Source organism: Vibrio chagasii, from assembly GCF_024347355.1.
Classification (GTDB): Bacteria; Pseudomonadota; Gammaproteobacteria; order Enterobacterales; family Vibrionaceae; genus Vibrio; species Vibrio chagasii.
Genome location: NZ_AP025467.1, coordinates 57672 through 115342 on the forward strand (window position 1 = coordinate 57672; position 57671 = coordinate 115342).

Sequence of the window (57671 nt, forward strand, 5' to 3'; positions counted from 1 at the left end):
AACGAATACTTAATTAAGCAACCCCTTGACTATGACGTATCTACCCCCATATAAGGGATGATATACAGACAATTGCACAACCAATTTACTAAGGAGGTCTCATGTTTAAAGGTTATGATATTACAACTAACAATACCGTGGCAGTAGATTTAGTTGAACGTTTTTGTCATAGCGGTATACATTTAGGACAAAGTTTAAATTCATTTGTCAAAGACTCAGAGTTACAAATCCACGCAGAGCTTGATGACTTCTATTTTAAGGAAGGTATTTTGGATGGCGACTTGCTTCAAAAATCTTGGTTTCCATTTATCGAAAAGTCTCATATCTTCCTGTCTCACTCCCACAAAGACAAAGTAATCGCCGAACAATTTGCATATATATGCAATACTATGTTGGATGTAAATGTGTTTATAGATTCACAAGTTTGGGGCTATGCAGACGATCTGTTGAGAAAGATAGATAACAAGTTTTGTTATCAAAGCGATACTGGAACATACTCTTATGAAGCTAGGAATAAAACTACTAGTAATATTTATTTAATGCTTCAAAACTCTTTAAACTGCATGATTGATAGATCTGAATGTCTGTTGTTTTTGAACACCCAAAATACGCTTGAAGACTTTAATACAAACGGCGAGATCGACCAACGAACGTCGTCACCCTGGGTTATGAGCGAGTTACAATTTAGCTCTCTAGTTCGTAGACGTGAACACCCTCTTGCCAACAGAGCAAAAGATCTAACAGAGAGTCAATTTAACAAATCGATAAATGCTTCTGATTCTAATACCTTTGAAGTCTCATATAAGGTGTCTACTGATCATCTTAAAAAACACAATTATAACGTTATATATAATTGGTTATATCATTGCGTCGAACAAGATTTAAAAGGTTTTGACGCTTTAACAGCCCTATATCAAGAAAGCTTCACTGATAACTTACAGAGATTGCAAGTAACACAATAAATAGAAGGAACCAGTATGGAAAGTAAAATTGCACACCTCCAGTTTATCCAAGGTGTAATCACGAGGATGAATAGCAACTCTTTCTTAATAAAAGGTTGGACGATAACTTTAATAGCTGCCCTGTTAGCTCTTTCAGCAGATAACAACCCTCAATTGTTTGTTCCTAGCTACATAGTTGGACCTATCTTTTGGTTCCTTGATGGTTTTTTTCTTTCTCAAGAAAGAAAGTTCAGAGGACTATACGACCACGTACGTCGCTTGGATGAAGCAGATATTGATTTCAGTATGAATCCAGCAGCCTATAACACTCGTACTAGCAGTTGGTTGTCAGGTATATTTTCGGACACACTTGTCTTTTTCTACTTGCCATTGATCGCAATCGTATATCAAGTATCTTGTGTAATTGGGGCATAGAATGGCTAGAAAAATTTTTATATCTTACAAATACGCCGATGCAGATGTCGCTCCGTTAAACCTAGGGTTATTAGACTTTGAGCCTACTACAGCTAGACGTTATGTCGATGTTTTACAGAGTAATTTGAGTATTTTCGACCACATAAATAAAGGTGAAAAAGACGACGAGGACCTTAGTGACTTTAAAGACTCAACTATTCGATCAAAGCTAAGAGACAAGATTTTCGATAGTAGCATCACAATTGTTCTCATAACAAAAGGGATGAAATCGTCATTCCAGAAAGAGTCTGAACAATGGATACCTTGGGAAATCTCATACTCGCTAAGAGAGTCAACCCGAGGCTTTAAAACTAGTAGACCGAACGCTATATTAGCTGTGGTTATTCCCGATAGAATGGGATCATACGATTACTTTATCCAAAATGGCAGTTGTATTCAGTGTAACTGTAGAATTTTGCGTACCGATACACTTTTTGAAGTCTTGAGAAAAAACATGTTTAATCAAAAATTACCTGAATTGAGTAATTGCGATAGTAATGTGCATACTGGCCAATCAGTCTATCTCGGCGAGCCATCCTATATTAAAGTGGTTAAGTGGAATGACTTTATCGCCGATATCGATGGTAACCTCGACTTAGCGCTTAAGCTCAGAGACAACATTGACAGCTACAACATTACAAAGACAGTAACTACCTCAGATAGTATGGCGTCAATGAATTTATTCGGTCGATGATAATATTTAATTGAAGTTCTTTTCTCAATGCAAGCGCGGTCTTCAAAAGGCAGAGGTCTCGACACATCATCCGGTGCGTACTGCACATCACTTTTGCTATTTGCCATACCTCTAGTTATTCATGACTTGCTAATGTAAGGTTTTTTGAAACTCATTTATGTCCAAAGACGTGTTTAGTGCTCATGGAACCATTATCAGATTTATTTGTGAAACAAGATGATTCCCAATTGTGTAACAGGTTGTTGGACAAACTCTGATCTGACAGTTACCCATTTTTGACTCGGTGCCAGTCAGATTTAATATGGGCTAGATTTTTTAAGCCCAGATTGTGTTCCCATCTTCCAGCTAGCTATTTCAGTTAGTACAGTTCTGCCCCATTCGCTTTTTATGCTATGATGTTCGATAATTTTAAAGTAGATCAGGAACTAAAGTGAGAAAGAGTACGATTAGATTTGTTGGAGTCATTGGGGTGGTATCTTCATTAGTTGGCTGTTTTGGTAATGAAGTGGTTGATCTTTCTAAAGAGCAATTAGTCGAAGTTATGCAACTTCAGGGTAAAAATATAGGTTGTTACTATTACGGTGAATACTCTAGTGATTTAGGAACCCCTATTATGGGACTTGAGCATAGAAACTATGCGGATAGGTTTACTTCCATATTAACCCAATGGGCTAACCAACATGGTAAAGATACTTCTAAGATCACTAGTATTGATGCTGCATTGAAATCAGCTATGCTCCAAGATATTGAAACTGCAAAAAGGAAAGGAATATCTTTAACTCAAAGCAAAGAGTTCAAAGAGGGTATCGGTGATTGTAGAGAGGTAAGGTTTGCTTCTAAACGTCTATTCGCTAGGTTAGGTATGGAATAATATTTTATAGTTTATATTAATTTTTAAGGCGTAAGTTATTGCAATGAAAGAGATTTTTTTTGGGTTATCGTTACTTACTCTAGCTGGGTGCTCAACAACGACAACAGGTCCTACTCCATCAGGAAAAGGCCAGTATGTAATGTCTAGACAAGAGGGGGCTCTCCCGTCAGGTAGTGAGCCGCTACTACAGGAGGTATTAGAACAAGCTAATAATTTTTGTAAAAGTCTAGATAAAGAATTAGAAGTAATAGACACCCACGAAAATCAGGGGCCATTTATTTTGGGAAATTATCCCAAGGCAACAATACGCTTTAAGTGTTTGTAGTGTTAGTCAAGACAACGCGATTTTACGTAATGCCGCTTAACACGAACTCAGCCAATACTTATCCGGTGCGATGTTAACCATCGCACTAGCTTTTCACAACAACTTTGCCATACCTATGTATATTTGTGGTTTGCTAATTTAGCAAAAGCACTGACAAAGTTTTGTCCAAAAATGAGCTTTACTTTATTGTCTCCTGAAAGATCCTAGTTTTTGAGAAAAACCTAGATATTAGAAAAGTCATAACGTGCTCATACGAGAGGCCAAATGATCAAATATACTGGCCGACATAAGAGCGCGAGAGCTAACAATGAAGCACTAAGCTGGTTGAAGTTAGCGTCATTAGATGCAACTTTCTTTAATAAACTTGTGAGAGATTTTAGGCTAGATGTTGTCACTCTTCGTTCAATGGCAAGTTCACGCTGAGCTACGGTACATATTCCTGAGCCAACAGAACACAACATAGAGTGAGACAGATAGCCATAGTTAGTTACACTGTCACAGGTGTCTTCAGCTAAGATTCTTTGACAATAGTATTGTACCGAAAAGCCACCCCTAGATTAAGTCTGAATGTCCATGAGATTGAGGATTTAAGCGGTTCAATTCTTAACATTTATAGTGAACAAAATAATGCTGGTGGAGATGGGTCTATCATGATGAAAAGGTAATTAAGATTTCAAGATTAATGAGCTAATAACTAGGTTAATATAAAATAAAATATTACTTAATTTTAAGTTATTATTGGAAGAAGATAATAGATTACCATATTAATTGAAAATGAAAAGACACAGCTAAAATAATTAAAGCATTATTATGACTTGTTTTATAAAAGAAAGTGGCACAACTTCAGCTCCCGTGTATACCTTTAAAAGTCAACCAGGAATTAGCGGTATTGTCCTAGGTTTTGAAATGCACAACAGAATAAAAAACAATATGAATCAGTAGCTTGATGTGTTTCCTCTACATATAAAAAGACGTGATAATGAACAAGCAAGGTTGAACTACTGTAGTATAGATCTTGTGTCTCACGAGTATACAATTATATTTAAAATGCTAAGAACTGAAAAGCACCAATTTAAATTACAACTGAATAAACATGTCCATAATATATATTAGAAATCACTATATTAATTAATATAGAAAGATTTGATATAAAGAAGAGGTAAATGTTATTTCGTAGCTATAGACCTAAATTATTATATACAATAAGTATGACTCTATTTGGCCAGCCTTTTTAATTGAACTTTGTTGTACATCATTTCTATCAAGAGCAATTCAATCCATACCTAAATAACTTTCATTAATCCCGCTAAAAATACCAGCCAATAGTACAATCTGATTGGCAATGAACATATCCGCCCAAACCATACATTTGACCAGTGCATTATTCGCTAATTGAGTGGTATAGCACGGGGAAGCGCTGGTGCATGAAGAAAGACATAATATGCTTCAACACGAATAGCAAAAGTACTGTATTTATATCCAAGTTTAGATTTCATGTTATAATTACAGTTATAACATGAAATAATCACGAGTGAGTGACACTGTCACAAGTAAAAAGGTTTCAATGTATGGCGACAAAGTTAGCATTAAATCAAAGTGGGATGAGTGCGGAAACGATATCCAAGTTAAGTAAACTGCATGAAAAACTTGAAAGTAGTAATGACAACATCAAGCGTTTAAAAGTACCACTACCTGATCTGTCTGCGGCCATTGACCCGAATCATCCTGAAATAGAAAAAGTACTTAAAAACATGAAGATATTTGAGGTAACTAGGGGAGGGCTATCAGAAGCTACTCAAAGGAACCTGTTTTCTACGTTACGAAGTTGGTGTAGTTATACTACTGACATCGGGTTACGCTACGCATTTCCAATCAATACTCAAATATTTTTTTACTGGTTTGTTCATCTGCAGCTTGAAGAGCATAAATCCTATGCCACAATCGTAACTCGTAAGAACTTGTTCTCGATTTTTTTTAAGTTGATGGATATGCCTGACGCAACAAAAGAAAGGATGATAGTGGAACGCTTCAAGGGCTTGAAACGTGACATGGCCAAAGCTGATTTGAACAAAGTAACTCAGCGTGTCGCAGTTCCGTTCCGCGCCCAACACTTAAATGCACTTCTGCCGCTGATGCGGGACTTAGAACAAACAGGCTTAAAAAACCTACGGGATCTATGCGTATTGATCATTGCATACTGTACCGGAATCCGAGAGGGGGAAATAGGTACCATTCTTAGAAAAAACATTAGTTTTTCTAATGGTTCAATAACAATAAAAAGGGTGGTTTCGAAGACCAGTAGTGCTCCAGTTGAGAAATCAATTACCAATGAGTATGCTGAGATTTTAAATAATTACCTGGCCATTGTTGATAATGCCATTGTGTTGTTTAACAAGGCCATCGATAAAGAGGAATCAAACATAGAAAAGATGGAAGAAGGGGTGCTAAAGGAAATGGCAAAGAAAAAAGTACCGGTTCGTCTAACTGAAACCAATACGTATATCTTCAGCTGGATCTATCAAAATTCTATGTTTAAAAACGGAACTACGCCAATGCCAGGAGAAACGATTGATCGCGTATTTGAACGAGCATATAAGCTATTGTATACACATGATAAAAACGCCATTAAACACCCAGACTACGGAAGAATATGGACTGGACACTCAGGGCGAGTTGGTGCTTGCATAGATGGAAAAGTCATCCACAACATGAGCGAAGCGGATTTAATGTCGATTGGTGATTGGACAAATATGAGCACAGTGATGCGATACCTAAGAGCAACAGGCCACCTTGAAGCTTCAAACATAAAGCTTCAAGGAAGTCTAAAATCTTCATAAACGTTCAATTATGTTTTTCTCAACTAATGGGAATGCTGTGGCAAAATAGTGGTTAATTGCAGATTCCACCATGGCTAAAAACTTAATTTTATGACCGATTAACCCTTTCAAATATAGTCGTTTTTGAGAACTGGTCGTATCGATTATGATTGAATCACAGTTACAACATAGATTAAGGAAGTTTTTGTGCTGGGAATGGAACTTCAAAGTTTGCTTATAGTTGTTGTTATCAGCTTTCAATAAATGAAATGCTTCCAGCAGCTCATCAACACCAAATGCGACACTAGGTTGCCCCTGCCAATCATCAGGATTTCCTGTATGGTTAAAACAAAGATCTATAACGACAGTAATTAAGTCGTTCCTGGTTTTACCTAAGCGTATCACAGCGGCAGTCCCATGTTGTTTATGGTATAGCTTTACTTGGCTATTAGGGTGAAAATATGGTGTTGGCCGTGCGGTACTTTCACCGTTAGTAGGGTTTTCATTTACTGTTTTTTGTATGGATTGAGACCTTTCTCCACTATTTTGAACATTGAGTTTTTCTTTTGGCACAAACTCACTAAGATGAACGTCATTTAAAAATGGTTGTGTCTCTTTTGTTTCCTCCGGATTTTCAATAACAGTCGTAGAAGCTTCTGAAACATCTATAAAATCAATATCTTGATTTTCAGGCTCAAATTCCCATGGTTCTGGCATGTATTGTTCCTTTATTGCTATAGTTTACATTTGATTGCATATAGACTAGCTTTATGTCTAATTTCCATACATACAGTTTATTGATGTATTGGATGTCAGCTATGCTTGTATTACCTCAATTAATTATAAATCTCATGTAGTCTTTTAAAGCTCTATAATTGGATTAACACTTAATAAAAAGAACCTTGTAAATAACTCTATGAGTGAACTTCAAAATATTGCATCATTGTTGTCATTTCCTTCAGTATCAGAGTATTCGCGAAGCGTAGCGTTATACCTGATCTCACTTGCCCTAGAAACAGACCATTCTTTAATGGCTAAAGTCGAATCCTCCAGTGAAGTACCAGTAGAAAGCATCATCAGTTCAATTGAAAAGCTGTACAACAAACACCAACTTGTATTGTTCGACTTCGATGTAATTTGTAGGATTGCAAACTATGAACCCCAAGATTATTACGCCTCACTCATGTTAAAAAATGGGCTTGATTACACCAGCGTAAACCTCTGGTTTAAGAGGGCGGTTCTACAGACTGCATATCAACCCATTGCTTTTGCACAATTGAGTATTCCCGAATCACATCATGAACCTTAAAGATCTAAAAAGCGCATTTTCGCAGTTTACTAAATTAGAATTATCAACTTCAAAGAAGCGTGAGCAAGGTTACAATGAACTGATTCAAAATATAGTGGCAATACGATCAAGTTGTATTCCACCCCAAGTCTTATCAGCTTTTGATACTACTCCTTTCAATCAACTTCCTACACTGCTGGATAGAATCAACGCAGATCCTCTCGCGAGCTCGGATTTACGTTTGAAAATTAGCGTTACTGAAAAAGAGCAAAATAGGGACCTGAGCAAACTCAACTTAGTCATGGTTCAAGACACAATTCAAAGTTCGAAGAGGTGGCAAAACATAAGAGAGGTAGCACCAGCAAACAAACCTGATACTACCATCACAAAGAAAGGGAAATTATCTGATGGGCCATCATTCGAACGTTAAAGCATATCGTCATCTAGTACGCAAATATCTAAGTCTAGAAAATTTTCAAGCGAACGAAAGTAAAAGGATTGTTCCTCAAAATTCACCTCGTACATTAGGTAATATAATGCCATAGAAGGTGTTGAAGATATGATTTTGCTTAAAAACTGCTTCGTCTGAACCTTGAACTTGTCGTCAATAACTAATTGAGCAATGTTGTGTTGTCTGATATTGACAACCAACTTTCTCGACTTAATTTCATGTTTCGTATCCAACCATCCTTCAGAAACTGATAGCTCAGCTTCTATCTTTTTTGCCGTAGTGTCGTTTATATGGTGGGTAGCAGTTTGACCATAGTCAAACAATGAGAGTAATGCTTCAACATTAACTCCTCGTCTGATAACCAGTTCAAGGTTTTCATTACGATTTTCTAGGTACCCAATATCGTTGTTACTGAATTCTGACTTGAATAGAGAGTCAGCAATCTGATGGTAGTTAGATAATTCCATTTTAAGCCTATATATGTGTTCGTAGCCAAATATAATAGATTGTAGTTATTGACTAGTTGTGAAAAATTCATTTTGGATATTAATAGAATCTGAATCATATTTCACCGCCGTTCTCGAATATGCAGCTTTTTTAATAAAATGCTCGGCCAAAATGTGACAAAAATCGCACTCTTTTTGAAATTAAGTAAATCATATGGCCTATTACACTGGTCAATTTTAAATTGATCGCCTCAGAATTTATACCAAGCTAACGCTCGAATTTATTACTATTGTTTTTGTATTCAAAATGACATAGATTAAGTGTAATTGATACTCTTTGGGTCTGCTATGATTAACAAATTCACCCCCTACTTAATGCCTATGATCGCCATCATTACAGCTGGCACCTTAGCTACGTACTACATATTCAACTCGGTGGTCTTGTCGTTTATCGCCGGAATTCTGTTCTTTGTTGGATATTTGGTCATCTACAAATCGACAAACAAACGAAGCAACAAGTTTAATGAGGCTAGAGCGAAAATTCGTAAGGCTGGTTATGACTCGACCAAAGAACCACGACAAAACCAACCAAAATCAGGGGGCACCAGTAAGGACGAATCTATCCTTCCACCTGAAGTACTTAAGGCACTGAAAGTGTTGAGTTTAGATCCGCATTCTACCTTCACAACACGCGATATTAAAAAAGCGTTTCATACTCAAGTTAGATTGCATCATCCAGATTTAACCAAAGGGAACGCTTCAGCAGACGCAACAGATAAGATCGTTAACCTCAATTCTAGTAAAACCACTTGCCTCAACTATCTACAAGAGTTTAATCATGACTAATAAATTTTGGGCCATCCTTTTCTTTTGTTTTATATCTTTGACAGGTTGCACAAGCAGCCAAGTCGTTGACCACAGCGAAATGGACATTCCTAGTGTAGAAGAGCGAGCGTTTGGTGGATTGGAGCCTTACGCAATAGAACTGCTGGATGAATTACGTTTACTTGCAAAAACAAGAAGTGCAAAGGCTCAAGCCATTAAGCCATTCGGGCAGCGAAGGCAAGAAAAAATGTTGTCGACAATGGTTCTACCTGGTTTTGACAAAAGGGTTGATTGGAACTGTCAATGCGAAGTCGAGACTATTGCAAAAGGAATTGCCGAAAAAGTTGGTTATGGGTCTGAGAGGGTTTTCACCTATGGCCGTAAACCGCCAGGAGGTGTTTGGGTCAACCTAGTACTCAATGATCAACCAATAAAGGATGCAATATCGATGATTGATGCAGAGAAGGGAGCTCAAGTTGATTTTATGATTGACCATAAAGTTAAAACAATAGTCGTCAAATACTTGGAGACTACGAATTGAAATGTTTGATAAAAATCATGTCAATCCTGTTTGTCACAACTCCTGTCGCTATGGCTAAACAGAGCGATTACATGACACTAGAAGAGCTATCGAATCTTAAAGGTTATCAGCAGCATATTGATGACCAAGAGCTTGCTCTTCGAATGGCTTCGATTAAAGAAAGCGGAGAAGAACTTGGCAGCTCAAATGGATATATAGCAACTATGGCGCGGCTGGTAGAACTAACGGATAAGAAAAAAGAGCTTTGGAGTAGGCTTTTACCATTCGAAAGCTTGGTGAACGTTTCTGCAGACCTTAATTCCGGTGAAGCTAAGTTTATAGTGCCTGGTATTGTTGATGAAATACAGGCTCATTCTGTTATCAACACTGATGCTGATACGCCTTATGTGAGAACCGATGATGTTATTTACCAATTAAGAACTCAACCTAAGCCAGTGTTACGAAAGCCTAGTTGGTCTGACTACTTTTATGACGAAAATAAAATGGTATCGCACAAGCCTATTCTTGAGCTGCTTCCGTCAAATCAAGAAGAAGAAGAAGTATTTCTTCAAGCTGTTGAAGATGGTTGGTCAATGGGGGAAGAACAAGCTATTACAGAGATGCGTTCAAGAGCAATTCAGGCGTTCGTTGATGCAACGGGTATGGTTAGATACATAAACGCAGTGGAATTAAATCACTTAAACAAACCAGGAATGATAGTTGAAAATGTGGGTGTGACAATCCAAGGGAATCAGATGGGGCTTGGGACACAATATGTCTCTCTTGATGGGCTCGCGTCTTGGCAAAGTGATAGCGATCAGTATGATTCGCCAATTACAGAACCAAGAGGGTCAATTAGAAAAGAAATCACCAGCAGAGTTGTAAATGGAGAGCTCAGCATTCAAGAAATTGAAGATTCATACATCAAGTTAGGTATGGATTAATGCAAAAAAAAATACCCCTACTAAATGTCTCAAGTGAAATGACGGATGTTGAAATCAGTCAAATATTATGGACTGCCATTGACTTAAATGCATCAGACATTCTCATCGACTATGGCTATCGCGTACGAGTGGATGTAAATGGAACGATCCATGAAATCACAGATAGGACAATGCAACCTAATGCGTGTAAAAAAATCTTGCTTTATATGCTCGGTTCAAAGGCTTCACTTCTTAATTCAGTTAATAGTGCAGAGCCTGTCTTCTTTGCTCACATCACTAAAAACCCAGATGATAAAACCAAGGTTCGAAGCTTTCGAGTTGCCGCATTAACTTCAAGATCCTTGATTTACGGAAAAACGTTCAAACTAGTCGGTCGACTAAACCCTGACACACCCAAGAATGCTCAGCAGTTGAATATAGAACCTGAACTTGTGGATGTTGTTCAAAAAAATCGTAAAGGTATTGCTCTGTTTGTAGGTGGCACAGGAACGGGAAAAACAACCACAATGGCAGGTATTATCAGGACAGTTCTCGAAACACCTTCGAACGGTAAGCACATACTAGTGTTTGAAGACCCACCTGAAATTAGCTATGAAAAAGTCAAGAAAGCTACAGGGAACTCTATATCTGTTCATGAGGTTGGTCCAATTGAGACTGATTCGGACGTACTTTCGTTTGGTAGCGGATTAAGAACCGCATTGAGATTGCGACCTAACATTCTCGTTCAGGGAGAATTAAGGTCGAAAGAATCAATTGAATATGCATTAAATTTTTCAAATACAGGACACTTCTTATTGGCAACATTGCATGCAAATTCTTGCAAAAGTGCTATTTCGCGTATTTTCAACATGATTGATGGGGATGATAAGAAGGCTGTATTGGGCAGTTTTATTAATGAACTATCAACAGTCGTTGCTCAAATTTTAGTACATACAATTGACGGTGGTAGAATCGCAATTCGTGAAACTGTGTATTTAGATTCTGAATTGAGGGGCCATTTACTGGCTGCAAAAACTGATATTGAAATTGGCATCATTATCCAACAACACCTAATTGAACGAGGAAATACCTTTGCTCAGCAACTTAAAAACTTGTATGACAATGGAATCATAGCCCCTGAATCATTGATGATGGAGGAGCTTGTATGAGTAACTACAAACCGCATTTGGACCGGAAAGTAGTTCAGACCGCTATGAAAAGGGCTTTGTTTTTTTTAATGGACGGAACCGCAATCTTCCCGCTGTTGTTAACGCCTTTAATGTTTAGTATGTCGTACCTAAAATTCTTAGCCGGTTTTTTCGTTGTCATGATGATTGTTGCGGCTACTGGTCGAGGGCCTGTGGAACTAATTGTCTATCTCATCGCGAAAAACATAAAAGGTAACAATGCACCGATCAAATCCAAACATCAGTGGAAACCAAGCAATAGAGTTTAGTTGATTTATTGTTTATTAATCACAAATGTCGTATATTTAATTCATCAAGCAAAGAGAATTCTTATGAAATATTTCTATTTAATACCAGCGATACTTTATGCCTCTGTTGCCCACTCTGGTGTGGTCTTCAGTGACTTTGAAACTGATACGCAACATGGACTAAATGATACTTACATTGAATCCGGAAGTAATATTAAACACAAGCTTCCGGCCCATGAAATTCTTAATGGTCTTGCCCCTCGCGGATGGAAAGTAAACCTCGGGCCAAATATGTTTAACCATCTACTTGGTTGGGAACCTGCCGTAAATTGGCGAACAGCAATAATGAAAATTCAACGCATTAATAAAGGCGTTTATATCGTAATTAATGAAGAAGAAAATGTTATCGCAGCCTCCACTAACCGCGAACACCTCACCCATTTACAAACAAGAAACCCTAATATTTGGGTTATGAATTCTAAGCTATCTCTTCGTAAAAACTTTCAAGTATGGGACTCGCAATCAAACATTGACATCATCTGGGGTAGTGAATTCGATTTCCCCGTTAAATCAAATTCAGTTTTGGTTGGTAACCTAACAGGCAAAGGTGGCGTTTTAGATTTAGTACTCCAAGAAACGTTAAAAACTGATGAGCCTCTCTGGGTTAGCTTCAGCCCTGAAATTGGTGCTGCTCATATATTGCCAGGCGGCTCTACGCAGACCGCTAAATAGAAAGGAATAAAAATGAACTTCTTCAAAGGAATCACTCCGGTACTCTTTTTTGCCATTATCGTATCTGGTTGTACTGTACCTGGTGACACTCAAAATAAAATTGCGGCTTCACAGTCAGAAGCAGCTCTAAAAACAATCTTAGATAACCAGCTGAAGGCAGGTGTAAACCAAAGCGTATATTCTGAAGAGCAAAATTTTGTAATATTGGGCGCCCCTTACAAGTACAAAGAAGAGGTCGATTTACCTGAAATCTTTTCGAGCCCAACACGTTTTAAAAACTTCCGAGCCAAACCACTTGGTGAGGTAATTGATTATCTCAATAATACATTCAGCTCCTACGGTGTCTATATTTCGTTTTCAGCGGATGCTATTGAATACCTATCTAAAGCTACTGAAGGCGACATAAGTAATAGCACCGAGGCTACAGGAACAAGTGATTCCACAGGTGAAGACATTAATGTGGAAGCTCAATATACCAATACCAATACTTCAGGTCTGATTGACGGTGCCGGTGTTACGATTTCATTGCGTAATGAATCTCGTATTGCTTTCAAACAACTCCTTGACAGCATTGCTGCAAAAACAAACCTATGGTGGAAGTATGGGGATGATGGTCGAGTTACCTTCTATCATCAGGATACTAAGTACTTCCGTATCGATCAGTATGCTTCGTCCACTAAGCTCACATCTAATATCAACTCTTCTACTGGTGGTGGCGAGCAAGGGTCGGGGACCACATCTACTACAGCAAGCTCACATAGCTATAGCTTAAATAGAGATTTAGGAAAACCATTGGAACAGCTACTTGCTGGTGTTAAATCCGTGGCATCTGAAGAGGCTCGAGTAGAGGTCTTACCTGCATTAAGTCTCGTTGCTGTCACTGACACACCCGCGAAACTGGAATTGATTGAAAGCTTCATTGACCAGTCAAATTCTATTGCTGGGAAGATGATCAGGTTAAACATTGAGCTTTGGGAGGTGATAACAACCGACTCAACTAACATGGGTATTGAACAAGCTATTAAGTATCAAAGTGGCAGTACGGAACTCAATTTTGATGGTGTTCCAATTGGGGATTCAACCAACTTAGGTGGCTTCGGTATAAAAATCTCCAAGGGGGCATTCAAAGGTACTGAAATGGCTATCAGAGCGTTACAAGGCACCAAAGCGCTGTCTTTGAAAAAGACCATTGATACTACGGTTCCCAACAACGACATAGTACCAATCCAATACGTCAACGAACGTAAGTATGCAGATAAAATTGAAACTAGCGTTTCCGGTGACGTAATTAGAACGACAGCAACCACCGACACAACGACAAATGGTATTGTTTTCTTCGCTACTCCAAAGGTGAATTCAAACGGAACAATCGCTATTCGTTTGGTGACAGACATCAGCTCTTTGAATGCACTTGACCCGCTAGAAGTAGGTGACACTCAGCTCCAACTGACTGACAGAACGGTATCAGCTCTAGTAAGCGCAAGAAATGTCCGTCCAGGTGAAACGATCATTATGACAGGATTTGAGCAAGTGATTGATAATAGCCAAAATCAGTCAATGCTAGGCAGCATGTTTTGGTGGTTAGGTGGCAACGATTCATCTAAGAAACAACGCTCCGTAATGCTTATCTTGGTTACACCGCATATTGAAAAAGTGTAGGTGGCTATGAATAGTGATAAACAAATGCTATCTCTCGAGGGAAAAGGCTTCCCTAGGCATTACATGGGCTTGTCTTGGCATAGTATTGCTCCTACTGAGAAACAGCGACACCTTAAACGTATCATAGACAAATACGATGCCAAATATGGGTTAACGGTTGATGGCGAAGACATCGAATCACTACCATGCCATAGTGTTGGATTAGCCCATCAAATCTCAACCCGTTTCTATTCTGCTGCGGCGATTGTTTGTAAGGCAATTTCGGAGCAATACCCCAACGCTTATTTTGTTGAGCAGTTGGACGATGGGCGATTTTGGTACCTCTTAATTATAGACAAATGCCCAGCTACGGGTAAAAACGACATCATTCTAAATGATGTGTCTGAAGTTGCCGACCAAATGCAAGAACATTACCAAATCTATGACTTGCATGATCGAAAATTAAGGCATGTTGTGCCGGAAGTTGTTAGAGACTGTGTCTCTGGTACATTCGTTGAAGACATTGATATGTATCAGGAGTTGTCTTACAAAACGATTAATGACGCGATCGAATCTGAAAAATTTGCTCTCGTAAAGCCAGTTGATAAGCTTTTTAACCGTAACCCTTTGGCTTCCCTGCCATTAAAGAAAGTTGGCGTCTTATTAACGCTAGCTTCAGCAGTTTTTGGGTACAAGTATTTAAAGGAAAATGATGCTGGCTTAGATGAACTCCCTAACTTAGATAATTATTACTCTACACCCTCAAAAGTAGGGTTCACAAGAGGGCAAAATCAGGGCAACTATTCCGCAGCACTGGCTAGGGATAAGATTGCAGCATCGAATGAAGAAGCGAAGTGGCTTAGCCAGCGATTGACTGGAGCAAACCCTACAAAAGTTATTGGAGACTTCTATAGATACGTCAACACTCTACCTGTGAATGTAGAAAAATGGTACCCATATTCAGTCTCATTAGAATTAAAGGCGACTATATCCGGTACTGAATCTGATTTACAAAAATCACCGGACATTGAACTTTTCCATGTCGTTTCTATCCAGTGGCGTAACGGTGGCTCAACAGTAGCCAAATTTAGAGATGCTGCTCAGTTTGATGGGCAGGTGATCTACAAACTATCTGGCCAAGTAATTGAAACGAAGACTGTAACCTCACTGGAAATGCCTACCCAAAAATTTGATATTGTCGATGCAGAGGTTTTTATAAACGACACAGATGGGAAATACGTTGATATTTTGAGTTTTATTCAAGAAAGGCAGGATAAATATCATGGAAAATTCACCGGTTCAATTACAGCAAGCTCGAATACAAAACGAGAGGTGCCATTTAAGAACCTTATCTATAACACCGAAATAAACGACCCAGAAATTGAGTACATAACCATTGATGTAAAAATTGAAACTAGCGGCTATGGCTGGTCATTTTCAAACCTAAAGAAATTGGCTCAGGAATTATCGGCGTTTCCGAACATGATCGTTAGGAAAATCAATCTTAATTTAGAAACTGAAGAAATTACTTTGATGCTTCAGTACCTTCACAGTAATAGCATTTTGAACGAACAGGAAATTGAGAAATAGTATGAATAGATGGAATTGCAAGGCACTACTATGCTCCTTAATTTTAGTAGCCCCATTAACGGTTTTTGCCCAGACGGAAACATACGAAGACATTCAAGAAAAAAGAATGCTTTCAGCTAAGCAAAATGATCAACTGAACTCACAGGAATTACAGGCTGCAGAACGACAACATAGGAATAAAATGAAGATGCTCGACAATGAGTACAAAAATTTATTGCTCATTGAGAAAGGTTTAATTCAGGGTGGTTCTGCTAAGAAAGAAGTATCTGATGCCGAGCGGGAATTCCAAATCCAAAAGTACCAATCGGAACTTGAAGCTAAAGAGCTTAAAGATAAAGAAGTCGCCCTTGATAGTTTAATCAAAGAAATGGAATCGCAAATCTATCTAACCGACCTATACGAAGTCGCCGGTTTGATTCGCGGAGAATTTTGGTACCAAGGCGCGAATGAAATCTTAACTGAAGGGGCAATTTTCGGTGAGTGGTATATCAAAGACCTATCTTTTGACGGTGCCCTTATTGAAAAAGCAAATATGGACCTTAATTCTACTGAAAAATCTAATACTCGCCAGCTGAAACTAATGGGAGAAGACGAAGCTCTTTCTCGTTTCAAAAAGTCTCAAAAGTTTAGAGATCAGATAATTGAGCAAAAGCTTGGAGAAATGCGTTCGGGCGTTTTTAATGCTACCGGAGGTCAGATGATGCCTAACAACTCTCCTTCACCTGGTTTAATGTTTAAGTAAGGGGGGGGGGATGAATACTCAAGTTTCAGTTTTAGACAATTCAAATACTAAATTAGTACCTTTAAACGGTTCAGATTTAATTGAAACAAATCAAAATGGTTCACTTTCAGCGTACATTAACAGCCCTGATGAACGCCCTTTTGGCATCTACATTAATGCTACTGCGTTTACAAAAAAATCTGACCTTACATGGGACATAGGCGAAATAATAGGTTCAGAAAAGATCCTGAACCCTGCTTATGGCAAAACCTATTTGGTTGCTAGAAACAAACTCTCCATAGATGGCACTATAAGTGAAGTTATCACTCTTCTAATTAGTAGTGAGGGAGCTAAACAATATCAGCAAATTAAAACATCCTTATTTTCTGATTTAAGCATTGATAGTGTAAAAGGTGTCAATTTAGTTAATGTACTTTGTGTTAATGAATTAATCTGCTCTTTATCAGAGTATACAGGCTCAAAAGCATACGCCGGAAACGATGATGAAGGCCGAGTATTTAAAGAAATATCATCAGAAATAATGAAGTTATACCCTTCATGCAGTGACATTCACTTTGAAGTTTCCGATATACCTGGAGAAACTAAAGTTCGTATTAGGGAAGATGGAGATCTTAAAATCTTCAAAGAATACCCTTTCGACTTTCTATATGAGACCGTTGATATTGCCTATAACGTAATTGGTGGGGATAAAGCCAATGGCAGTACAATTCAGGGCAATAACTTGAATTGGAATAAGCCACAAACAGGCAAGTTTATCTACAGCTTTGGCCAATCAACGATCGAAATGCGCGTTGAATTCGCCCCTCGTACAACAGAAAGAGGCGGGGACCTTGTCTGTCGTATAACGAGTGGCTTGAAAGAAACAACTGTAAGACCTCTTGCTGACACTGGATACCACCCTCGTCAATTGCGAATGATAAAATCACTATCATCAATGAAGCAAGGTAACGTATTGCTTTCAGGCGTTACAGGTTCAGGTAAGACCCAATCTTTGTATTCGATCTTTGACTATTTATTGGATAAATATGCTGGCACAAGAAAGTTCGTAACAGCTGAAAACCCAATCGAGATGAATCTTAAAGGGGTTTCACAAGTTAACCTCGAAGACAACTCGGACTCATCAGACAAAAGAAGCAATACTCTAGATGGTCAATTTGACCGGATCGCCCAATGTTTCATGAGGCTTGACCCAGACATTATGGGTACAGGCGAAGTACGCTGCCATGACTCTGCAAAATTCTCAATAGAAGCGGCTCGAACTGGCCACCTATGTTTATCAACGATTCATACGGCGTCAGCACACGATGTACCAGGAAGACTAGACGGCTTTTCAATTCCACGAGCAGTCTATCAATCTCCAAGCGCACTTTCTATCGTCATTGCGCAATCACTTCTTAGAACGATATGCATTCACTGTAGTAAAACTGCAGATGAACTTCCGGACGATTCTCAGCTCGTGTACAAAACTCTGAAAAAATTATCTGCGTTAGAGCTTGTTGAGTTTTTACCTAAAATCCGATTCCCAACCACTGGTGGTTGTGAAAAATGCGATTACTCCCCAGATGGCCGAAAAGGGAGAACCCCAGTTGCTGAAGTACTTGTTCCAGACAAAACAATTCGTGCATATTGGTGCGATGGTGAAGATATGAAGGCCAAGGCACATTGGTATGAAACAGGGGGGTTCACTAAGTTGGAACACGCTTTATACAAAATGTTTCTTGGTCAGTTAGACCCTGAAATTATTGAGAGTGAAGTTGACCTTCTGGAAAACAGTGCTCACTTACGAAAGGAGCTAGGTGTTGCGTTATTCAACCCAATGCTGTGAATACTATGAATAATTTAAATGACAATATAGAAAATTTAAAAAATGAGTACCTGTCAGATAGTGCTCTTGATAACTTAAAACTTAGATATATTAACTTTCGTGTGGGAAGCAAGAGAAAGTCTGCACTACTAGAAAAAATGGCAGCTCGCTTAGAAGATGGTGATTCTATGTCAAACGTACTCAGCTCGCTTTCAGCTGCATATCAAGCGCAGCAGCCTAACTCATGGGAGGCAAAGTTTGTACAAATATTGTATGAGCGCTTCACCTTCAAACCTAAACTTGAGTACATGGTTAGTCCATTTTTTGATGAACAAACCGTTGGCGTTGTTAAAGCTATTTCGAAGGAAACAGCAGCATCTACAGTATTAAAAATGTGCGTGTCTAACCTTAGACGAAAGAACGAGATGAAAGCGGCAGGATTTATTGGGATCGTAGGGCCAATAGTCGGAATTCTATTGATAATCGCGATTTGCTCCGGTGCTCATTTATTTGTCTATGAGTCACTGTTTAAAGGTTTGAAAATTGAGCCTACTCCAATGCTGACTTTTGCTAGAGGCTTTACAGAAAGTGTTTATATTGCCAGCCCCTTTATCATTTTTGGTCTTTTAATCTATCTATTTTATATACGCTGGAGCTTGCCTAATCAAATCAAAAGGAGACCTGTCGGGATACCACCATGGAATGTAATCGATAGCATCAATTCAGCAATAACCCTACAAACATTTGGTGCGTTGCTTAAAGTGGGTATACCCGCTACCGATGCACTTAGAATGCTTGGTACAAATTCGACCCCATTTGTTTCTCACTGGTGCCAGAAAATGCGTATAAGCATGATACATGGTAAGTCTACAGGTAAAGCTCTCGCCTGTGATTTTTTTTCTAAAGAACCGCGGATTGAGGTTGAATCCTATGCGTCAACAGAAGGGTTTACAAATAAAATTGATTTAATTGCAGAAGAGGTATTCAAGAGTACTGAGAAATTAGTAACAAGGATGACGGCAAGTATCATGATGTTTTGTTTAATTTGCGTTTTAACAGTAAATGGTATTGTAGGTTTATCGCTATCAAGTATTGGACAAGTGGCTCAATAAAGTTTATTTTACCCAATTGTTATATGCTCTAATCATTTAAAAACCAACACTAAAGGTATCTATATGTTATTTGATAAATTCAAAAAAAACGTTTCAAAAAATCCTGACAACCACCACAGAAAGCGTGGCGGGTTTGCAATTTCAGGTGAATTACAAGCTGTCCTAATCTTTTTGGGGGTTATGGTTGTCGGTTATGCGACTACCTTGGGTGATAGCAGCGAAGATAATCAAGTGACCAAAGCAAGAACGGCATTGATTACCGCCTCTGAAAAAATGCGAACCACTGTAGGCGGTTTTGGTAGTTACACGTCCGTCAACAACAAAGACTGTTATGACAAAGATATTTTCCCATCCGACTGGTTAAGTGCCACCGCCGATCAGTTCACGACACCTTTTACGGATAATGGTTTAACTTGTGCTAGTGCTGATACAGCAACTAACAAAGACGGAATCACTACAACGGGAACAGGTAAATACTTCACATTTGCTCTTTCAGGTGTAGAAACAGATCAATGTAACAAGCTTGTAGCAAATACATTCCAACAGTTTGTGGAAATCCAAGTTGAAGGTACTCGTATCGATGGCAACGCTACTATGAAGACACAATGTTCATCGGCAGACTCAGTTACAATAACATTCATTAACCGTTAACCCATTGGGGGCTCCCATGAAAACAATTCGAACACTGAAGAAACAAGCAGGCTTCTTTTTTCAATTGCAGATTATGGGAGCTATGTTTTTCCTTAGTATCTTCACTGCTGCTTTTGTTTCTTCGCAACAAACTGAATTAGAAATGAGATTGGACAATCAACAAGGCCAATCTTTATCAACGCTAATTCATGCTGTCAAAATTGCCACTACTCAGACCACAGCGCTTGATCAATGGAATGTTGCAGGGGCACCGTTTGAAAATGGCGCTGTTCACATAGGCTCTACTTGGTTAAAACAGCCGGTTTGTGGTGGCCCTCAACCAGACGAATATTTGTTTTGTGACTTTCAAAATGAGCCCCAAATTGGTGACGACATGCAATATCGTAGTGAAGTCAGTAATGATGGCATCCAACTCAATGTGCAAGTCACAGTTTCAAATACAGCAGGAACGAGAGGTTTCGACTTCAATGGAACCAATGGCATACGCCGTTCTTGCGCTATAGCGAGAGTAGCTGCAGGTGGCCTATCCAATGTAGGCTTCTCAGGGGCAATGTCAAATGTCGGTTGTGACCAAGATACAGGCGTAATTACGTTTAATGTGGCATGGAACTCGACAACATCTGAAGATCTTAGCATTAGAGGTCTAAACTCACCACTGGTTGCAATCCCTTGGGGTGGCCAGAACCTTAATGATATGAATCAGTTAGAAGTATCAACAATAGTCGATCGAGAAGCCCCAGTATTCAATTTGGATTTAGATGGTACAAGCACATTAAACACATTAACAGCAGATACGCTCAATGCTACGACAGGGAATATTGACAACCTAACTTCAAATACAGGCGCAATAGATACACTAACTGGCACTGATTTAACTTACGACAATTTGAATGGTACTGCACTAGACGTTGATACCGGCACTATTGGTACAGCGACCATTAATACTGCTATTAATCAACTTGATAGTAATGAGATTAATAATTTCGCAGGGGGGGTAGCTGTAGGAACTGGCCCTAACATATCAACTATAGAGAATGGCTCAATTTACTTACCAGGGGCAATCGTTGCTCAGGGTGATAACAGTATGTTCTTTGACCCAGCAGGTGTATCCCGAACACAAGATATACGTTTGACTTCTAGGGGAGGAGTATCCCTGTCTAACTTGACGCCGAACTATGTACATAAAGGTTCAGTAACCATCTACGGTCAAGGCCCGATAGACCGTGTTAACTGTGGTGATGGTGCCGGAATAGCCGCAAATAGGCTCGTAGTGAACTGGGAGGATCAACGTACTTCGATAGCGGCATCTGGCAAATTGGCTTCTAATTACGCTTACAACCGAGTAAGAGTTCAGTCAAATTCATCGAAATACTTTGTTCAATTGCTCAGTTATAACTACCAAGCGAAGGCTTGGCAAGTCACGAATAACAACCGAGCCCTACTAACATTGTACTGTTTTTACCCATAACGCTCACAAAACAAACGCTACGACTTTAATTCATATAAAAAATGCCTTAAACTATAAGTTAATATATTATTTTAAGGCGTTTTATGAATATTATCCTCGCAATACTATTTGGATTTCTAAGAACTCCTGCGCTTATATATTTTGCCATTACTGGGGTCACTGTATATCTCATTACAGCTTTATTGAGAGTGGCCTTCATTCCGCTAAGCTTCTTATCGCGAAACCTTTCTGGCCCTGCACAGTTTTGTTTTGGTCTGTTTGGCTTTCTAATTTTGTACAACGGGTTTTATCTGGTAAGAGATTTCACACTCCCGATTCTCGACACAAATGCGCTCATCGCTGTACCCACTATGATTTTAAGTTATGAAGGATTAGCAAATAATTTATTGAATGGTTTTTACATAACAGCTGAATCCATCCCAAGTGCCGATAGCCTTTTTGATTGGACTAAGTCGTACTTTGGAAGCTATGACATCCATACCTTATTAATCATTTGGTGGGTCATTTTAGCTTCTGAAGTTGGCCCTATAATTTACTATGCAGCAAATAGATTTTTTGCCGTTGTTGGTTTGGAGAACGACTAGCGAGCTATCAAACAACTTTTCCACCCAACAAAAAAGCGCTAGGACAACCTAGCGCTATTTTGTTGAGAGTGGGAATAAACTCAAGTTGTCGCTTCAAATCCATTGATGAGCTTTGATACATCGTCCTTATCCTGATCAGAGTTTGTTCTGTGTGTGCCTTTGTACCCGCCCATAGCAGGCAGTAAGTTTTTAAGCATTGATACTATTGAGAGTCTAGTAAGAGAGCACTTTGACATAGTTTTTAGTCGATTCTTTTCAATTACTTCGGATAGGGTACCGTCTCCTTTACCACCAGCACCTAACTCAACAGATGACTTGATTCTTTCTTTGAGAATGCCTTGAAGTTTGAATTTTGAGAATTTCATATTTGAATCAAGACAAAAAGCAAGAGAATCATCCCAAGCAAGTTCAACCTTAGTAGGCTTTTTATCGGCAAGTATATTTGCATTGATTTCATCGGAACTCATTATTTGAGAATTATAGCTAACTTTGTTCTTCTTATTGTGGCGACTCTCCATGACTAAACCGCCGTCTCGTAGTTCAAATTGATCAGGGGTACCATTTTCACCAAGCCACTCCAAGAATGAGTCGTTAGCCGCCTTGTTTAGCTCTAACGGTTTAGCTGGGAATGACTTAAAAGTAGCCCTAAACAAATCAATCACATCCTCAGAATGACTATCTTTGATTGAGCCTATTAAGACCATATTAAGTTCCTGGCTAACCAAAACGTACGTCTTTGAAAATTGTGTGTGAGCTTGCTTTATCAATGCAGCCCATACCATGTCAGACAAATCTTTTTTCTGCGCTTTAGTCACTTTGGCCTTTGGTCCCCATGTTTCTGGAGAGTCCTGAGCCAATTTCAGGATGTGTTGATTTATCGCTTCTTTTAGGGTGCTCGGAGCAACAGACTTATAACGCCGCTCAACTAGAAATAATGTGTCACGCTCTAACGAAACAAATGGGTCCTCATTGTTCATCGGTGAAATCCAACCGAGCCTGCTATCTTGAGAGCCTGATAGGGGCTTTGAAGACAGCTTAATGAGGTTGTCTTTGTTATCTTCTAAATTGAGACGAAAGTCAGTTGGAAGTGTGTATATGGATAGATTTTCAAACATTGTTTACCTCCAACATTGGATCAGTAAAAGGAATTGGCAGTAATCGGATAGGGTTTTTAGATACATCTTTAAAATAGCAATACAATGAACCGAATCGATTTCGGCAATATTGCCAATAGAGATGCACGTAAGACAGATAAATAACGCCGCTAAGGGTAGATAGAACAAACAAATACAAACTGCTTAGCAAATACGAATACTCGAACTGGTTCGTTACTGCTGTCGCTATGACAAACTTAAAACCTGCTACGACCGTGAAATAGCTAAACATCATCAAAAATATTAGGGTGACCCATCCGCAGATTTGAAGTTGCGCCCCCTTCTTGTCCACTTGTTCGTTAGTAAGGTCGAAGCCAGCCTTAACAACATGATCGAATTCGACCAAATCAAAGTGCTTAGGCGTGGGCCTAAACAATGAGAGCTTCATATATTCCGGAGTAGAGTTAACAATCCCCATGTAACTCATAGGTTCATCATCGGAATCTAAGTCTGGATTCTTGATTGTCTCAATGTCATATCCACCATTAATTCTAGGAATGAGTTTTACTTGGTCCATATTTATTGGTACCAAAGGAGTTTCTGTAATACTACCTTTCCCGCCAAAATCAGATTGCTGCTTACTATTGGTAATTAATGAAGTGCCATATGCTTTATCTTCGATCTTGATTAGTGAGGAGATTCTAAAATCACTTTCATTTTTCGAAGGTAACCGATATCCGTGCTTTTCGAGGTATCTAGCATTACCTTTAGAATATTCGATATGTTTAGGCAAAAGACCATACGGGTTAAAACTCCTGTGGTTTTCTATGGCCTTCTTTATTCCCTGCTCAGGTAATTTGTAATCTGAATAGATCAACTCCATGACGCGTTCAGACTTGAATACTGGCGTCCACTCATACCAAAATCTGACTTTGAACATATTCCATGTCCATTGCGTTGATGGCTTGTAAAACCTAGAGTTCAATACACTTGAGTTAAATATGAATTTCATTGGCATTCATCACTTTTACTAAGTTGATTTAGGTGGTGGATCTGTTTTTGTTACTTTATCGTCACTCGGCTTCTTTGGTTCAGGAGGTGATGGTTGTGCTGCCGAATTACGGCCAGCACCAGCAACTGCAGTATCAAAGGCACCTTGCATCTTACCCATTGTGGTCTTGGTTGAATCAATATACTCATGACCATCACCGAACTGACCAACGGCCTCTGTAGCTACCCATGTCATTAGGTTATTCGCGTAGAGATTCGGGGCTTTGAGGCAATACACCATAAGGCCAAACATAACCATAGGAAATCCACCTGTGATCATAACCATATCCATGATGTCCCATGAAGTATTCGCGTTGTTTCCGATAGACGACCACCACAGAACGTTAAAGATCGCATAAGAAACATTACACAGCGCAAAACCGAGCATTAAACCAATAGTGTGTAAAGAAGGTCTAAGAAATATTGCGCCATACAAAGCCGCCATTCTAAGCCCATGAATGGCCATCAAACCTTCCCCAGCTGCAGAGGCTAACAAGGCTGAACCAAGGGCAATACCACCTAAAGCTTCAGCACATATCAAGAAAAATGCAGTCACAATAAAAATAAACGTTATAACGGGCAGCATCGGCAGCACGTTCGCTAAGATAAAAGCGCCTGATATTGAAGCAATAACCAAAGGAAATAATGTATTCGCCAAGACTTTTACAGGAGTCCCCAAAAAACCAGTCACTGTACTGGATGCCATGGAATCGGATACCTGTTGAGCCCCCGACATCGCGGTTAACACGATCCAATAGATAACCTTTAAGCCCTCACCCAAGGTTGCAAGCATAGTCAGTGCGTTAGTCTCACCAGAGATATCATACAAAGCTGTATCATAATCAATGCCCAAGGAAGAAGGGTTGCTTAGACCTGAAGCAATATTATGAGTGTGGTTACCTAATTCCAGTGTTGCAGCAAGAATGCTAGATGAAACCCTTATGATGCCAGGTCCATTTGATGAAACAGGGGATGAAGAGTTTGCTTGCCTTTCAGAAAGAGTAAGCATTGATTGCCAATCTGAAGATTTCTGAGCTGTCGCCCAATCACTGCCAATTTCTCCACTTAATGCAAGGGAGCGTAGTAGTGACCATAGAAATGGAGGTGTTTGTTCAGAAGCAAAAAAGCTCCGACACTCTTCAGCCTCATCAATTTCATCATCTAAGTCACGTTCTCCCAGTGAAAATGTGGTCCACCAACTAGTATCTTCACAAAACTCTGTACGGCTAGGTAGCCTGAAGGAGATGAGATTATTAATTGAAAACTCCGCTTGAGAGTTCGCAATTTGCATCATTCCATTCATTCGAGAAATCGATGAAGCTGCTTTCAACCAACCGCCTTTTGTAAGTTGGTTTAACAAATTATTATCGACGTTGATTGGGATTCCGACAGAACCTGAAGCAGAAGAGCAGTAGTTTCTTTCTTGCCCTTCCCAACCACGATTGAATTCACCTGCAAAGGCTCTTTTTACGACTCTTGAGTGACAGTAACTAAGATTTATATGGCTTTGATAGATTTTCTTAGCTATTTCCTTGTGCTGCAGCTGAGTCGTGATGTAACGATAGTAGTGGTCTACATTGAATTTTGCGTAAGCAGAAACATACTTTGAGATATCAGCGCGATCTATCGTTTCCTTAAGATTTGCTACTTGGGTTTGAATGTCAGCAATGTATCTCAAGATAGCGTCAATACCGTAATAATTTGCATAATATGCTGCCTTATCAACTGGCATTGAACTGTTTGTTGAGCGAGGTACCATCGGGAGATCAATTGAACCACAAACACCTTTAGAAAATTGGAGTGTTACTCGCGTTACGGTATTAGAACTCATATGATCTGCTACTAACTCATCTGGGTTTGAAGGTGTATGTGCCACATAGAACCCTCTGATAGAGCTTATAGTTGGAAGAGTAGGGCTGCTAAATCTAAGTTCAGCACCACTGGCTTTTTGGGTAATGACAGAAAATTTCTCACTTGGCTTTCTTTCACCAAAATACTCATTACAGAGCAACATTGAAGTTAGAGTTTCACCAGCGTTAAAAACATCTTTAGCAAGTGGTTTGGTTTGAGAGGAATTGGTTAAAGATATGTATTGGTTAACGCCAGCTCTCCAAAACAAATCCGCAGCTCCGGCTCCATGAACAATCACATACATACCGGTTACTTGGCCCACAGAAACAAACGAGCCTCCACTTGCCGTTGTGACCATTGGGGCAAGTGAGCCTAACGCGATTGCTATCCTTAAAGGGACATAGGGTGACATTTTACCAAATATATGCCCTGTCGAAGCGGCATTCATCATGATATGTGCTGAGTTGTAAGTGACGTTAATAGTTCCGTAGAGTAACGCCAAAAAGTTAAGGCCACCTATCATCACCATTACTGGGGACATACTAGGCGCGACAGAAGTATCACCGTAGAAAGTTTGTACCCAACCACCAAACAGCATCGTAAGAAAGTCGGTAGTGGCGCCTTGCTCTACATGCTTTTCAATACATGTCAGAGTGAAATTAATACATGACATAATGGCCTCACTAGCTCATTGTCGAAGCGGTTATGGTGTTTGTTAAAGATTGGACGAAGTAATCGAGGTACATCAGAAGTACCCCGAACCCCATATGAACGACAATGTGGCTAAATTTGACTTGAGAAGAGGTCTGAGGGTTTGTTAAAAGGGTGATACCCATAACACCACGAAAATATGAAATAACACCGTAGATCGACATTACTGCAAAACAAGCTCTTATGCCGATCCGACTACCAGTTCTATCTTCAAGCCCACCTACACTTTGGACATTTACTAAGTTAGTAGTACGCTGACTTACATCATCGAACATGGCAATTGAATAGGGAGTATTGAAATCTAAACCACCAGCTGACCAAAACATACTGCCCCACGCAGCAATGCCCTCACCGAATTTCCACATAAAAGCTGAAGCAATGAAAACACCGATTATTTGATTTACAGAAGCTGTGCTACCGAACATCTGAGACATCATAGGGCTTGCAGATCTCGTCCGAACCATGAACGCCCACATAAATATCCCTTTAATGAAAAGGACTAAACCAGTGCCTTGAGCAACTAGGATTATTCCATCTACTAAGATGACAAATTCGTGAGTGAGAAACCTTTCTAAAACATCCGTGACCTCTACCGCCATTAGAATCTCTTCTTCTCTAAGTTATTCAAGATTTCATTCAAAATCTGACTTTGCATAGCAAGGTTAAATTCACTAGATAACATGCTGTCTAGCGCATACCCCATCAGAGATAAGTTCCTTGCCTGCATTTGAGCCGTCATGCGCTGAACTTGCTCAACAGTTGTAAATTGCTTCTTACAGGCTTGTCCGCTAGGGGAGTTCAACCAAATTTCCATTTCTTTTTGTGTTTTGAGCTGAAAACGCATATTTTCGAAACAGGACTTGTCGCCACCATTACCATAGAGCTTTATCTGTTCATCAGAGTTATAGAAATCGATGTCCTTCTTGATTTGCTCTAACACCGATTGAACCTTTTGGCCGTTATGGTCTCTTGGGTCTGTAAGACCGCTCACACGCTTTGCAGTATTAAAACCTGCAGTCGTTCTCAGGTAGTCTTTCAACCAACGGTTATAAGAGCGTATAGCTTCCGGACTGGAATCAGAGGTTATACGCTCCCCATTTGCACCAGTTGGCATCCTGCGCACATTTCCAGGGTTGAACAAAACTTTAATTAACGTATCAATTCGCTCTTTCTCTTCAGGCGACTTCGAATAACCAGCTTCACCGAGACCCGGTAAGAGACCTGAGATATTCATCTTTGACATATCAACATCACCACCATTTACAGCTTCTTCTTCAAAGAGCTTTACAGCTTCATCAGCGATCGTTTGTTGCGTACTGTTACAGCGACCTTCTTCACAGGATGCCTCTTGTGTTAGTTGTTCCGCGAAATCAAGTGATGCATTGGAGGTCTCACAATAGAAGTCGTCTAATGATTCATAGATACCTACAACAGAATTAATCCCGTCACACATTAATGGTGATGGTTCCATTTTGGCTTGCTGCTGCAGGTTTGCCGTTTCCGATGCGGTTGTGGACAAAGCTTGAGTTTGTGCAAGAACACGTGTGGTATCTTGAGAAGCTTTCCATTTCTCCATTAATTCAGTCATGGACATCTCAGTAAGTGCCATGCCTTTCTCTTCAGCCCACAGCATCGCGTCCTGAGCACTTTGACTAATAATCTGACCTAAGCCAGTAGGGTCAGTACAAACAACGGCATTTGCTGAAAAAGGAGAGAGTATTGCAATGCAAACTAACGTTTTCTTAAACATCGTGAATTCCTTATCGATCAAAGTCAGAAAAATCTAAATCAAAATCTGTTTGAGGTTGCTGTTGGTCACCCGTATCCGCGTCTAGTGATAAATTAATGTCAAAGTCAGTACCCGCCGAACCGAAATCGAGTTCTGGAGTTGGAGTTCTAACTATAGATTTACCCGTCTGCATAGCTCGGTCGGCATTAAGCTCATATTCAGAAACGCCCATCTCCATGCACTTTTTCTCGAAAGCAGCATCATTCAAACCAACCTCAACATTGGCTACTGGGTGATTTTTAACTAGCGCCACTTGGGGGTCGACTAAGGGCCCAATAATTGATTGATTGAATTTCATTCAAACCTCGCATAATATGATTTATCTATTACATCTTACATTAAAAAACAATACTTACAAATTTAAGAGGTGTGTATGCTAAAGCTCACATTTGACAAACCATGGATCGATAAATATTGGGATGAAGTCGAACCAAAAGTTATGCAGAGCGTGGCTATATTTGAAAGCCGAGAAAAGTGGGTAGTTTTGGAAGATGAAGAAGCACTGAACAGCCTAAACAAGATTGCTCAGAATTTACCGGAAATCGCAAATATGCCTATAACCGGCGACATTGCAATTCATGCTGAACGCATTGTGACAATCCTAGCTTGTCTGCCTCTTAAAACCTCATTAGCCGCTTACGGTTGGTTAGGCGCCCTAAGTGAGAATCAACATAAGTGGAACTTCATCATTTATGTATATGCCAACCAAGTCGTTCAAGGAAAGCAAATCGAGTCGAACCCAACGGTTCCATACTCCGAAATACTGATTGAGAGAGTATCACTCTTTAACTTTCTCAATGAATTCAACAATGTGTTTCTTAATGACAACACAACTAAATTGGCTCTTGCTCAGTACGAAAAAAGGGTCAAAGGAGACCATAGATGAAAAAAAATATACATCACGTCCTTCTTTGTAGTGCGGTAGTAGGGGCAGCTTTTCACACAGAAGAAGTCGAGGCAGCTCGCGTTTGTCGAGCAAAAATCACCCTGCCTGCTCCGGATGTGGGTACTTGTGATGTCGACAGTACAAACCCGAAAATGGGTAATCCTTTCGCTTACATCGATCCAACGCAAGGATGTGACTTTTCATTTAGCTTGCCTGGTCTACCTTCATTAAGTCTTGACGGATTACAGGGGATGATGTGTGACAAAATCCAAGATATTGGCCAAAAGGGTATAGATGAAGCTCTTAACCCCATCCTAGATAAACTCCCATCCGACTTGAACCTTGATATGAACGGCATGATGAAAAACATCTTTGACGACCAAATTAGGCTGCAAGAAGAGTTTTGCCCTGTCTATAGTAAATCTGGAAAATTAATGAGTTATGAGTGTGAGGGTAGACTTCCAAACGCTGATGACGGCTTGCCTGATTGGGCCGTTGAGATCCGCGATCCGGAAGATGAAGGAAGAGAGTGTTATGAAATGGGTGGCTACACATATTGTACTGACCCTGTTGATGACAACAATAAGCCGAACCCTACGCCTGACCCTATTCCTGATACCGCGAATCCATATGACCCCGATAAAGACAATACATTGCCACTATGTAGCGACCTAGTCGATTTCATTGACCAAAACGGAAATTTGATTCCTTGTCGCAATAGCAACAACTCTAACTCAAACAGACCAGTAGTCGAAACACCACCTGAGTTCAATACACCCGAATATACTCCAAAAGCTAAAAGCAACAGTGGTTTAGTTAAACCAACTTGGGATACGAAAAAGGGTTGGTAGTATGCATTTGATACTTGTTGAAAGTTCAAAAAAATCAGAGAAGGTCAAATCCTTGCTGGTACAAGCAGAACTCAATAATGAGTTTACTTGCGCGTTTACTGGTGGCCGAATTTTTGACTTCAAAGTTGATGGCTCGGTTGAATCATGGGACCGCGTAAATCCAGATATTCATGGCTATCTTTCGAAACAAATCCACAATTCAGAGTCTGTAATTGCACTAACAGATGCTGATGAACAGGGAGAATATATAGCGTTTCAAGTATCCACTTTAGCGAATGATCACGGCAAAAGAACTGTAAAAGGGGACTTGCTGGAACTAACGGTGCAAGGGTTGAAAAATTCACTCAGCAAGTTACGGCCAATTAACTATGAAGTCGTTAGACAATGTCATGCCGAGCGGATGTTGAACTTGAAGGTTGCCAATTTTGGAATAGAGCAAGGCTTTGGCCCAATAAGCATTCACAAGCTTTTAATGGCCGAATATCTGGAACAGACGGCAACGACAAACATTGCTTATTTAGGAGGCGATGATAAAGCGGTTGTCCTAACGAAACACAACAAGTTAGGCGATGTTGAGAGCAACACTAAAGAAAGAACTATTCTTCCACCTTCAACCTTGGACGTATATGCCCATAGCTTAATTGCCAATAACGATTCATTGGCCGTAGTAGCAGATAGGTTACAGGACTTATACGAGGACAGCATGCTTTCGTACACTCGTTCTGACGCGCATGACTGGTACCCAGAAGCCTTTGACAGCATTGAATTGCTCGAAGAATCGTTTGGGTACCAGAGTAATGAAAGTGGATTTTGGGCAAATTGCAACGGGACAATTCCACACTCGGCAATTTACATTATCGAGCCAAACTGCATCCACTTAAATTTACCTGAAGTCAACTGCATTCAACAGTTGTCATTAGGTGTCTTGGGACACAACAACACTAGGTCCTTTGTGGCCGATATTGACATTAATCTTCTCGACTCTCTTGCAATATCAGCTGGTGGAATTAGTGCCGCTCATCCCGAACTACAAATACTAGTAGGGCTCAAAGAACTAGATTTATACAAACCATCCACTTCAGATTTGCAATGCCATGCGCTGGCTAACAATTTGTTTGATGGCCATGCGATAGATCACCAGGCAATTTTGTCACATCGAGCATTTGCAAAGAAACATTTCCCAACACTTTCTGATTGTATTGATAAGAAAACCAACCCCTTACATTCAATCATCCAACAACAATCACCAGCTCAAGAGCGAGAGATTAACAACAATCTTGCAGATAGGGCTTTTGACGAATTAATCGGTTTAGGCAGGTAATTTATGAAAACAAACAATAAAGTTCTATTAAGCGCAGTTGCGGCGTTAGCAATGACCGCAGCAATTGCCGGAGTAAATCAGACAGAAGGGCAAAAGTTAAATACTACTGTGCCAATCCCTTCCCATGAATATGAAAAATTGGCGGGTAAAGAGCCGACTCTTGTAAGTGTAAATTCTTCAAGCCTTCAGGTTGAGCCAATCTACAGTACTAAAACCTTGAAGCAAAAAATTGAATCTGCGCTAGATCTAACGGTATATTCATTAGTTCCTTTTAATGAGGGTAGGCTTGTAACTGCTTTCACCACAAAGGGGACCTACGTAATTGATGCAAATGTAAACTTTGCTTTTAAAGGCCGTGTAATTGACCTAAAGACAGGTGACAACGTACTAGCAAATCAGTTGAAACAAGTTGAATCGGAGATCAAAACCAAAATATCCAAGCGTAATTCAATTCAGAACTTCACCAAATCAACGAATGACACGGCCCTTGTTAAATCAGCTGTCGGCAAGCCAGAAACTGATTTACGTGGAGTGCCGACCATGGCGGGTACAGTCAAAGACAATACTTTAAAGCCAACATTCAACGCTAAGTCGGCGCAGGAACTAGCAAACAACCAAATTTTGATGCATAACATCGTTAAAGCTTCACCTGGTGCTCAGTTGCTACTTGAACGTGATAAAAGGCGTAAGGCTGAAAAACTCGAAGAGCAGCGTCAAGATCGTGTACTTCAAGAGTATAAGGCCGCGAACGCATCAGTCCCTTCAACAAACAAAGCACTAGAACCCAAAAAAGAGTCGCTTATCGATGTCCTTAAAAATTTAGACCCAGCATATCGCAAACAGCATGGCCCTGAGTTTTCACCTGCATTACTTCCAATAATCCCTGACAACCAGTTTATTGTGTATCAGGAGAGCAAGGACGTACCGTATAAAGGCACTCTTACAGTCGCAACCGACTTCACTTGTCCGGTATGTAAGCAGTTACACAACCTTATTCCAACTTTAAACGCAGAAGGTGTTAAAGTCAGATATATGCCATATCCGCGTTCAAGAATTACTGACTATCAATTTAGTGATGGTTTTACTATTGACCAATACATTTATCGAACCAAGACAGAAGAGTTAAACCAACTTGGTCAGCTAGTAAGTGCGGGTTATTGCTCAACGGATAACACTGAAGCCTATGATGAACTGTTTTCAAAAAAATCAGTCTCAGAATGGCCTCAGACAATTTCCGAATCATGTGAAGGAAAAGTTCGTGAATTTAAGGTGTTAGGCGACTTACTGTTTAGCGGATCCACACCTTATATGGTATGGGGTAATGCTGATACTCCTGAAGAAGACCGAGGCTTTATACGCGGCCTTCACAAGACAGACAAATCCATAGAAGATTTATTGAAACGAAAACAAAGCTAGCTAGTTGAGGCTATGTCCTAGGACATAGCCTCTTTCTTTTGTAATGGAATATCAATGCAATCCGAGTAGTCCCCTTCATATTGCTCATCATAAGGAATCATTGATAGTGTATTAACTCGTGACAATGCTCTTGCTGCGTTATCGTTGATTGGAAACTCAAGACAACAATTCAGAGTTTCTTCAATATTGGTTGTCACAAACCCTGAACGCCGCCTTTGTTTGGTCGGGGTAACGATATTGACATCATATTGAAACGTAAGCTTATAAGCACTACAGAGAGAATAGGGCGTGGCAACAACACTATAACTCCTGAAATTAATCCCTTTTATAGCATTCCAAATCTCGCCAACAGGCCACCCTAGACATACTTCTTCAGAACCATTAACTAAGAATCCAATTGATGTCGAAACCGTTCGAGACAACTGAACAGTCTTCTCATTAACATCTTGTAATTCAAGGGGAAACAAGGATAAGTACGCTATATCCGACCTACCACTAACAGCGGCAATCCAAGCTGCATTTCCTTCGTAACTCTGCATAATTCCTCATTATTGTTTTTAATCTACCTATGACCTATACTAAGCCAAGACCAATCCACATTCAATGAGGTAAAACTTGTCTATTCTCACGAGTGAAATAACCAACAATCTAATTCGAAATCTAAGTGGCAAGTTACAGATTACCCCTGAAGAAATGAGTAGCTTACGATTTCAAATCGATTGGTTTAAGAATCAACTCGAATTGGATGCCTATGTATCCACAAATCACTTAATGGGTAATCAAGAAGGTGGTCTGATACTTCCGATTGTCTCGTTTGACGAAGATAACGAAATTGAAGAACTGCAAATGCCACATGAAGTTGATTGGTCACTAGAAGAAAACGCTGATCTACTTGAGACGGTGAAGCAACGTGGCCTGAAGCTATCATTTGATGAACCTAGCCCAGCGTTCAACTCTCTTTTCAATGTCGCTCTGACAAGCAAGGTTCAAACAGCAATAGAACAAACCATCAAGCTAAGCCGCGAACAGGGTACTGAGCTTGGTTTATATCTTGTTGAGCACCCTTTCATAGCTCAACAAGATAACAATAACAGAACGATAATTGATTTTACTCAAATTGCCGTGAACACAGTCGAAGCCGGAGTGACAGCTAAAGCAATGGCTCAAAGTATTGATAAGGCTATTCAAAGTCCCGAACCATCTAGAGACATGGATCTATCACAAGGAATTAACCGATGAATATCTTTCGACCTCTCATCATAACTTTAGCCTGCGTAATTCCATTCAAGGCATCAGCTTTTCTTTATTACGTGATTGTCGACCCAGCCAAAATGGGCCAAAAAGCAAATCAGATAACCCAAGATAGTGTTCAGTTCGCACAAAAAAAAGCATCCGAGCTTAAAGCTATGGCCTCAGAAATGAATAGCACTATCTCAGAATTTGAAAGCGATGGTAATTTGGCATCTTTCCAGACAGCGACATTGTCAGCTGGTGCATCTGAGCCAGCGAACTTAAATATGCAATCCTCTATGGAACAACCAGTCGGCCTATGTGGCGTCATTGAATACTCAGTTTCAAAGTATTCAGGTGACTATGGTTGTTCCCTTTATGGCAACCAAGAAGGGTATCAAAGCCATTTAGTATTTCGCGGGGAGTCAAATTCAAGCACAGAGCGTGAATTAGAGCTTTTGGAAGAATCAGTATCTCGAATGGACCATAGGAACCCAGACACAGAAGTTCATAATTTACATGAAGAGTTCAATCTAGTTTTCTTTGATGTACTCGGTCAAATTAAGTTTACTGAGTTGAGCCTTAAAGATCGCGAAGCCATGGATATGTACGTTGAATATATCTCGGGTTCGAAACAGTTCATCATTCCTGAAGTTACCCCCGATATGACGCCTGAAGCCAAACAAACCTTACTCAGACAAATGAGGGAGTACTTGGCACAAAATGCTGTCAATTCAACAATGAAGTCAAGCTATACATTTCGATCTAGAAGCGAAACCGGTTTGTCGCAACAAAGTGATATATGGCAAGTCCGAGATAACGAAGTGTCTAACATGCAGAATTTAGGTAAACCAGTAATGACGGGGGCTGGCTTATCACAAAGACCGACCGCTGAAAGTATCATTCGAGGTGAAGCAATTAGAACAGCAAGGGAGGGGCGCTTTCTTATGACGTTACTAGAAGCGTCTCTTGTTACAGAGTTCAATCTGTCTTTACGTACAAATAAGCTAGCCGAGGTAGAAAGACATGTCAGATAATGCAACGGTTGTGAAGTTAGTCAATGACAACCATGAAACAGTTACCTTTCCTTCAAGTGGGCAACACGCAGAGCCCAACTGGCAAAGTTCAGCTGTTGAATATCAAAACACTTCAATATCAACAGTTCTCTTCCCTGAAGCTCAAAACGTAGACGTAACAAAAGACTATACCAACACTAGTTATACCCAACAAAATGACTTGGCTACATTTTCAGTAGATAAATCTGGGGCGGTTGATACTGCTGTTTCCAGCTATAAGACAGAGGTTAAAAGTAACACTCCAACACCAACTGGCCCAGATAACTCTTCAAGTGCTAAAGAGTCAAAAAAAGATTCTCCTGAACCACCAACGGCTTCACCCGAAAAAGCTAAAACAAAGACTAGTAGCAAGCAAGAAGGTAAAGACAAACCTGTTTCTAAAAAAGCCGATTCTCCGTCTTCAAATCGTAAAGAATCAAGTGCTAAAGCTGAACCTAAAGAAAAACCACCTGAATCTAAAAAGGCAAAACCTGAGAAAAATACTCAAAAGCGACCAGGGGAAATCAGAGATATTCAGAATATTGAAGAAAACAACCAACATGTATCAACAAATAAACAAGCTTTTGGGTTGGCCAATTTTAACTTCAATGGATCTAGTCCGCGTTCTCAGGCCAAAAAGAATGGAACATCAAAATCTATTAAGCAAAGCATTCCTAACCCTAGTGAAAAAATAAATCAAATCATAGAGCAGGTTACTGACTTACAACAGATAAACCAGGATCTAAGCCATGCAATTAAAACTGGAGCACCTGTAAGTGAGCTCAAAAAGCTGACGAAACAATTCGAAAACATTGCTACGAATTTGAATACAAAATATGGCTCGCTGTCTAAAAAACTAGACAACATGTCTCCTGAAGCAAAGAAACAGATCTCTTCTTTGGTTAGTCCGGCCAAGCTTGAGTCATTAAGCCAGAAAACAGAAATCGCAGGAAAAATTATGTCCAAAGATAATCTTACTCAAGTGGGTATGGCCGGAAGTAAAAAGTTAAACAAAATTGCACCAGACATTTCAAAGTCGATGGAAAAAATGCAACAGAGCATACAAGACATAACCTCTGCAATCGTCAACGCACTGAATATGGGTCGATAACATGCACAATACAGAACACTTACTTAAACAGTCGAACATTCCTTCAAGCATTAGTTTTCAACTCAGATACCTTAATGCAAACACTACCAAGAGCTACTTTGGTATTGCAGATCAGCTTCAGCTTATGGATGGGTATGTAACGTCTACTCATAACGTATCCGAGTTAGAATCATTGCATATAGACCAACTACTTGATGAATTCCCTCATCTAATGACCTATGTGGACCAAATCGATCTGATAAAAAATAAATGTTGGTACTTGTTTGGCTTGTATGTCCTACCGGCCTTTTCTAGTGCTTATCAATACCCTGATATGGTCTCATATTGCCACGAGCATAAAGCCGTGATTCTAACCCTCGATATGAAGCCAATCATTTTCGTAAAGTCATTGGCTGACTTTAATGATTTTAGAAAAGATATCGTAAATCAAAATATCGATAACGAAATCGTTTTCTGGCTAAAAACCTACGGATATCTCGATAGTCATTCAGGTTCGATGGTAGGCCAAGGAACCGAAATTGCCTTAATTGATGATGACGAAAGCGATCCCTACTATTTGGCGATTGCTGAGATTGATGAAATCGAGAAATGCCTAAAACAGATAAACTCTGATGTGTTACCGGATAAACCTGAAAGAGAATATGAAGATCAATTACCAGAAAATTCATTGCCGTTTGTCGAGCTATTACAAGAAAGTGAAGGGGACTTTAATCATAGGCTTTCATTCGTACTAGCCGAGAACAACTTGACCCCTCTTGAGCTGCTAGAAGACAACAATAGTGATGAATACCATCGTGCTCTATACGAGGCGTTCAAGTCATTATGCAATGTATTCCAAATATCTCTTAAAAATATAGGGAGCAAGCCTCTTAGTGAATATCTCGTTGTATCAATGCATGAGTCTAAGCATGACTTTGAACCATATGAGTGCGGTATCAAGATTAGTACAATGCCTTCGCATAGTGGGTGTAGTGTTTTAGTTGAAGCAATGTATAGCTCAGAATATACGTCACAGATAGACGGGAGTGAGTTTGAACCAATACCAAGTAAGTTGAACTTAGTATATGGAGCAACAAATACAGAGCCCTCAAAGAAGATGTGCTCAATGGTACGTTCCGTTATCAGTAAGAGTGCTGGTGGAAGTACGATTGCGATAGAAGAAAGTTTTCCTATATACCTTGATGGTATACGCCATTTAAGTATAAATTCCAACTTAACTCAAACTGTGTTTTCACAATACAACAGTATGGGGGTAGAAACATTAGTTATCGGGGAGATCAATTCAGCTAAGTTGGCGGATGCCGCCTTAATCGCTGCAAGCTGCGGTATCACGGTACTTGCTTTTTGTTATGGGCAAAGCTGCGACATTGCATCCAATAAGATTAAGTTTATGCAAACAGAGTTCGACTTCATGCAGTCGAACTCATTCGGCCAGTTAGTCGAGATGATAGGGGCAAGTAAAACAGATAGTTATTTGGAGTAGAGAATGAATCGAAATATTACAAAACCACAAAATATCGCCGAGCAAATTCGTTCAACACTCCAAGGCACTGTATTCGCTAAGGAAAAAGCTCGTGGCAAAACACAATTGCGCGAATTTAGTTTCCCTTTTGGTAAATACCCAAAAGATGTATCAACCTCTCCGTTCTTAAGTGATTATGTAAACAGCACAGGGAAAGGTGATGAGTTAGTCACTCGTGAATGGGCTGAAACACGCTGGGCCACCTCTATTGCACTAGCAATCCATTACATTTCAGGCCATGAAGTCTACTCCGCTAAACCGATGAAAGAGTTAAGAGCTGCAAGAGCCGTGTTAAACAAGGCCCCTTGGAAAACTGACCAGCACCGTTTAGCTTTAGAAAACTTCCACCGTGTATGGCAAACAAGGTTTGACCCAAATCATAACTCTGAGGCTATTTTAAATAAGACATACGAGGCACAAGCTAACTTATTGAATGAGTTTATTGATAATGCCGTCCAGCTTGGCTGTGTAGATAGTGACACTCTGTTTCGCTTGGAGCCTTTAATCAAAGAGTCGATCACTGCATTCAATAATGGCGCAAAAGAAAGAGAACTCGTTAAAGCGAATACTGACTCTGTGCGTAGAGTGCTTTATGAATTGATGTTAACCGATACGTATCAATCAAATTCTCAATCAGCTCCGCACTTAGCGGAACGAATGCTCAAAACGCACCTACCAGAATTACAGCAGTTTGCTGATGCTCAGCGGTATGCTGGAGCAAAGAAAACTCTTGATTTTGACATCAATATTGGTGCCTATGTTGATGGCGCAAACATTAGTATCAATGGTTCCAAAGTTGGAGGGATAGCTGACAAATTCCACAACAGTTCAGATAAACGTTCTGAATGGACAGTATCAGCAGGATTTAAGCAGTTTGATGATACAGGTTACGTAGCTTTAACAAGTAAAATTTCACTTGTAGGCAGAGACTCTAGTGATATTACTTTCAAACCTGACTTTAGAGGCTGGCTTGAAATGCTACCTCACTCACCTTCAGGTACGGAAGCGGCGCTGACTACCGAGAAAGCAAAAATTGCATACACGGAAAAAAGGAATGCACTCAACGAGCAAATTGAGCAATCAATTCAAGAGTCCGAAAAAAAACACGCTGAAAGATTGTTGCGACTGAAGAAAGAGGCTGAAGAACGTCAAGTTAAAGTCAACAAGCTGATTGACCAAAACTATGACCTTCAGATCGTAACGAAAGACTCGGCAAAAGGTACACAGCTAGAAAAAAAACACATCACAGAATTGCTTGAATTCCCAGAACTGCATGGCTTATTCCGACATTCCTCTTTACATGACATCCCTGCCGTGTCCATCCAAATGGGTTTAGATACTGAAAACACTAGAGGTCTTCAATTCCTAGCGAACCCGCCATACCAATGGGGAAAAGAGGACAAAACCAATAAAATGTTTGAAGTCATGTCGGACGACATGAAGAACAACTTTGTTCAGTTAGGGGATGTATCGGGCAATAGCACAATCATTACCGCGGAAGGTGTTGCTACTGCCGGATCGCTCTATATTGCAGCTAAGCGTAAAAACCTTGATGTGGTTGTTGTGGCATCAATGTTTGCCTTTAACATTAAATACGCGGTTGAACACTACTCAAAGACCTACCCAAATAACCCATTAATAAACGCTGCAGATAATGACTGTTGGAACAAAGTTCCTAACGAAAGTGGTAGCCACGACTTACGCTCAATCAATGACAATGCAGGCGTTAGAGTCGCAATGGAACTGTATGACCAGTATGGCGTAACAAGCTTTGGTCCTGACTGGCAAGATGAATCAATCGTCAATGAAGCGTCTAGGTTAAAAACTACTGACTTCAATGACTATTTTGAAATCTATAGCTACGAAGAAGCACTGACTTATATCGGGAATGTGATTGAAAAAGAGATAAATCGTAACCCGCTACCACTCAATCAGGTTACGCCGTCACAACAATATGTTAATTCACTACCAGGTGACTTCGAAAACGTCTTTGAAGTTTATGGCTTGGATGCAAATTTACAAACGGCAGCATTCGTTGATCACGACTTCAACCCAAAGGGCTCACCTGTCCAAACGCAAGAAACAGAACAACTGGTAAAAGAAGAACAAAAGCCAATTCCAAATGAAACAAAAGCTCCTTTAAAAACCGTTACAGGGTATGAAGTACAAAGACTTAATGACGGGGAATGGACATCTATAGAAACCAGCAACAGTCCCGAAGATATTTTGCTAAAGCAAAATACTGAAAAGCAATATGCAATAGAAGATGCTTATGCGAATCTGGTTGAGACGGGCACGCCAGCCGATGTTGCTTTCTCCAAATCTGTTGCTTTTGTCGAATCGACATATCGCTGTTTAGATCTTGAGAATAAAAAACCATTCACATCAGCGCAAACCTTTAACGATGCAAAAGACCTAAAGCTCGAGAAACCAGTAGTCCTCCTCATAGAAAATGAAAATGGCAAATTCACTAGACCTATTCGAATTGATTCGGATGGAAGCTTTATCATAGGTGGGAAAAAGACCAATGAACAACCAACATTCATAGGTAGAAACGAGATATCTAGTACTATCAAATCAGTGTTGAATGAATTGTATTTCAATGAAAAAGGCTCGTACGATTGGGTAACCGAAGAGCATTTTATCCTCCGAACAATTGATGAAAATGGTAAGCCGGACAGAGAAAGCTCGAGAACCTTCAACACCGAGTTTAATTGCAATGTTGAAGACGCTCAGAAAGAACTATTAAGCACAGAAAACATAGACGTTAAGTTCCTTAATGAAGTTGAACTTGTTGGCCTTACTTGCTCAACCACAGATGAAAAGCAACCAATCAAAACTGTGCAAGTAAATAAAAATGAACTTGCTTATGAAGTTGATAAATTAAAGAAAAACCCATCGATCATCGATATTGATACTGGGTCAGTAACAGCGGGCGATTTATCCTTCAACATCACACAAAACGATGACCTGAAAGGGTCATTAACTATTAAATCCTATGCACCAAACGGGATCGTAAACGGCACATATGTGTTAGCTAGCCATCAAGAAGCAGACGAAAAGATCCAAAGTCTTAATTCTTCTTTAGTTGTTGTTCCTACAACCTTGTTTATCAACTCCAAAAATGGAATAGTTCCACTTAAAACTGGCTTAGAACCAATCTCTATAGGGCTTCTACCTCCTGCAACACCTGAAGATGACTTGCAGAACACACCGGTATTTGGAATTCAAGAATATTTATCTAGCCTAAATCAAGAATCTATCGTTGGCTCCTTACTACCCGAGTTTAATACCGATAAATCAATGACTTTAGTCAACGATACTTGGTACGAATATGTTCCAGACATGGCCACTCCAGGAGATAAACTACCAACATATTTACCACAAGATACTTTGTCAAAACTAAACGATGGAGTACTGGCGCTTGATGAATTTGAAAATGAATTGGATCACGACCTAGACGATTTTACCCCTTCAACACCTAACGATGCTGAATTTGCGAACAATGTAAATATGGCTCTATCAGGCGATGAGTTCCCAGCATTCGATCTTGATGAGGATGAGCTGGCTTATCTAGACAGTAATGAACCACTAAATAAACCTTACTCAGATATGGCTCAAGAAGGCATATTGGATTCAATGATTTTTGATTCAAGCAATACCATTGACCCTGATATCGATGCCGTACTGAGCGATAACATCCCACAGAATGAACCAAGCGAAGGATTTGTACCGGACGCTGAAATCGAAACAATGCTAGATTCAGATTTAGAAATTGAGTCAGATGGGATAGTTGAGCAACTAACATTAGAGACCGATGCAACTCAAGAGGAAGCAATATTTGATTTTGAAGGTCTTGCTGAACGTGACTTCTTATTTGATGACTTTGATGAAGATTTAGATTCGGCGCTTGAAGATTTTACTGGGGATCTCGATAGCCCCGATCTTGAAGAGCAACAATCGAACATTGAAAAAATAACTCCTACCAATTATGAGGTTGAAGTCGAACTTTCGAATCAAATAGACCTAACATCCCTTGCCGAAGAAAATTCGCATGAGAAAGAGCCACAGGAAAGCTCAACCCTCGATAGAATTAAAACTTCAGCTGTTAAACACGCTAGCAACTTAGCTTCGATCATGAAGGGGGTTCGAATCCTTGATGCTAAAGATAAAGCTATAGATCAACCACGAAATAATGCTATCAGCCTAGATGCTACTGAGACGCAACAGAGCGCACCTGAAAAAAACACTAACGAAGAGGTCTCTATAAGTGAAACAACGCAAATAGAGACCACACAGCCATTAGAAGAGCCAAAGAACTATGAATTAGGTAATGAAGCTGTACCACACAGCTCTGAAGCACAAACTGTTGAGAAAGAAACCCGCTCTGACAACCAAGCAAATAGCCTAAGTTTAGTGAGCGAAATACTGAAACAATTGACAAATAATCCCGTCAAGTACGAGAAATCATTTGATGTTACAGGTGAATGGGCAACTGCTAATACTGTATTGAACCTAAAAGGCGGCGTTTCAGTAGATTCAAATAACTACTCAGTACAGAATGAGTTAAACATTGCTCCTAACAAGATAGTTAAAACAGATGTAAATCGTCCTTCGAAAGAGAACTTAAGGTCGATATTAGAGCGTTCTAAACTAAAAGCGTGGGGGAAAAAGGTTACTGATAATTCAATCCAGAGCCAAGTTGAGTTTTTCGCTGAACAGTCTGAAGCGATTGAACAACGCGCAACCAAAGCGGTGAACGACACAACAGCTGAGATCGATCTCAACTCTCCGTCTGGTGAGGTTATTGAACCAAACACCTCCATTGCATCTGAAGTCAATCAGCCAATAGAAAAGCAATCCAACGCCGATATTAATGTTGAGCAACACGAAACATCAACAAGCCAAAATTCAGACATCACAGAGCAACTGGAGCTTTTACTTGAATTACTGAAGTCCGGAGACCTTGGCAAATCTGAACTGTCAAACTTGCTAAACAACTATTCAAAAGTTGAAGAAAGAGTTGAAGCAAAAACTCCTTCAAACAATAGAAATGAAACACCTCAGAATACTAACGCAACCGCAACCAAGCACACCAATACCGATTTATCCACTGAACAAGCCGCAACGGTTAGTTCATCGGCACATGTTCAAGATAAGGAAATATCAGATTTTTGGGAGTTTGAATATGATACATCTACTAAAGCGAGTGACTTTTTGGAAAAAGCCGAAGAGTTGGTTGGAGACAAAGGAAAGTCAGCTGTCCTCAAGAAAGCTGCATTCCTTATGACTGCTAGTGAAGACCCAAACGCCGACATTAACTCCCTGGCTCAAAACGCAATTTCAATAATGGTGGAAATGGAAGGGCCTAAAAGTGACCTTCAAAAACAGGAATACGCATCGAAAGCTAAGGATATAGCCAATTGGCTCGACTCTACAGCAAAGGTTGGACTATTAATTGAGAGCACGAGAAATGACGCCGGTTATGTAGATAAATTCTCGACTTTGCCACAAAACATCAAAGATAAAATTCACGAATATTTAGTGAACCCAGTTAACGAAGTTAAGAAAACAGAAGAGCCTATTTTCAAATCATGGATGTGCATCAAAGACAGCATTGAAAAAAGGCAAATTCCTGTCGAGACGATGAAACAAGCGATTATTGGCGCATGGAACATTCAGCCAAGACAAGGTGTACATGCTAGTGAATATTCGTCTGCCAATGGAAAGTTAAGAAAAGGTATCGACAAGTTTATTAAGAAAGCTACGGATGCTGGCTTAATCTATCCTTGTCCAACAGACAACTCCGCTTGGTCATATATTGATCCAATTGACAAAAGTGAGAAAACCATCACTAAGTCGGACTTTAAGTTTAAGACTGCCGCCATGGTTGCGGCTGCAGAAGTTCAGTCTGCAATAGATATTCCGCGTAATGCAAAGAAGTGGGCTAGACAGGACATAGCCATTCAGGCAGGGCAGGTATTCGAGGAGTTGACATCTATACCGTCACCATACGGAGAGCTTCGCGAAGCCAAACATTCTTACATGCCAGCAGGAAGACGCTTGGAAGGAAGCAAACAGCACAAAGATATAATGAAAGAGACTGAGGTAAACCTAGGATGATAAGTTTTGATTTGTTTGCAGCACTTATCCTTGGCTCAATACTAGGAAAGCTAGTCTTCTTCACGAGTATAAGGTTGCCTGAAATGGAAGAAATTGAAATCAGGGATGATCTGAAAGCCTACTTTCAATTAGAACTTGCATCTGAACCTACAATTCCAAGAATGGACCCTGATTTTTTCAATAAGGCAACATATTGGTTTCCCTTTTGGTACATGGGCGCGATGGTGAAGTCTTATGGAAATACGACAGGAACAAAATTAGAGGTCGTAATCTTTGAGGTAATATCCTTTTTATTGGTTTTCGGAGTCATTCAGTATTGGGGATACACTCTAGACTCTGTTTTCATCCTAGCTTTAGTTTCGCTTACTTCAATAGCTCTTGTTGTCGATCTCTCTGCGTCACTTTTACCTGAAAAGTTAACATATGGCCTAATGTGGATTGGCTTACTTCATAGTATATATGGAGAAACTCAAGTAACTGTAAATGATGCGATTTTGGGCGTCATACTAGGCTACCTGCTAATGAATACCCTCAACTTAGTAAATCGCTGGTGGAAAGGTAACATAGCCTTTGCTTATGGAGACTTAAGGCTCATTGCTGCGTTGGGAGCGTGGGTAGGCTTTAAAGATATCTACCTCGTAGTTATCATTTCATTAACCATCTTTGTGGTACTAAATTTCACCCTTTCAAAAAAGAACTATCCTTTTGCTCCAGTGATTCTCTTCAGTTTTTACTCTGCTACATTGTTTACTTGGGTGCAGCACTAAGACTCAAGCATCAACCATAGAAACTAAATAAAAAAAAGCGAACAAGAGTTCGCTTTTTTTGGGGCTACTTTTGGTAATGACTGTCGACTATATCGAGAATCTTCTTAAGCGCTTCTTCATTACTAGGAGAGTTCCACATCGTACTATAGGCTTGAACTCTGTCAATCGTACTGAGAGACAGAGCCATAGAGCTTGAACTTTTTCTAGCTCTATTTGTTTTAGCAAAGTAGGAGCTTTTAAGGTTCTTGATTCTGCTGCAAGGAAACTGTCCCAACAACTCTATCAAGTGCTTATCTACACGAACATCAATGTCAACGCCATCTAACTTTGATTTATCAAATTTCGAAGATAGCTTTCTGAATTTTGATATAGAGGAGCATCTGTTTAGTTCCAGACTGGAATCAGATAGAGAAACTAACCATTGAAGAAAGCCAGGCTTATTGGAATTCCTCATAGCCAAAATATCCAATGGTCCTTTACTCATAGCTAGGCACCTTCACTTCAAAACTCATGATTAATGAAATAATCACCCAACCACTTATCATTGCAGATTCCGATAATGGTTGGAAAACCAAACATAAGGTACAGAAAGCACAAGCAATTGCTCCAAACAGTACCTTGTTTGAGTTGATAATATGAGGGTTGAAGTACCCAAGAGCTAAAACTAACAAGCCAAATGAAAAGGTCAGTGAACCAATTGCCAATTCAACTGAAAAATTGAGTATTGCAACTAAAGCACTCACAAGGGACATCAATAAAACTACGAACATAATCTTTTGAATGTACTTGTTCATAAGGACCTCGTTTATTAACTAAATTCTAACTCAGCTTGCTTTGAAGCTTCGGAGCCTACATAAGAATATTCAGCTTTCCTAACTCTAACTAAAGCAGGACTGTAACTAACATGCTGATTGAAATGACCAAGTGCATGCGCCGTTTCTTCTTTAACTGATTCGTTTAAGATTAAAGATCTAAACTCATCAATATCCGTCTCGCAGCTACCGCTTGTTGATACATTGAGAGTCTTAATACATTTAAGAATCAAGTCGTTATATTTATCATTTGGTTCAGGTAACCGGTCAATCTCAGTGTCAATATTCGAAATCGACTCCACCAAAACCCTATAGCGAACAAGATCCGCAAATTTCAGAATTTCAGTTTCACTAAATTCAGATAAATCAATAGCTGGCACGAAGTTAAGGATCGTATCCAATTGGTCTTTTACCATGTTAGAGGCGACAATATTTTTGTCTGACTCATCACCATGATTAACTGCAAAGTACTCCATTAACTCCACAGAGATTTTTTGAGCCAAGCTAATAATTTGTTGTTCAATAGTTTCGTCAGATTTAGAAAAAAGAAGCTGCACAGTATTTAAATGTGTTTCAGCGTAAGCAACTCTCCGCAACTCAGCTTTGCAAGGCTTAGAGTCAAAATTACCTGCTTTTTCGAACTTTTTAATGGACCTATTCAATCTAACTAGCTCTTCTTCTAGTTTCATCGGTCGCTGAGAAAAATCTGAACATTCGGCTTTTAAAAGTCTTAAATCAGACGATTGAGACTCTAACGATAGCAAAGTTTTAGTCGGTGTTTTCTTCGCTGCCTTAGCTTCACGAATTTGGTCACGAGTCTTTGCTATGTTGGCATTAACTATTTTCAACTTTTCTTTGTAACCACTAATCAAAGATAGATACAAATCTTGAAGGGCCTTTCTGGATGAAGCCATTGTAGATTTATGAACATCGATAGCTGGTCTAGTTAAACTTTGAAGCTTCGCAACATACGCAGGTGAAATTTTGTACTTATTTCCTGATACATGAATTTCATCACCAGCAATGATTTCATCCAATCGCTCAATGTAATGTTCCGAGGCAAGCTTAGCCATTGTAGCCATGCCTTTAGATTTAAACTCCGATTGAGAAAGCGTTTGTGTTGGAGAAGTCGATAAAACATCCATAAGTACCTGTTCCGACCATCGCAAGTTTGCCGTAACGTTTTCTTTTAATAGCGGAGTAGGGCGGAGGATATTGTTTTCATCAATAGTACAAAGCTTGGTCGTTACAAAGTACCGGATTGCATCATTTATGCTAAATGGAATATCAGAGCCATACGAAACCATTTGTAAGAAATTAGACCGCTCTTGGAAATGAGATTCAACTGACTCACCTTTAAGAACGCGAGCCTGTGCCCTAACGGCTCTTGAAATCTGAGAAGCGAAAAGCGATACATGTATCTCGTCTACACAAAGAAATATTTTGGCCGCGAATCTCGATATTCTATTGTCTAAAGAGCTAGTGAATGTGAAGTAGCCTTTTTTCTCATCCAACCAAAGGAAGTCCTTGTGGCCTACCAATAGAGAATGAGCCAGCTCTTCACGTTTATTTACAGGAAGCTTTTTAGGCATCAAAGGCAGTAGGGTTTGCTCCTGCAACATTCCATTGAATTTTATTGCTCGTTCAGTATGAGACAACAAAACGTCTAGCTTTGTACCAAAACTATTTGGAACTAAAAACAACAAGCACTCGACTGAGTTTCTCGGAGTTGGTCCTTCTTGCTTACCTTTTGACTTAGAAAAGTCAAAATACACTCTGTTTAGCTTTAACGTCTTTTTATTTAACTTTGACGGCTTACACTCAAAAATTTTCAGGAGACCGGTAACATCAAATGGACGCTCACTAAAAGGTTTCTCATCTGAATGCGTTAAAGTGAAAGACTTATAATTAGGGTCAGCTACACGATGAGCCAACAAATCAACCTCAATTGGAGATTGTTTATAAACATAGTCAAATAGGGCGTCATAGAAAGAATCCCATTGCTTTGTTAGGGCTTTTTTGAAGTTGTCGATGCCTGATGTTCTTAAAACTCGAATACGTTCGCGACTGATAGTTTCGCTAGGAAACTCAACATCAATAACAGACTGTATCTCTTCTAAAGTATGAGTACCGTTGCCATCAAGGCCCAACGATAATTCAATAATTCTTGCATTTCGCTTTGGATTCTCTAAGTGATCCAAACCAGATAAAACCAGTTTCAAGCGCTCAATCAATAACATTTTTTTGTCTGAGGACATACTTACACCTAGTAGTTGCGGTTAGGTATTAATATAACATATTAGTTAAGGAGTGCATTATATGAAAGTATAAACTTTAGCATAAATATGTCATACTCAATTAATATACAACAGCAAGGGGGACGGTATGACAACAGAATGTCAGGTATTAAAAGGAAAATGGCTTGATTTGTTTAACCAATGCTTGGAGTCAAAAGGAGATTTTCCATACAGCAATGCAGATGGGTTCGAACAAAAATATGAAACATACTTAAAAAGCGGAATTTTAATAAAACAGAAAGCAAACAAGGCTCTGAGCATCACAGAAGCAAGCAACATCGCTGACAATGCAGCTAAACATGCCATTACAGATATTAGGTATAAATTCCGAGATCGCTGCAGTTCGAAAGAAATACTTAAACAGCTGAGAAATGCTCAGGTTCATCAAATCCCAGGTGAAAAAAAGATTTCAAATGAAATGGGGGCACGATTCCAGAATATCGTTGCATCGATACATACGTATATGCTGAGCCCACCAGAAGTTAAATACATCATTTCGAAATTTGAACCTGAATTGATTCAGTATGATGCTGAACAATGGGTTTTAACCATCAAAACGTTTGAATTGCACCTTGAAGAAGCCGAACCATCGATAGAGGAGTGCATTGAGCTCGACAAAATTGCCAAAGCGACAGTGCCTAGTTTGATTTCATACATCCATTCAGGCGATGGTTATGAGGCCGACTGGGGAGAACTTATATCCGACATAAAAACGAAGATAAAGTCGATTGTTGCTAATGCAACATACAAATATAAAAAGAAAAATGAAGTTGTAGATATAGACTATATTGAAAAGCTCTTTGATGACACACCAAGCCAATGATAATTATAAAGGCCACTAGGTGGCCTTTTTGCTTTAAGGAAGTAGGGAGCTCATATCAAAATCATTAACATCCACGGACTCTGAAATTCCCGCCTCACCATCTTTTTGAGGTCCAACTGTAGATGGTTCAAATACGGGCGCTATGCCCATATTTTTAATAGAGTCATTGATTTGATGCAAAGCTGAAACAATTGAGCTTACACTTTTATCCGACTCAATACCCCCAACTCTGTTTCTCAAATAACCAACAGCGAGAGCTATGTATTGATTGATAAGCTTAGTCAGACCCCGAGCATACTTTGTATCTGCACCATTGAAGCTATCAACATGATGAAACAACCCTTTGTGGAAGCGGCTGTGCCTACGGAGTTCTAACGAGTATCGAGTCTTACGTTCCGAGACTGAATCTATAGGAGACGTGTTCCAATCAAATACTAGATACTCCTTTGGTAAAACTAAGTTGGCATAATATTCAACTTCATTTGAAGGCTCTGAATCGATCAAGGAGCCTAGCGAAATTAGCTCATTAAGAACAGATTCATTGCTATCCATATCAGACATGAAGCTTTCAACAACTGCAGCACTAGGGAAGTTCAAAGTTAGCGTATGCTTCAAAATTTCAGTCATTGCGCACCAACCTAAAGCTTAAGATTTAGAAGTCGCATTTTGGTACCAAACTTCAGAAAATAATTCCAAACCAATAGCATTGAGTCGATCTGCATTTTTTGGAATTTCATAGTTATGGCCACCGCCATAGTACTGCTCGATTAATGGACGTATCTCTTCTTCCAATGCATTGATAGTACCACCAATAAAAAGGATTAAATCCAAGTCTAAGCCATCAGACAAAGTGTTTTTGACCTGCTCGAAAATATCTTCAGCTAGTTTTTTTCGTGCGCTATTAACCCAACTTGAATGGTCTTGTTCGACACCTTTCACATTAACTTTTCCTGAATCAATCAAGGTTCTAGCTTGCTCATGAGTGGCATGGCTGAACCCCAAGTCATAAAGGTAATTGGTAGCTTTCTTTACTAAGTTATTGAAACCGATATTAACTGTAGTCGACCTGTCCATATCGATTGTGCCATCAACAAAAACTGCAATGTCAGTTGTTTTGCCGCCTGGATCAGCAACTGCAATTGTCTTACCAACATAGTCTTCATTTAGTACAAGCTTACCGTCACCATCTCTTTTAAATAGATAAGTTCGTAATGCAGCCAAAGCTTCAGGTTGAACTAGCAGGGAGATGATATTTTTTTTGCGGCTATTAGATTGATTAGTACCATTGGTCAATTCAAATGAGTCACGCATAGACTTCATTTTTTTATGTACATTTTCTGTGTTGATTGTGCCGTCAACTTTGAAGAACTGACGTAAGGGCATACCGGTACAAAGTATGAATTTACGTTTGTCTAAGCTATCACCAAACTGATTTAGTGCATGCTGAAGCAATACCTGTGAAGGCTCGGTGAATGCAAAATCAGTATTTCTTGGAATGGGGTCTTTAACATCACCAATTGTATAGCTCTGGCCGGAAACGCTTGAAACAAAGTTACATAGACTAGGGCCAGAATTTGAAAGAGATAAGCTTGGATCCAATGTTACAAATCGATCATTGGTTCGTTCGATATGTGTCGGGAAGGTTGTGTTTATCAATTTTGAAGAAACCTTAAACTGAGCGTTGCCGTCATCTATCCCGATGTAGATGATTGAATCATCATTTTTTTCTAACATAATACGCCTCATCTGATTGTTGTTTTTTATCCACACAAGTAATATATATCAAAAGATTTAATTTTTCTATTCAAAGGAAGTGAAGGTGAAAACACATAAGGAAATGATGCTTTTGACTGCTGATATAGAGCTTCTAAAACAGTGGGGAAAAGGCAGCAAATACCGAATTTTTTCCATCTATTTCGTTAAAAAAACGGGGAAGCGATTCGTTGAGGTTAAAGGTTGCAACACAGGATCTATCTACTTTCGACTTGAAGACCTAATCTCTGAGGTAGACAAGCCCGAACTGCTATCCTGGCAGCATAACCCAAATGAAAACAAACCATTTTCTGAAAATAGAAACGGCAGGAAAAAATTACCGGAAGGTGTAAAGAGGAAACTTGTTTGGGAGGAAATGTTGAATGTGGAATAATCATGAACTTGAATACTTGAGAAAGAAAGCTGGCATCCTTCCAACAAAGGAGATCGCAAAGAACTTAAACAAGTCATATGCCAACGTACGCAAACAGGCGTCAAATGAAAACCTTTCTTTGTTCATTTCAAAGATTCCAAAAGAGAAAATTGAATTAGCGAACCAGATGATCAAAGCAGAAAAAAATGCTGCGGCAATCGTCAGGAAAACAGGTCTCTCACATTGCTACATACACAACTTGAAATTCAAAAAAATTAAACACCTAAACAAGTCAAAGAAAAAGGTCGATGAAGAAAAAATAAGGCAGACTCTTAACTCGATTTTTGTCTAACAAGGTTATATGTGTTTATTCAGTTTACTGAATAAATACATATAACGTATTTTATGGTAAATAGCTTATGTTCAATTAAATAATATAAGAAATTCAAAGAAGAGTTGGTGTACAACATTACACTCATTCAACATTTAACATAATGTATATAATACGACGTACGATAAGGAGTTATTATTGAGCGGTTTTTCGTCTTTTTTACTTCGTATAATAAGCAAAATATAACAACCAAAACTTCCTTCGTATACTCCGTAGATATTTCACCTTGTGACTGAATCAAGAGCCTCTTAAGCAGTCAATCGATAGCTGATTTCGTTCTACTTAACCTGCAACACTAAAACCATTTTCACTTGGCCTAATCAAACTATGACCTACGAATAGATCTGAATGAAAGTGCGATTGTTGACTGATACTGCACATTAAAATTTAGTGACCTTTATGATTTCATAGCAAAAAAGTACTCACACAAGACGCATAGAAATGACGCTGCAAGTAAAGAGTAACACTCGTATCAAATCAGAGTTCTTGAATAACATTCAATGCATGCCTGAGCTTTCAAAGAAGAGCTAAAAAACGTTCAACTTAATAAAAAGCACTCTTCCATAACAATGACTGGGGCTAAAAGAATCAGGCGGGGTCCTGCCATACCTAGTCTATTTACATGGAACTCAAACGCCATCTAATTAACACCAATAACTGCTGGAGAAATGGTGGTGTTTTAATGGTGTACCAAGAGAATATAATGAGAAAAAAGCAAACGGAGAGGATAAAATAAGATAAATACCGGCATTGGAATATTCATTTAAACCAGTGTTTAACCAGTATAAAGCCAGTAATAAATAATGGTAGATGCCTAGAATTGGGGTTAAAAAATTCATCAGCCCCTTCTTTATAATTAAAATATTTTAAACTTAAAACTAATTAAAAAATTAAAAGGGCTTCGCCTGACTTTAGAGAAAAAATAATCGTTGTCAAGGACTAGATTTCATTTTTGAGCGGGGGTGGACGGGATTGGCTGGGGCCGAGCTGTCGGGGGTGTCCCCCTAAGAAGCGGTAGGCAGGTGGTAAATGGGATCCGTGATCCCATTTACTCGTGCCTAGATGAAATACATTTCGCTTGTAGGAGCAAGTTTGGATTTGGTTTCAACCATTTCAATTTTGCGTCCTAAGATGCGCCATACGTAGTTACATACTGTGCAAGTTTTGTGTTCCACTGTAGAAACCAAAGTTGGCTCAACATGCTCCCCTGTCATCTCTGCGGCAATTGCCTGTGCCTTAGCGACTGCTGAACCGTTTTGGCGATTTACTGTTAACGGAAATAGCTTTTCCTTTAAAACATCGCCTAGTGGCTTCTGCCCTTTTGTTCCTAAAACGTATTTGAAACCAAGCTCGCAATACACAGCAGTTTCAACCTGCTTTACAAACTCAATGCTGAAAAAGCGACCCTTTACAAGACCAAGATTATTGTCGCCAACAACGCCGATAAGCTTGTTGTTGTGAATGTAAAATTTATTGATAATTGCTGAATTGTTCATAATGCCCCCAAGCATATTTAGTGAAAAAGCGTATCTCTCTCAACTGTTTTAATTATACCTAACTCGTTGAAAATTACCACAAGTTAGCACCATTTACTTGGAATTAAATTCCTTGACTTTGTGCCGGACAAACCAGACACAATGGGGCTCGAAGAGGGTTTCACTTTTTAGGCGCAGCCGTTAAAAAAGTGCATAAAAAAACAAGAAAGGCGAAGCCTTATCATTTTCTTTGTTTGTTTCTGCAATAGATTTGCCAATGCTCTTTATCGTTGGCAATTCTATTGCATCAAACACAGAAGCAGCCTTGAGCTTCTCTTTTATTGTGTGCAAATACAACTGCATTTCGACTGACAAACGGCTCTTTTGTTTGGCGATCAAAATGCGTATTTGCAGCTCTTTCAGCGAGTTTCGAGCTGCCGCCAAATACAACGAGTTCCGAGTTGTGTTATTTGGCAAACGGGTAAGTCAGGGAGGGTGGGCCTCGGTGATGACAAGGGTGGCTGACCCTTTTAATTGGAGAGTCGTTAGCTAGCTGCAATGGCTACAGCTAGTAACGTATACCATAGGGTTAATGCAAAAATTAGTGCTTTGTGCTTTTTGAAGAATCGAATAAGGCGATCCAAAATTCCAAATGCATCCACTAAAGCAACCAACAATACAAGAACAGTAAAGCCGTCAGCTAATGTTGAGAATCCCAACTTGTCCAATGTGAAAGACAAAAATTCAGCCAAGGCTAAAACTCTAACAAATAACACAGCAACGTTCATATTAGCCTCCTTTCCTACTTTCACAATTTGCGCTAGTTTATGGTAACTCGTGTTTTGTACTTTTGTTTAACTTAGAATTTTATTTTACTTCAAAACATGCAAAATGTTCCGTTGTATTTAATTAATTTACAGCATATATATAGTTGCAATTAGTCCGGATAAATCCGTTACAATAGGGCTCGAAGAGGGGCAGCTTTTTAGGCGAAGCCGTTAAGAAAAGCAGTAAAGCTCTTGCTGGTGAAGCCAATCATTATGCCTCGAGGTTCAACTACATTCACTGTGACAATGCGCCTTATCGTTGGCACTGTGAATGTGAACCTCTTGGCATGCAGCCCTGAGCGAAATAAAAAATTGGGCAAAGTTGGGAATCAGCAAGCATCATGACAGCAGTCTTTTTAGCTGGCATTATGCTTGCGCCCAATTTGACATTATAAGCGCGAGGTACGAGCGCTAGCACACTTCCGAAGCATGAGGATTAGTGTGCAGCAAAGGTAATCGCGGGAATGAGGGTGGGCCTCGGAACGCGTAGGAAATGCAATGGCCTGATAGTGGAGAGCAAAACAGGGCTCACGCCCTGCCCTTACAATACTTCAAGTTCACTGTGCTGAGTGGTTGGGTATGCTGTCTGTTGTATCATGATTGAGCGCCCCATAACCTTCCATTCATATCTAGATACTGTGCAAGTTTTGTATTGTTTGATCTCTTTAAGCGTTGGCTCTTTGAACTTGCGACCTAATAACTCTTTAGCAACATGGTGAGCTTTACCAATTGCTGATCCAACATGAATCTCACAACATAGCGCTTGCAACTTCTCTTTCAAGATGTCACCCAGTGGCTTCTCTCCTTTCGTTCCAAGAATGTATTTAATTCCCAGTTCGCAGTAATGTGCGCCATCGGTTTGTTGTATTGTCTTTACGCTAAAGAAACGCCCTTTTGTAAGTCCAATATTGTTTTCGCCAACCGTACCAATTAGTTTGCCGTTAACGCTGTAGTAGTTATTGATTGTTGCTGATAATTTCATAATGCCCCCAAGCATGTCCGTTGATAAAACAGTATGTTTTCCAACTGTTTAAAGTATAGCAAAACCTCAGATTATTACCATAAATTAACACTGATATATTGAAAGTAAATTAGTTGACTTTGTGCCGGACAAAGGAGACACAATGGGGCTCGAAGAGGGTCAGCTTTTTAGGCGAAGCCGTTAAGAAAAGCGTTGAAATGCTTTTAGATAAGGCGAAGCCTTACAACCTTTTGGCCACCAGCAATTCTGCATTCTCTGTGACAATGTGCTCTACCGTTGGCACTGATAATGCAGTTGGTGGACAAGCAGCCTTGAGCTAAACAAAAAGCTTTCACAAAATGCCCTGCATCGAGGATGACAACATTCTTTTTCGTTGGCATCTTCGTTGCAAATTTTGTGGCATTTCATCTTTTGATTTCGTTCATGAAAAGTGAGGTACGAGCTTTCATGAACTAGGGTAAAGCATGGTGGGTGGGCCACGGTGATGCTTAGGGAGAATCCCTGATAATGGAGTGCAAATCTTGGCTCACTCAGAGCCAGGTAAGTGATTGGCCTTCAGGTAGAAGGCCATCACAAGAGGTTTATGCAGCTTCGTTAACAACCTCTTCAACTTCTTGGGGGAAGTATTTCAGTTCATGAGCTTTACGCTCTTCGCTTAATGGCACATCAAGAGCCACCAGTAGCTTATTCGCAGCAAGGTCAATTGCGGCCTTATTCGTTACCATGTTACCAGTAATCGGGTCGATGATTCGGCCAGTGAAATCAGAGGTATCCTTGTCACGGCTGTAGTTCAGGCTTTCCAACTTGCTCCAGGTTACCGCCTCAAGGGAACCGAAATGTTCCATAGCTGCGAACCCTGCCACTGCTACTGCTTTAAGCATAGCAACGTGAGTTAGTATATTCTTGTTACGTACCACGTCCGGCGTTTCATCGTTGAAGGCCAAACCACTCCAACCCATTTCGCGGCTCACGATCGTCCAGAACTGGTTAGCTAGGTCGATTTTGCATTCGCTGATTTCCTTAACCGACTTTGGCAAGCCTAGCAGCACTTGGTTAACGTCCTTGATTGCTTTTAGTGGGAAGTAGTATTTACTCGCCTTGGTAATTGTATTGTGTTCAAAGTCTACGCAGTCCTTAAAGGCAACACATTGCTCAGCCAGTTGACGGGCCAATACTGGTAGAGGGTCACGAGAATTAAACGCATCGCTAATACTTTGCTGTGGTTTAGCAAGGTTTTGGTTTATGTCCGTGAATCCAAGTTGACGCTCTTTCAGTGTTAGATTTGTATACAGCATTACTGGGATGTCGATGTTGGCCAAATCGAAGCCAAGTTCATCCAACTTATCAATGAACATCTCTAGCGCGATATCAATACCCGTCATGCGGTGCTGACCATCAAACAACTTTATTGTGTTACACATAGACACCCATAAGTGCCCCACTTTTGCACCTTCCGCAATTGGTTCGAATTCTGGTCGCTTATTAGACTTCGCGCTAACTACACCAGTAACCGTTGGGATGATATAAAAGCGCTTGTAATTGTCGATTAAGTAATCCGCGAAAGCCTGAGCTCGCTTCATATTTACTTCTCGCTGGCTTCGCTTAAGCACTGAACCTTTGTCATCAATGCGAAGAAGTTTTACCAGGATTTCAGCTGGTACATTGATAGAGTAAAATGGCTTGAACTGTTCACCTTGTGCGCAAGGTAGTTTGTGAGCAAAATTCTTATCGATAGGCATAACGTAGTCCCCCAAGACTTATATTAAATGATTGAGTTCTAAGCGATTCCTCAAACTCTTGAACTGTAGTTATTATAGTACTGTAGCAAGTAAATTACCATAAATTAGCATCTAATATTGAAAATTAAAGTCAATTAATTATGTTGACACTGGACCGGACAAAGGGGACACAATAGGGCTCGAAGAGGGTCAGCAATTTAGGCGAAGCCGTTAAGAATTGCGTTACAAATGCTTTTAGATGGCGAAGCCAGTCACTTTGACCACCAGCCGATCTGCAGGTGGAATGCCAATGCGCTTCATCGTTGGCATTTCATTTGCCGGATTGTGGTTAAACAGCCTTGAGCAAATAGACGCTTTTGTTTTAATAGGGTTCTGCATCTGTAGTGCCAGTAGTCTTTTGAACTGGCTCTTCAGATGCCCCTATTAAATCAGTAATGTGAGGAACGAGCATTAGACACTCTTAGTGAGGTACGAACGTTAGAGTGTCAGCAAAGGTAACGCGGGAGGGGTGGGCCTCGGAGTGCGTAGGAAATGCAATGGCCTATTAAGGGAGAGTTTTGTCACCTGACTGCGTAAGCCAGGTGATCCAGTTATGGATTAATATTTTTGCTTCGAAATCAGCTCTTTGATTTCTTCCTCAGTGCCATTCTTCCAAACTTTATTGGCGGTGTAGCGCAGTTCGAGAGATAGCGCGTAAGGGTTTGGGTAATTGCTTTCGATGTGCCTACCATCATTGAGGTAGATGCTCGCACATACACGTTCCTTCAAGAACTCAGCAAGTCGCTCTTTAGCCTCTTCATGAGTGGCACACTCTATTGTCTCGCGAGTGTGGCAATCCGTAAGGTGTGCAAACGTTTTGACCGAATACGTAGCTTCTTCAATATTTCTATTACTCATACATGCCCCCAAGCATTTAAACCGTTGGTAGCCCTATGCTTTCCAACTGTTTTCATTATATCAAACCGCCAAATGATTACCATAAACTAGCAATAATTATATGTATTTAAATAAGTTGACTTTGCGCCGGACAAAGGAGACACAATGGGGCTCGAAGAGGGTCAGCAATTTAGGCGAAGCCGTTAAGAATTGCGTT

General features: G+C 39.8%; 56 protein-coding genes. 35 read left to right on the forward strand and 21 right to left on the reverse strand.

The genetic code is table 11. From position 1 onward, the window contains the following. Positions 1-101 precede the first annotated feature (101 nt). The 6 genes from OCV52_RS24145 to OCV52_RS24170 all read left to right on the forward strand — a co-directional run bounded on the left by OCV52_RS24145 (position 102) and on the right by OCV52_RS24170 (position 6142). On the forward strand, positions 102-962 hold the full coding sequence (locus tag OCV52_RS24145) for a hypothetical protein (RefSeq protein WP_137406578.1): 861 nt from the start codon (positions 102-104) through the stop codon (positions 960-962). Positions 963-977: 15 nt separating this feature from the next. Continuing rightward, complete coding sequence (locus OCV52_RS24150) at positions 978-1376, forward strand: hypothetical protein (RefSeq protein WP_137406577.1); 399 nt, start codon at positions 978-980, stop codon at positions 1374-1376. A gap of 1 nt (position 1377) precedes the next feature. Continuing rightward, a complete protein-coding gene (locus OCV52_RS24155; RefSeq protein WP_137406576.1) occupies positions 1378-2109 on the forward strand; it encodes a TIR domain-containing protein in 732 nt (243 codons plus the stop codon). 430 nt (positions 2110-2539) lie between these two features. Continuing rightward, the gene (locus tag OCV52_RS24160; RefSeq protein ID WP_137406575.1) at positions 2540-2980 is read left to right on the forward strand and encodes a hypothetical protein; all 441 of its coding nucleotides are present in this window, start codon (positions 2540-2542) and stop codon (positions 2978-2980) included. A 43-nt stretch (positions 2981-3023) separates the two neighbouring features. Further along, a complete protein-coding gene (locus OCV52_RS24165; protein WP_137406574.1) occupies positions 3024-3305 on the forward strand; it encodes a hypothetical protein in 282 nt (93 codons plus the stop codon). A gap of 1568 nt (positions 3306-4873) precedes the next feature. Further along, a complete protein-coding gene (locus OCV52_RS24170) occupies positions 4874-6142 on the forward strand; it encodes a site-specific integrase (protein ID WP_137406573.1) in 1269 nt (422 codons plus the stop codon). Here OCV52_RS24170 and OCV52_RS24175 read toward each other — a convergent pair. Next, positions 6137-6838, reverse strand: a complete 702-nt coding sequence (locus tag OCV52_RS24175) for a hypothetical protein (RefSeq protein WP_137406572.1) — start codon at positions 6836-6838, stop codon at positions 6137-6139. The genes OCV52_RS24170 and OCV52_RS24175 overlap by 6 nt on opposite strands. Before the next feature lie 199 nt (positions 6839-7037). Here OCV52_RS24175 and OCV52_RS24180 point away from each other — a divergent pair, with 199 nt between their 5' ends. Next, positions 7038-7430, forward strand: coding sequence for a hypothetical protein (locus OCV52_RS24180; protein WP_137406571.1), 393 nt, complete (start codon positions 7038-7040; stop codon positions 7428-7430). Beyond that, positions 7420-7839 (forward strand): hypothetical protein, encoded by a 420-nt coding sequence (locus tag OCV52_RS24185; protein ID WP_137406570.1) that lies wholly within the window; start codon positions 7420-7422, stop codon positions 7837-7839. The genes OCV52_RS24180 and OCV52_RS24185 overlap by 11 nt, the downstream gene beginning before the upstream one ends. Here OCV52_RS24185 and OCV52_RS24190 read toward each other — a convergent pair. Next, positions 7836-8327: a hypothetical protein gene (locus tag OCV52_RS24190; RefSeq protein ID WP_137406569.1), complete on the reverse strand. Its 492-nt coding sequence runs from the start codon at positions 8325-8327 to the stop codon at positions 7836-7838. The two genes, OCV52_RS24185 and OCV52_RS24190, sit on opposite strands and share 4 nt — an antisense overlap. A 327-nt stretch (positions 8328-8654) precedes the next feature. Here OCV52_RS24190 and OCV52_RS24195 point away from each other — a divergent pair, with 327 nt between their 5' ends. The 14 genes from OCV52_RS24195 to OCV52_RS24260 all read left to right on the forward strand — a co-directional run bounded on the left by OCV52_RS24195 (position 8655) and on the right by OCV52_RS24260 (position 22330). Then, a complete protein-coding gene (locus tag OCV52_RS24195) occupies positions 8655-9152 on the forward strand; it encodes a SoxR reducing system RseC family protein (protein WP_137406568.1) in 498 nt (165 codons plus the stop codon). Beyond that, positions 9145-9672, forward strand: a complete 528-nt coding sequence (locus tag OCV52_RS24200) for a hypothetical protein (protein WP_137406567.1) — start codon at positions 9145-9147, stop codon at positions 9670-9672. The genes OCV52_RS24195 and OCV52_RS24200 overlap by 8 nt, the downstream gene beginning before the upstream one ends. Positions 9673-9743: 71 nt before the next feature. Next, on the forward strand, positions 9744-10595 hold the full coding sequence (locus OCV52_RS24205; RefSeq protein ID WP_170222412.1) for a type IV secretory system conjugative DNA transfer family protein: 852 nt from the start codon (positions 9744-9746) through the stop codon (positions 10593-10595). Continuing rightward, a complete protein-coding gene (locus OCV52_RS24210; protein ID WP_137406565.1) occupies positions 10595-11743 on the forward strand; it encodes an ATPase, T2SS/T4P/T4SS family in 1149 nt (382 codons plus the stop codon). The genes OCV52_RS24205 and OCV52_RS24210 overlap by 1 nt, the downstream gene beginning before the upstream one ends. Further along, entirely contained in the window at positions 11740-12030 is a 291-nt protein-coding gene (locus tag OCV52_RS24215) for a hypothetical protein (protein WP_137406564.1), read from the forward strand. Before OCV52_RS24210 ends, OCV52_RS24215 begins: the two co-directional genes overlap by 4 nt. A 63-nt stretch (positions 12031-12093) precedes the next feature. Then, entirely contained in the window at positions 12094-12741 is a 648-nt protein-coding gene (locus tag OCV52_RS24220; RefSeq protein WP_137406563.1) for a hypothetical protein, read from the forward strand. A 12-nt stretch (positions 12742-12753) separates the two neighbouring features. Continuing rightward, the gene (locus OCV52_RS24225; protein WP_137406562.1) at positions 12754-14400 is read left to right on the forward strand and encodes a hypothetical protein; all 1647 of its coding nucleotides are present in this window, start codon (positions 12754-12756) and stop codon (positions 14398-14400) included. A 6-nt stretch (positions 14401-14406) separates the two neighbouring features. Further along, positions 14407-15969, forward strand: a complete 1563-nt coding sequence (locus OCV52_RS24230) for a hypothetical protein (RefSeq protein WP_137406561.1) — start codon at positions 14407-14409, stop codon at positions 15967-15969. Between the two features lies 1 nt (position 15970). Beyond that, a complete protein-coding gene (locus OCV52_RS24235) occupies positions 15971-16711 on the forward strand; it encodes a hypothetical protein (RefSeq protein WP_137406560.1) in 741 nt (246 codons plus the stop codon). Between the two features lie 10 nt (positions 16712-16721). Further along, on the forward strand, positions 16722-18536 hold the full coding sequence (locus OCV52_RS24240; protein ID WP_137406559.1) for a GspE/PulE family protein: 1815 nt from the start codon (positions 16722-16724) through the stop codon (positions 18534-18536). Positions 18537-18541: 5 nt separating this feature from the next. Continuing rightward, positions 18542-19627 carry a hypothetical protein gene (locus OCV52_RS24245; protein WP_137406558.1) on the forward strand — a complete coding sequence of 362 codons (1086 nt, stop codon included), beginning with the start codon at positions 18542-18544 and terminating at the stop codon, positions 19625-19627. Positions 19628-19690: 63 nt separating this feature from the next. After that, on the forward strand, positions 19691-20278 hold the full coding sequence (locus tag OCV52_RS24250; protein ID WP_137406557.1) for a hypothetical protein: 588 nt from the start codon (positions 19691-19693) through the stop codon (positions 20276-20278). 16 nt (positions 20279-20294) lie between these two features. Then, positions 20295-21746, forward strand: coding sequence for a hypothetical protein (locus OCV52_RS24255; RefSeq protein ID WP_137406556.1), 1452 nt, complete (start codon positions 20295-20297; stop codon positions 21744-21746). Positions 21747-21829: 83 nt separating this feature from the next. Next, positions 21830-22330, forward strand: coding sequence for a hypothetical protein (locus OCV52_RS24260; protein ID WP_137406555.1), 501 nt, complete (start codon positions 21830-21832; stop codon positions 22328-22330). Positions 22331-22410: 80 nt separating this feature from the next. Here OCV52_RS24260 and rdgC read toward each other — a convergent pair whose 3' ends face one another. The 6 genes from rdgC to OCV52_RS24290 all read right to left on the reverse strand — a co-directional run bounded on the left by rdgC (position 22411) and on the right by OCV52_RS24290 (position 29123). Beyond that, complete coding sequence (gene rdgC / locus OCV52_RS24265; protein WP_137406554.1) at positions 22411-23445, reverse strand: recombination-associated protein RdgC; 1035 nt, start codon at positions 23443-23445, stop codon at positions 22411-22413. Then, on the reverse strand, positions 23438-24364 hold the full coding sequence (locus tag OCV52_RS24270; RefSeq protein ID WP_137406553.1) for a hypothetical protein: 927 nt from the start codon (positions 24362-24364) through the stop codon (positions 23438-23440). The genes rdgC and OCV52_RS24270 overlap by 8 nt, the downstream gene beginning before the upstream one ends. Positions 24365-24454: 90 nt before the next feature. Continuing rightward, the gene (locus OCV52_RS24275; RefSeq protein ID WP_137406552.1) at positions 24455-26998 is read right to left on the reverse strand and encodes a DotA/TraY family protein; all 2544 of its coding nucleotides are present in this window, start codon (positions 26996-26998) and stop codon (positions 24455-24457) included. A 10-nt stretch (positions 26999-27008) separates the two neighbouring features. Then, positions 27009-27635, reverse strand: coding sequence for a hypothetical protein (locus tag OCV52_RS24280; RefSeq protein WP_137406551.1), 627 nt, complete (start codon positions 27633-27635; stop codon positions 27009-27011). Beyond that, positions 27635-28786: a hypothetical protein gene (locus OCV52_RS24285; RefSeq protein WP_137406550.1), complete on the reverse strand. Its 1152-nt coding sequence runs from the start codon at positions 28784-28786 to the stop codon at positions 27635-27637. The genes OCV52_RS24280 and OCV52_RS24285 overlap by 1 nt, the downstream gene beginning before the upstream one ends. Before the next feature lie 10 nt (positions 28787-28796). Further along, positions 28797-29123, reverse strand: coding sequence for a hypothetical protein (locus OCV52_RS24290; protein WP_137406549.1), 327 nt, complete (start codon positions 29121-29123; stop codon positions 28797-28799). A 75-nt stretch (positions 29124-29198) separates the two neighbouring features. Between OCV52_RS24290 and OCV52_RS24295 the strand changes: the two genes are divergently transcribed. The 4 genes from OCV52_RS24295 to OCV52_RS24310 are packed head-to-tail and all read left to right on the forward strand — an operon-like array spanning position 29199 to position 33299. Next, positions 29199-29711, forward strand: coding sequence for a type IVB secretion system protein IcmW (locus tag OCV52_RS24295; RefSeq protein WP_137406548.1), 513 nt, complete (start codon positions 29199-29201; stop codon positions 29709-29711). After that, positions 29708-30562, forward strand: a complete 855-nt coding sequence (locus OCV52_RS24300; protein ID WP_137406547.1) for a hypothetical protein — start codon at positions 29708-29710, stop codon at positions 30560-30562. The genes OCV52_RS24295 and OCV52_RS24300 overlap by 4 nt, the downstream gene beginning before the upstream one ends. A gap of 1 nt (position 30563) precedes the next feature. After that, the gene (locus tag OCV52_RS24305; RefSeq protein ID WP_137406546.1) at positions 30564-31883 is read left to right on the forward strand and encodes a toprim domain-containing protein; all 1320 of its coding nucleotides are present in this window, start codon (positions 30564-30566) and stop codon (positions 31881-31883) included. Positions 31884-31886: 3 nt separating this feature from the next. Continuing rightward, positions 31887-33299: a thioredoxin domain-containing protein gene (locus OCV52_RS24310; RefSeq protein ID WP_137406545.1), complete on the forward strand. Its 1413-nt coding sequence runs from the start codon at positions 31887-31889 to the stop codon at positions 33297-33299. Positions 33300-33316: 17 nt separating this feature from the next. Here the strand turns inward: OCV52_RS24310 and OCV52_RS24315 are convergent, their stop codons facing one another. After that, the gene (locus tag OCV52_RS24315) at positions 33317-33838 is read right to left on the reverse strand and encodes a hypothetical protein (RefSeq protein WP_137406544.1); all 522 of its coding nucleotides are present in this window, start codon (positions 33836-33838) and stop codon (positions 33317-33319) included. A gap of 76 nt (positions 33839-33914) precedes the next feature. Here OCV52_RS24315 and OCV52_RS24320 point away from each other — a divergent pair, with 76 nt between their 5' ends. From OCV52_RS24320 to OCV52_RS24345, 6 genes are all read left to right on the forward strand, one after another. After that, positions 33915-34538: a hypothetical protein gene (locus OCV52_RS24320; protein ID WP_137406543.1), complete on the forward strand. Its 624-nt coding sequence runs from the start codon at positions 33915-33917 to the stop codon at positions 34536-34538. Further along, on the forward strand, positions 34535-35566 hold the full coding sequence (locus OCV52_RS24325) for a hypothetical protein (RefSeq protein WP_137406542.1): 1032 nt from the start codon (positions 34535-34537) through the stop codon (positions 35564-35566). The genes OCV52_RS24320 and OCV52_RS24325 overlap by 4 nt, the downstream gene beginning before the upstream one ends. Further along, entirely contained in the window at positions 35556-36695 is a 1140-nt protein-coding gene (locus tag OCV52_RS24330) for a hypothetical protein (RefSeq protein WP_137406541.1), read from the forward strand. Before OCV52_RS24325 ends, OCV52_RS24330 begins: the two co-directional genes overlap by 11 nt. A gap of 1 nt (position 36696) precedes the next feature. Continuing rightward, positions 36697-38178 carry a hypothetical protein gene (locus OCV52_RS24335; RefSeq protein ID WP_137406540.1) on the forward strand — a complete coding sequence of 494 codons (1482 nt, stop codon included), beginning with the start codon at positions 36697-36699 and terminating at the stop codon, positions 38176-38178. Between the two features lie 3 nt (positions 38179-38181). Further along, the gene (locus OCV52_RS24340; RefSeq protein WP_137406539.1) at positions 38182-44340 is read left to right on the forward strand and encodes a hypothetical protein; all 6159 of its coding nucleotides are present in this window, start codon (positions 38182-38184) and stop codon (positions 44338-44340) included. A gap of 83 nt (positions 44341-44423) precedes the next feature. Then, entirely contained in the window at positions 44424-45107 is a 684-nt protein-coding gene (locus OCV52_RS24345) for a prepilin peptidase (RefSeq protein WP_170222411.1), read from the forward strand. Between the two features lie 64 nt (positions 45108-45171). On the opposite strand, the gene OCV52_RS24350 is transcribed toward OCV52_RS24345, so the two are convergent. Genes OCV52_RS24350 through OCV52_RS24360 form a run of 3 tightly spaced genes read right to left on the reverse strand, consistent with a single transcriptional unit; the run spans position 45172 to position 48177 of the window. Further along, positions 45172-45591 (reverse strand): hypothetical protein, encoded by a 420-nt coding sequence (locus OCV52_RS24350; RefSeq protein ID WP_137406537.1) that lies wholly within the window; start codon positions 45589-45591, stop codon positions 45172-45174. Further along, entirely contained in the window at positions 45584-45901 is a 318-nt protein-coding gene (locus OCV52_RS24355) for a hypothetical protein (protein WP_137406536.1), read from the reverse strand. Before OCV52_RS24355 ends, OCV52_RS24350 begins: the two co-directional genes overlap by 8 nt. 14 nt (positions 45902-45915) lie before the next feature. Further along, entirely contained in the window at positions 45916-48177 is a 2262-nt protein-coding gene (locus OCV52_RS24360; RefSeq protein ID WP_137406535.1) for a sigma-70 family RNA polymerase sigma factor, read from the reverse strand. A 127-nt stretch (positions 48178-48304) separates the two neighbouring features. Here OCV52_RS24360 and OCV52_RS24365 point away from each other — a divergent pair, with 127 nt between their 5' ends. Then, entirely contained in the window at positions 48305-49039 is a 735-nt protein-coding gene (locus tag OCV52_RS24365) for a hypothetical protein (RefSeq protein WP_137406534.1), read from the forward strand. 33 nt (positions 49040-49072) lie between these two features. Here the strand turns inward: OCV52_RS24365 and OCV52_RS24370 are convergent, their stop codons facing one another. After that, on the reverse strand, positions 49073-49666 hold the full coding sequence (locus OCV52_RS24370) for a hypothetical protein (protein ID WP_137406533.1): 594 nt from the start codon (positions 49664-49666) through the stop codon (positions 49073-49075). A gap of 18 nt (positions 49667-49684) precedes the next feature. Then, positions 49685-50773 carry a ParM/StbA family protein gene (locus OCV52_RS24375; RefSeq protein ID WP_170222410.1) on the reverse strand — a complete coding sequence of 363 codons (1089 nt, stop codon included), beginning with the start codon at positions 50771-50773 and terminating at the stop codon, positions 49685-49687. Between the two features lie 85 nt (positions 50774-50858). On the opposite strand from OCV52_RS24375, the gene OCV52_RS24380 reads away from it, so the two are divergent. Beyond that, entirely contained in the window at positions 50859-51185 is a 327-nt protein-coding gene (locus OCV52_RS24380; protein WP_137406531.1) for a hypothetical protein, read from the forward strand. Beyond that, on the forward strand, positions 51175-51516 hold the full coding sequence (locus tag OCV52_RS24385; RefSeq protein ID WP_137406530.1) for a hypothetical protein: 342 nt from the start codon (positions 51175-51177) through the stop codon (positions 51514-51516). Before OCV52_RS24380 ends, OCV52_RS24385 begins: the two co-directional genes overlap by 11 nt. Positions 51517-52613: 1097 nt before the next feature. Here the strand turns inward: OCV52_RS24385 and OCV52_RS24390 are convergent. The 7 genes from OCV52_RS24390 to OCV52_RS24420 form a co-directional block, all read right to left on the reverse strand. After that, positions 52614-53051 (reverse strand): hypothetical protein, encoded by a 438-nt coding sequence (locus OCV52_RS24390; protein ID WP_137406529.1) that lies wholly within the window; start codon positions 53049-53051, stop codon positions 52614-52616. 180 nt (positions 53052-53231) lie between these two features. Beyond that, positions 53232-53474 (reverse strand): hypothetical protein, encoded by a 243-nt coding sequence (locus OCV52_RS24395; RefSeq protein WP_137406528.1) that lies wholly within the window; start codon positions 53472-53474, stop codon positions 53232-53234. Between the two features lie 101 nt (positions 53475-53575). Then, positions 53576-53818 carry a hypothetical protein gene (locus OCV52_RS24400; protein WP_137406527.1) on the reverse strand — a complete coding sequence of 81 codons (243 nt, stop codon included), beginning with the start codon at positions 53816-53818 and terminating at the stop codon, positions 53576-53578. 580 nt (positions 53819-54398) lie between these two features. Then, positions 54399-54839: a hypothetical protein gene (locus tag OCV52_RS24405; RefSeq protein WP_137406526.1), complete on the reverse strand. Its 441-nt coding sequence runs from the start codon at positions 54837-54839 to the stop codon at positions 54399-54401. A gap of 581 nt (positions 54840-55420) precedes the next feature. Then, on the reverse strand, positions 55421-56578 hold the full coding sequence (locus OCV52_RS24410) for a DGQHR domain-containing protein (protein WP_137406525.1): 1158 nt from the start codon (positions 56576-56578) through the stop codon (positions 55421-55423). 234 nt (positions 56579-56812) lie between these two features. Next, entirely contained in the window at positions 56813-56956 is a 144-nt protein-coding gene (locus OCV52_RS24415) for a hypothetical protein (RefSeq protein WP_170222409.1), read from the reverse strand. Between the two features lie 219 nt (positions 56957-57175). Further along, positions 57176-57475 (reverse strand): hypothetical protein, encoded by a 300-nt coding sequence (locus OCV52_RS24420; protein ID WP_137406524.1) that lies wholly within the window; start codon positions 57473-57475, stop codon positions 57176-57178. Positions 57476-57671: the final 196 nt, after the last annotated feature.

What these genes read in the sequence shown, in the direction of transcription:
- OCV52_RS24145 (WP_137406578.1), top strand. Translation starts at nt 102, where the DNA reads ATGTTTAAAGGTTATGATATTACAACTAACAATACCGTGGCAGTAGAT.
- OCV52_RS24150 (WP_137406577.1), top strand. Translation starts at nt 978, where the DNA reads ATGGAAAGTAAAATTGCACACCTCCAGTTTATCCAAGGTGTAATCACG.
- OCV52_RS24155 (WP_137406576.1), top strand. Translation starts at nt 1,378, where the DNA reads ATGGCTAGAAAAATTTTTATATCTTACAAATACGCCGATGCAGATGTC.
- OCV52_RS24165 (WP_137406574.1), top strand. Translation starts at nt 3,024, where the DNA reads ATGAAAGAGATTTTTTTTGGGTTATCGTTACTTACTCTAGCTGGGTGC.
- OCV52_RS24170 (WP_137406573.1), top strand. Translation starts at nt 4,874, where the DNA reads ATGGCGACAAAGTTAGCATTAAATCAAAGTGGGATGAGTGCGGAAACG.
- OCV52_RS24175 (WP_137406572.1), bottom strand. Translation starts at nt 6,838, where the DNA reads ATGCCAGAACCATGGGAATTTGAGCCTGAAAATCAAGATATTGATTTT.
- OCV52_RS24180 (WP_137406571.1), top strand. Translation starts at nt 7,038, where the DNA reads ATGAGTGAACTTCAAAATATTGCATCATTGTTGTCATTTCCTTCAGTA.
- OCV52_RS24185 (WP_137406570.1), top strand. Translation starts at nt 7,420, where the DNA reads ATGAACCTTAAAGATCTAAAAAGCGCATTTTCGCAGTTTACTAAATTA.
- OCV52_RS24190 (WP_137406569.1), bottom strand. Translation starts at nt 8,327, where the DNA reads ATGGAATTATCTAACTACCATCAGATTGCTGACTCTCTATTCAAGTCA.
- OCV52_RS24195 (WP_137406568.1), top strand. Translation starts at nt 8,655, where the DNA reads ATGATTAACAAATTCACCCCCTACTTAATGCCTATGATCGCCATCATT.
- OCV52_RS24200 (WP_137406567.1), top strand. Translation starts at nt 9,145, where the DNA reads ATGACTAATAAATTTTGGGCCATCCTTTTCTTTTGTTTTATATCTTTG.
- OCV52_RS24205 (WP_170222412.1), top strand. Translation starts at nt 9,744, where the DNA reads ATGACACTAGAAGAGCTATCGAATCTTAAAGGTTATCAGCAGCATATT.
- OCV52_RS24210 (WP_137406565.1), top strand. Translation starts at nt 10,595, where the DNA reads ATGCAAAAAAAAATACCCCTACTAAATGTCTCAAGTGAAATGACGGAT.
- OCV52_RS24215 (WP_137406564.1), top strand. Translation starts at nt 11,740, where the DNA reads ATGAGTAACTACAAACCGCATTTGGACCGGAAAGTAGTTCAGACCGCT.
- OCV52_RS24220 (WP_137406563.1), top strand. Translation starts at nt 12,094, where the DNA reads ATGAAATATTTCTATTTAATACCAGCGATACTTTATGCCTCTGTTGCC.
- OCV52_RS24225 (WP_137406562.1), top strand. Translation starts at nt 12,754, where the DNA reads ATGAACTTCTTCAAAGGAATCACTCCGGTACTCTTTTTTGCCATTATC.
- OCV52_RS24230 (WP_137406561.1), top strand. Translation starts at nt 14,407, where the DNA reads ATGAATAGTGATAAACAAATGCTATCTCTCGAGGGAAAAGGCTTCCCT.
- OCV52_RS24235 (WP_137406560.1), top strand. Translation starts at nt 15,971, where the DNA reads ATGAATAGATGGAATTGCAAGGCACTACTATGCTCCTTAATTTTAGTA.
- OCV52_RS24240 (WP_137406559.1), top strand. Translation starts at nt 16,722, where the DNA reads ATGAATACTCAAGTTTCAGTTTTAGACAATTCAAATACTAAATTAGTA.
- OCV52_RS24245 (WP_137406558.1), top strand. Translation starts at nt 18,542, where the DNA reads ATGAATAATTTAAATGACAATATAGAAAATTTAAAAAATGAGTACCTG.
- OCV52_RS24250 (WP_137406557.1), top strand. Translation starts at nt 19,691, where the DNA reads ATGTTATTTGATAAATTCAAAAAAAACGTTTCAAAAAATCCTGACAAC.
- OCV52_RS24255 (WP_137406556.1), top strand. Translation starts at nt 20,295, where the DNA reads ATGAAAACAATTCGAACACTGAAGAAACAAGCAGGCTTCTTTTTTCAA.
- OCV52_RS24260 (WP_137406555.1), top strand. Translation starts at nt 21,830, where the DNA reads ATGAATATTATCCTCGCAATACTATTTGGATTTCTAAGAACTCCTGCG.
- rdgC (WP_137406554.1), bottom strand. Translation starts at nt 23,445, where the DNA reads ATGTTTGAAAATCTATCCATATACACACTTCCAACTGACTTTCGTCTC.
- OCV52_RS24270 (WP_137406553.1), bottom strand. Translation starts at nt 24,364, where the DNA reads ATGTTCAAAGTCAGATTTTGGTATGAGTGGACGCCAGTATTCAAGTCT.
- OCV52_RS24275 (WP_137406552.1), bottom strand. Translation starts at nt 26,998, where the DNA reads ATGTCATGTATTAATTTCACTCTGACATGTATTGAAAAGCATGTAGAG.
- OCV52_RS24280 (WP_137406551.1), bottom strand. Translation starts at nt 27,635, where the DNA reads ATGGCGGTAGAGGTCACGGATGTTTTAGAAAGGTTTCTCACTCACGAA.
- OCV52_RS24285 (WP_137406550.1), bottom strand. Translation starts at nt 28,786, where the DNA reads ATGTTTAAGAAAACGTTAGTTTGCATTGCAATACTCTCTCCTTTTTCA.
- OCV52_RS24290 (WP_137406549.1), bottom strand. Translation starts at nt 29,123, where the DNA reads ATGAAATTCAATCAATCAATTATTGGGCCCTTAGTCGACCCCCAAGTG.
- OCV52_RS24295 (WP_137406548.1), top strand. Translation starts at nt 29,199, where the DNA reads ATGCTAAAGCTCACATTTGACAAACCATGGATCGATAAATATTGGGAT.
- OCV52_RS24300 (WP_137406547.1), top strand. Translation starts at nt 29,708, where the DNA reads ATGAAAAAAAATATACATCACGTCCTTCTTTGTAGTGCGGTAGTAGGG.
- OCV52_RS24305 (WP_137406546.1), top strand. Translation starts at nt 30,564, where the DNA reads ATGCATTTGATACTTGTTGAAAGTTCAAAAAAATCAGAGAAGGTCAAA.
- OCV52_RS24310 (WP_137406545.1), top strand. Translation starts at nt 31,887, where the DNA reads ATGAAAACAAACAATAAAGTTCTATTAAGCGCAGTTGCGGCGTTAGCA.
- OCV52_RS24315 (WP_137406544.1), bottom strand. Translation starts at nt 33,838, where the DNA reads ATGCAGAGTTACGAAGGAAATGCAGCTTGGATTGCCGCTGTTAGTGGT.
- OCV52_RS24325 (WP_137406542.1), top strand. Translation starts at nt 34,535, where the DNA reads ATGAATATCTTTCGACCTCTCATCATAACTTTAGCCTGCGTAATTCCA.
- OCV52_RS24330 (WP_137406541.1), top strand. Translation starts at nt 35,556, where the DNA reads ATGTCAGATAATGCAACGGTTGTGAAGTTAGTCAATGACAACCATGAA.
- OCV52_RS24335 (WP_137406540.1), top strand. Translation starts at nt 36,697, where the DNA reads ATGCACAATACAGAACACTTACTTAAACAGTCGAACATTCCTTCAAGC.
- OCV52_RS24340 (WP_137406539.1), top strand. Translation starts at nt 38,182, where the DNA reads ATGAATCGAAATATTACAAAACCACAAAATATCGCCGAGCAAATTCGT.
- OCV52_RS24345 (WP_170222411.1), top strand. Translation starts at nt 44,424, where the DNA reads ATGGAAGAAATTGAAATCAGGGATGATCTGAAAGCCTACTTTCAATTA.
- OCV52_RS24350 (WP_137406537.1), bottom strand. Translation starts at nt 45,591, where the DNA reads ATGAGTAAAGGACCATTGGATATTTTGGCTATGAGGAATTCCAATAAG.
- OCV52_RS24355 (WP_137406536.1), bottom strand. Translation starts at nt 45,901, where the DNA reads ATGAACAAGTACATTCAAAAGATTATGTTCGTAGTTTTATTGATGTCC.
- OCV52_RS24360 (WP_137406535.1), bottom strand. Translation starts at nt 48,177, where the DNA reads ATGTCCTCAGACAAAAAAATGTTATTGATTGAGCGCTTGAAACTGGTT.
- OCV52_RS24365 (WP_137406534.1), top strand. Translation starts at nt 48,305, where the DNA reads ATGACAACAGAATGTCAGGTATTAAAAGGAAAATGGCTTGATTTGTTT.
- OCV52_RS24370 (WP_137406533.1), bottom strand. Translation starts at nt 49,666, where the DNA reads ATGACTGAAATTTTGAAGCATACGCTAACTTTGAACTTCCCTAGTGCT.
- OCV52_RS24375 (WP_170222410.1), bottom strand. Translation starts at nt 50,773, where the DNA reads ATGTTAGAAAAAAATGATGATTCAATCATCTACATCGGGATAGATGAC.
- OCV52_RS24385 (WP_137406530.1), top strand. Translation starts at nt 51,175, where the DNA reads ATGTGGAATAATCATGAACTTGAATACTTGAGAAAGAAAGCTGGCATC.
- OCV52_RS24390 (WP_137406529.1), bottom strand. Translation starts at nt 53,051, where the DNA reads ATGAACAATTCAGCAATTATCAATAAATTTTACATTCACAACAACAAG.
- OCV52_RS24400 (WP_137406527.1), bottom strand. Translation starts at nt 53,818, where the DNA reads ATGAACGTTGCTGTGTTATTTGTTAGAGTTTTAGCCTTGGCTGAATTT.
- OCV52_RS24405 (WP_137406526.1), bottom strand. Translation starts at nt 54,839, where the DNA reads ATGAAATTATCAGCAACAATCAATAACTACTACAGCGTTAACGGCAAA.
- OCV52_RS24410 (WP_137406525.1), bottom strand. Translation starts at nt 56,578, where the DNA reads ATGCCTATCGATAAGAATTTTGCTCACAAACTACCTTGCGCACAAGGT.
- OCV52_RS24415 (WP_170222409.1), bottom strand. Translation starts at nt 56,956, where the DNA reads ATGCAGAACCCTATTAAAACAAAAGCGTCTATTTGCTCAAGGCTGTTT.
- OCV52_RS24420 (WP_137406524.1), bottom strand. Translation starts at nt 57,475, where the DNA reads ATGAGTAATAGAAATATTGAAGAAGCTACGTATTCGGTCAAAACGTTT.